48 protein-coding genes and 3 pseudogenes (1 of these 51 only partly in view) are annotated in these 56,042 nt (G+C 71.0%); 16 read left to right on the top strand and 35 right to left on the bottom strand.

All coding sequences use genetic code 11. The annotated features are described in order from the left end of the window. Positions 1 to 563: the 5' portion of a CDC27 family protein gene (locus FVA80_RS27930; RefSeq protein ID WP_147907544.1), read on the bottom strand. It extends 259 nt beyond the left edge of the window; only the first 563 of its 822 coding nucleotides appear in the window; it begins with the start codon at positions 561 to 563; its stop codon lies off the left edge, out of view. A 129-nt stretch (positions 564 to 692) separates the two neighbouring features. On the opposite strand from FVA80_RS27930, the gene FVA80_RS27925 reads away from it, so the two are divergent. After that, on the top strand, positions 693 to 2,093 hold the full coding sequence (locus tag FVA80_RS27925; protein WP_147907545.1) for a leucyl aminopeptidase family protein: 1,401 nt from the start codon (positions 693 to 695) through the stop codon (positions 2,091 to 2,093). A 9-nt stretch (positions 2,094 to 2,102) separates the two neighbouring features. Here FVA80_RS27925 and chrA read toward each other — a convergent pair whose 3' ends face one another. The 4 genes from chrA to FVA80_RS27900 all read right to left on the bottom strand — a co-directional run bounded on the left by chrA (position 2,103) and on the right by FVA80_RS27900 (position 8,135). Then, positions 2,103 to 3,398, bottom strand: a complete 1,296-nt coding sequence (gene chrA, locus FVA80_RS27920) for a chromate efflux transporter (RefSeq protein WP_246692475.1) — start codon at positions 3,396 to 3,398, stop codon at positions 2,103 to 2,105. Positions 3,399 to 3,481: 83 nt separating this feature from the next. Next, positions 3,482 to 4,654 (bottom strand): M20 aminoacylase family protein, encoded by a 1,173-nt coding sequence (locus tag FVA80_RS27915; RefSeq protein ID WP_147907547.1) that lies wholly within the window; start codon positions 4,652 to 4,654, stop codon positions 3,482 to 3,484. Between the two features lie 506 nt (positions 4,655 to 5,160). Further along, positions 5,161 to 5,631: a Cu(I)-responsive transcriptional regulator gene (cueR, locus tag FVA80_RS27905; RefSeq protein WP_147907549.1), complete on the bottom strand. Its 471-nt coding sequence runs from the start codon at positions 5,629 to 5,631 to the stop codon at positions 5,161 to 5,163. Then, positions 5,628 to 8,135, bottom strand: coding sequence for a heavy metal translocating P-type ATPase (locus FVA80_RS27900; protein ID WP_246692171.1), 2,508 nt, complete (start codon positions 8,133 to 8,135; stop codon positions 5,628 to 5,630). The genes cueR and FVA80_RS27900 overlap by 4 nt, the downstream gene beginning before the upstream one ends. A 194-nt stretch (positions 8,136 to 8,329) precedes the next feature. On the opposite strand from FVA80_RS27900, the gene FVA80_RS27895 reads away from it, so the two are divergent. Next, on the top strand, positions 8,330 to 8,941 hold the full coding sequence (locus FVA80_RS27895) for a glutathione S-transferase family protein (RefSeq protein WP_147907550.1): 612 nt from the start codon (positions 8,330 to 8,332) through the stop codon (positions 8,939 to 8,941). Here FVA80_RS27895 and FVA80_RS27890 read toward each other — a convergent pair. The 11 genes and pseudogenes from FVA80_RS27890 to FVA80_RS27840 form a co-directional block, all read right to left on the bottom strand. Continuing rightward, a pseudogene (locus tag FVA80_RS27890) lies at positions 8,923 to 10,196 on the bottom strand (ATP-binding protein). The gene FVA80_RS27895 and the pseudogene FVA80_RS27890 overlap by 19 nt on opposite strands. Before the next feature lie 22 nt (positions 10,197 to 10,218). Then, entirely contained in the window at positions 10,219 to 11,307 is a 1,089-nt protein-coding gene (locus tag FVA80_RS27885) for a lysylphosphatidylglycerol synthase domain-containing protein (RefSeq protein ID WP_147906425.1), read from the bottom strand. Positions 11,308 to 11,458: 151 nt separating this feature from the next. Further along, positions 11,459 to 12,087 (bottom strand): annotated as a pseudogene (locus FVA80_RS27880) (uracil-DNA glycosylase). Further along, positions 12,077 to 12,835, bottom strand: a complete 759-nt coding sequence (locus FVA80_RS27875) for a PIG-L family deacetylase (protein WP_147906412.1) — start codon at positions 12,833 to 12,835, stop codon at positions 12,077 to 12,079. Before FVA80_RS27875 ends, FVA80_RS27880 begins: the two are co-directional and overlap by 11 nt. 18 nt (positions 12,836 to 12,853) lie before the next feature. Beyond that, complete coding sequence (locus tag FVA80_RS27870; protein WP_147906411.1) at positions 12,854 to 14,092, bottom strand: glycosyltransferase family 4 protein; 1,239 nt, start codon at positions 14,090 to 14,092, stop codon at positions 12,854 to 12,856. Positions 14,093 to 14,240: 148 nt separating this feature from the next. Further along, entirely contained in the window at positions 14,241 to 15,113 is an 873-nt protein-coding gene (locus FVA80_RS27865; protein WP_147906410.1) for a sugar phosphate isomerase/epimerase family protein, read from the bottom strand. Continuing rightward, a complete protein-coding gene (locus FVA80_RS27860) occupies positions 15,110 to 16,711 on the bottom strand; it encodes a YcaO-like family protein (RefSeq protein WP_147906409.1) in 1,602 nt (533 codons plus the stop codon). The genes FVA80_RS27865 and FVA80_RS27860 overlap by 4 nt, the downstream gene beginning before the upstream one ends. A gap of 150 nt (positions 16,712 to 16,861) precedes the next feature. After that, positions 16,862 to 17,857, bottom strand: coding sequence for a Gfo/Idh/MocA family oxidoreductase (locus tag FVA80_RS27855; RefSeq protein ID WP_147906424.1), 996 nt, complete (start codon positions 17,855 to 17,857; stop codon positions 16,862 to 16,864). Further along, a complete protein-coding gene (locus tag FVA80_RS27850; protein WP_147906408.1) occupies positions 17,857 to 19,038 on the bottom strand; it encodes a methyltransferase domain-containing protein in 1,182 nt (393 codons plus the stop codon). Before FVA80_RS27850 ends, FVA80_RS27855 begins: the two co-directional genes overlap by 1 nt. 62 nt (positions 19,039 to 19,100) lie before the next feature. After that, positions 19,101 to 20,006 (bottom strand): HD domain-containing protein, encoded by a 906-nt coding sequence (locus FVA80_RS27845; protein WP_147906407.1) that lies wholly within the window; start codon positions 20,004 to 20,006, stop codon positions 19,101 to 19,103. Further along, positions 20,006 to 21,196, bottom strand: coding sequence for an inositol-3-phosphate synthase (locus FVA80_RS27840; protein ID WP_147906406.1), 1,191 nt, complete (start codon positions 21,194 to 21,196; stop codon positions 20,006 to 20,008). Before FVA80_RS27840 ends, FVA80_RS27845 begins: the two co-directional genes overlap by 1 nt. 324 nt (positions 21,197 to 21,520) lie before the next feature. On the opposite strand from FVA80_RS27840, the gene FVA80_RS27835 reads away from it, so the two are divergent. Beyond that, a complete protein-coding gene (locus FVA80_RS27835) occupies positions 21,521 to 22,795 on the top strand; it encodes a transglycosylase SLT domain-containing protein (protein ID WP_147906405.1) in 1,275 nt (424 codons plus the stop codon). A gap of 12 nt (positions 22,796 to 22,807) precedes the next feature. Here FVA80_RS27835 and FVA80_RS27830 read toward each other — a convergent pair whose 3' ends face one another. Further along, positions 22,808 to 24,322 carry a DHA2 family efflux MFS transporter permease subunit gene (locus FVA80_RS27830; RefSeq protein WP_246692474.1) on the bottom strand — a complete coding sequence of 505 codons (1,515 nt, stop codon included), beginning with the start codon at positions 24,320 to 24,322 and terminating at the stop codon, positions 22,808 to 22,810. Between FVA80_RS27830 and FVA80_RS31740 the strand changes: the two genes are divergently transcribed. Beyond that, a complete protein-coding gene (locus FVA80_RS31740) occupies positions 24,321 to 24,491 on the top strand; it encodes a hypothetical protein (protein ID WP_246692170.1) in 171 nt (56 codons plus the stop codon). The two genes, FVA80_RS27830 and FVA80_RS31740, sit on opposite strands and share 2 nt — an antisense overlap. Here FVA80_RS31740 and FVA80_RS27825 read toward each other — a convergent pair. Next, positions 24,478 to 25,743: an HlyD family secretion protein gene (locus FVA80_RS27825; RefSeq protein WP_147906403.1), complete on the bottom strand. Its 1,266-nt coding sequence runs from the start codon at positions 25,741 to 25,743 to the stop codon at positions 24,478 to 24,480. The two genes, FVA80_RS31740 and FVA80_RS27825, sit on opposite strands and share 14 nt — an antisense overlap. Positions 25,744 to 25,940: 197 nt before the next feature. Between FVA80_RS27825 and FVA80_RS27820 the strand changes: the two genes are divergently transcribed. Beyond that, complete coding sequence (locus FVA80_RS27820; protein WP_147906402.1) at positions 25,941 to 26,600, top strand: HdeD family acid-resistance protein; 660 nt, start codon at positions 25,941 to 25,943, stop codon at positions 26,598 to 26,600. 143 nt (positions 26,601 to 26,743) lie between these two features. Further along, on the top strand, positions 26,744 to 29,218 hold the full coding sequence (locus FVA80_RS27815; protein WP_147906401.1) for a PBP1A family penicillin-binding protein: 2,475 nt from the start codon (positions 26,744 to 26,746) through the stop codon (positions 29,216 to 29,218). A gap of 4 nt (positions 29,219 to 29,222) precedes the next feature. Here the strand turns inward: FVA80_RS27815 and FVA80_RS27810 are convergent, their stop codons facing one another. Beyond that, the gene (locus tag FVA80_RS27810; protein ID WP_147906423.1) at positions 29,223 to 29,651 is read right to left on the bottom strand and encodes a DUF1810 domain-containing protein; all 429 of its coding nucleotides are present in this window, start codon (positions 29,649 to 29,651) and stop codon (positions 29,223 to 29,225) included. A gap of 276 nt (positions 29,652 to 29,927) precedes the next feature. Here FVA80_RS27810 and pcaD point away from each other — a divergent pair, with 276 nt between their 5' ends. After that, positions 29,928 to 30,728: a 3-oxoadipate enol-lactonase gene (gene pcaD, locus FVA80_RS27805; RefSeq protein WP_147906400.1), complete on the top strand. Its 801-nt coding sequence runs from the start codon at positions 29,928 to 29,930 to the stop codon at positions 30,726 to 30,728. A 42-nt stretch (positions 30,729 to 30,770) separates the two neighbouring features. Here pcaD and FVA80_RS27800 read toward each other — a convergent pair whose 3' ends face one another. The 9 genes from FVA80_RS27800 to FVA80_RS27765 all read right to left on the bottom strand — a co-directional run bounded on the left by FVA80_RS27800 (position 30,771) and on the right by FVA80_RS27765 (position 37,652). After that, positions 30,771 to 31,055 (bottom strand): hypothetical protein, encoded by a 285-nt coding sequence (locus FVA80_RS27800; RefSeq protein ID WP_147906399.1) that lies wholly within the window; start codon positions 31,053 to 31,055, stop codon positions 30,771 to 30,773. A gap of 109 nt (positions 31,056 to 31,164) precedes the next feature. After that, on the bottom strand, positions 31,165 to 31,317 hold the full coding sequence (locus FVA80_RS30800; RefSeq protein ID WP_187193530.1) for a hypothetical protein: 153 nt from the start codon (positions 31,315 to 31,317) through the stop codon (positions 31,165 to 31,167). Positions 31,318 to 31,415: 98 nt separating this feature from the next. Further along, positions 31,416 to 31,829: an EF-hand domain-containing protein gene (locus tag FVA80_RS27795; RefSeq protein ID WP_147906398.1), complete on the bottom strand. Its 414-nt coding sequence runs from the start codon at positions 31,827 to 31,829 to the stop codon at positions 31,416 to 31,418. A gap of 183 nt (positions 31,830 to 32,012) precedes the next feature. After that, entirely contained in the window at positions 32,013 to 32,264 is a 252-nt protein-coding gene (locus tag FVA80_RS27790; RefSeq protein WP_147906397.1) for a hypothetical protein, read from the bottom strand. A gap of 100 nt (positions 32,265 to 32,364) precedes the next feature. Next, positions 32,365 to 33,984 (bottom strand): ABC transporter substrate-binding protein, encoded by a 1,620-nt coding sequence (locus FVA80_RS27785; protein ID WP_147906396.1) that lies wholly within the window; start codon positions 33,982 to 33,984, stop codon positions 32,365 to 32,367. A 132-nt stretch (positions 33,985 to 34,116) separates the two neighbouring features. Beyond that, positions 34,117 to 35,178, bottom strand: coding sequence for an MBL fold metallo-hydrolase (locus FVA80_RS27780; RefSeq protein ID WP_147906395.1), 1,062 nt, complete (start codon positions 35,176 to 35,178; stop codon positions 34,117 to 34,119). Between the two features lie 76 nt (positions 35,179 to 35,254). Further along, positions 35,255 to 35,491, bottom strand: coding sequence for a hypothetical protein (locus FVA80_RS27775; protein ID WP_147856934.1), 237 nt, complete (start codon positions 35,489 to 35,491; stop codon positions 35,255 to 35,257). 105 nt (positions 35,492 to 35,596) lie between these two features. Further along, positions 35,597 to 36,622 (bottom strand): aromatic ring-hydroxylating dioxygenase subunit alpha, encoded by a 1,026-nt coding sequence (locus FVA80_RS27770; RefSeq protein ID WP_147906422.1) that lies wholly within the window; start codon positions 36,620 to 36,622, stop codon positions 35,597 to 35,599. A 400-nt stretch (positions 36,623 to 37,022) separates the two neighbouring features. After that, positions 37,023 to 37,652: an ATPase gene (locus FVA80_RS27765; protein WP_147906394.1), complete on the bottom strand. Its 630-nt coding sequence runs from the start codon at positions 37,650 to 37,652 to the stop codon at positions 37,023 to 37,025. Between the two features lie 298 nt (positions 37,653 to 37,950). Between FVA80_RS27765 and FVA80_RS27760 the strand changes: the two genes are divergently transcribed. The 5 genes from FVA80_RS27760 to rimM are packed head-to-tail and all read left to right on the top strand — an operon-like array spanning position 37,951 to position 41,189. Beyond that, on the top strand, positions 37,951 to 38,178 hold the full coding sequence (locus FVA80_RS27760) for a glutathione S-transferase (protein ID WP_147906393.1): 228 nt from the start codon (positions 37,951 to 37,953) through the stop codon (positions 38,176 to 38,178). Between the two features lie 18 nt (positions 38,179 to 38,196). After that, positions 38,197 to 39,783, top strand: a complete 1,587-nt coding sequence (gene ffh / locus FVA80_RS27755) for a signal recognition particle protein (RefSeq protein ID WP_147906392.1) — start codon at positions 38,197 to 38,199, stop codon at positions 39,781 to 39,783. Next, positions 39,780 to 40,115 (top strand): chorismate mutase, encoded by a 336-nt coding sequence (locus FVA80_RS27750; protein ID WP_147906391.1) that lies wholly within the window; start codon positions 39,780 to 39,782, stop codon positions 40,113 to 40,115. Before ffh ends, FVA80_RS27750 begins: the two co-directional genes overlap by 4 nt. Positions 40,116 to 40,119: 4 nt before the next feature. Further along, entirely contained in the window at positions 40,120 to 40,482 is a 363-nt protein-coding gene (rpsP, locus tag FVA80_RS27745; RefSeq protein ID WP_007559476.1) for a 30S ribosomal protein S16, read from the top strand. A gap of 11 nt (positions 40,483 to 40,493) precedes the next feature. Further along, positions 40,494 to 41,189 carry a ribosome maturation factor RimM gene (rimM, locus tag FVA80_RS27740; protein ID WP_147906390.1) on the top strand — a complete coding sequence of 232 codons (696 nt, stop codon included), beginning with the start codon at positions 40,494 to 40,496 and terminating at the stop codon, positions 41,187 to 41,189. A 49-nt stretch (positions 41,190 to 41,238) separates the two neighbouring features. On the opposite strand, the gene FVA80_RS27735 is transcribed toward rimM, so the two are convergent. Continuing rightward, positions 41,239 to 42,159: a LysR family transcriptional regulator gene (locus tag FVA80_RS27735; protein WP_147906389.1), complete on the bottom strand. Its 921-nt coding sequence runs from the start codon at positions 42,157 to 42,159 to the stop codon at positions 41,239 to 41,241. A 92-nt stretch (positions 42,160 to 42,251) separates the two neighbouring features. On the opposite strand from FVA80_RS27735, the gene FVA80_RS27730 reads away from it, so the two are divergent. After that, positions 42,252 to 43,058 (top strand): NAD(P)H-dependent oxidoreductase, encoded by an 807-nt coding sequence (locus tag FVA80_RS27730; RefSeq protein ID WP_147906388.1) that lies wholly within the window; start codon positions 42,252 to 42,254, stop codon positions 43,056 to 43,058. A gap of 18 nt (positions 43,059 to 43,076) precedes the next feature. On the opposite strand, the gene FVA80_RS27725 is transcribed toward FVA80_RS27730, so the two are convergent. Then, positions 43,077 to 43,814 carry a methyltransferase domain-containing protein gene (locus FVA80_RS27725; protein WP_147906387.1) on the bottom strand — a complete coding sequence of 246 codons (738 nt, stop codon included), beginning with the start codon at positions 43,812 to 43,814 and terminating at the stop codon, positions 43,077 to 43,079. Between the two features lie 74 nt (positions 43,815 to 43,888). Between FVA80_RS27725 and trmD the strand changes: the two are divergent. Further along, a pseudogene (trmD, locus tag FVA80_RS27720) lies at positions 43,889 to 44,615 on the top strand (tRNA (guanosine(37)-N1)-methyltransferase TrmD). Between the two features lie 353 nt (positions 44,616 to 44,968). Next, positions 44,969 to 46,135, top strand: a complete 1,167-nt coding sequence (locus FVA80_RS27710; protein WP_147906384.1) for a phosphoserine transaminase — start codon at positions 44,969 to 44,971, stop codon at positions 46,133 to 46,135. Between the two features lie 497 nt (positions 46,136 to 46,632). On the opposite strand, the gene FVA80_RS27705 is transcribed toward FVA80_RS27710, so the two are convergent. The 3 genes from FVA80_RS27705 to tesB form a co-directional block, all read right to left on the bottom strand. Next, on the bottom strand, positions 46,633 to 48,144 hold the full coding sequence (locus tag FVA80_RS27705) for an ammonium transporter (protein WP_147906383.1): 1,512 nt from the start codon (positions 48,142 to 48,144) through the stop codon (positions 46,633 to 46,635). 66 nt (positions 48,145 to 48,210) lie between these two features. After that, entirely contained in the window at positions 48,211 to 48,549 is a 339-nt protein-coding gene (locus FVA80_RS27700) for a P-II family nitrogen regulator (RefSeq protein ID WP_147855545.1), read from the bottom strand. A gap of 551 nt (positions 48,550 to 49,100) precedes the next feature. Further along, positions 49,101 to 50,000 carry an acyl-CoA thioesterase II gene (tesB, locus tag FVA80_RS27695; RefSeq protein ID WP_147906382.1) on the bottom strand — a complete coding sequence of 300 codons (900 nt, stop codon included), beginning with the start codon at positions 49,998 to 50,000 and terminating at the stop codon, positions 49,101 to 49,103. Positions 50,001 to 50,095: 95 nt separating this feature from the next. On the opposite strand from tesB, the gene FVA80_RS27690 reads away from it, so the two are divergent. Next, positions 50,096 to 51,367, top strand: coding sequence for an FAD-dependent monooxygenase (locus tag FVA80_RS27690; RefSeq protein WP_147906381.1), 1,272 nt, complete (start codon positions 50,096 to 50,098; stop codon positions 51,365 to 51,367). 2 nt (positions 51,368 to 51,369) lie between these two features. On the opposite strand, the gene FVA80_RS27685 is transcribed toward FVA80_RS27690, so the two are convergent. Both FVA80_RS27685 and FVA80_RS27680 read right to left on the bottom strand, forming a co-directional pair. After that, the gene (locus FVA80_RS27685) at positions 51,370 to 52,896 is read right to left on the bottom strand and encodes a glycosyltransferase (RefSeq protein ID WP_147906380.1); all 1,527 of its coding nucleotides are present in this window, start codon (positions 52,894 to 52,896) and stop codon (positions 51,370 to 51,372) included. A 19-nt stretch (positions 52,897 to 52,915) separates the two neighbouring features. Next, complete coding sequence (locus FVA80_RS27680; RefSeq protein WP_147906379.1) at positions 52,916 to 56,023, bottom strand: rhamnan synthesis F family protein; 3,108 nt, start codon at positions 56,021 to 56,023, stop codon at positions 52,916 to 52,918. Between the last annotated feature and the right edge of the window lie 19 nt (positions 56,024 to 56,042).

Below are 56,042 nucleotides of genomic sequence, written 5' to 3'. Positions count from 1 at the left end.
TAGGACAGGCCGAGATTCGACAGCAGCGACGGCTCGTTCGGCCGGATCTTGAGCGCGGCCTCGTAGAAGCTCTGGGCCCGGGCCTGCTCACCGAGTTGCGCGGAGGCCGAGCCCTGCGCCGACAGGATGCGCCAGTCGGGCGACGCCGGGGAATGGGCGTTGGCGAGGACGTCGATCGCCTCGCGGTAGCGACCGGCCTCCACCAGCGACTTGCCGTAGGCGCCGAGGATGAAGGTGTCGCGCGGGTTGCGCAGGGCCGCCTGCTGCAGCACCGCGGAGGCCTGGGCCGCCTGGTCGTTCGACCGGAGGGCGCGGGCATATGCAAGGGCCGCGCGTCCGTCGCCCGGATTGGCGTTGAAGCGTTCGGCCAGCCCGTCGAGATCCTGGCGTGAGGCGACCTCCTGGCGCGGCGCGACCGACCGACCGGTGACATCGCCAATCGAGCCGGTGGTCTCGGGGGAACGGGTGTTGCAGCCGGCGAGGCCCAGCGCCACGATGGCCGCGGCGGCGAGGCCGCGGGTGGAAGCCAGGGTCGTGGTGACCCGGATCGGGGCCGTCATCATGGTGCGCTCCGCCGGCACTGGCCGGGCGGGCTCCGACCCACGCTTCACCCTCCCGGCCGGCCGGTGATAGAGCGTTAACCCTAACCACCGGTTAAGCCGCTGCCGGCCCGACCGCCGCACGAGAGGCACATGACCCAGGCCGACATCCCCGCGACGCACGCCGCCCTGCTGCCCGCAGACACGCCGTCCGTTCCGGTCATCCTGGTGACGACGGCATCCTGGAGCGAGGCCGAAGCGGCCCTGGAACCGGCGCACAGGCGTTTCGCGCAAACAATCGGCTTCAAGCCGAAGGCCGGGAGCCTGGCGCTGCTGCCGGGCCCGGACGGCGGTCTCGCGCGGGTGCTGTTCGGCCTCGGCGATCCGGAGGCGGCCACCTATGACCGGCTGATCGCCGGCAAGCTGCCCGCCCTGCTTCCGGACGGGACGTTTCGCCTGGAGAACGCCCCCGACCCGGCCGAGGCCGCGTTGGCCTGGCTGATGGGCAGCTACCGCTTCGGCCGGTACCGGACTGCCGGGGGGACGAAGGCGCGGCTGGCGGCGCCGGCCGGGATCGACGGGGCCGAGGTCGCGCGGGTCGCCGCCGCGGTGGCGATGGGCCGCGACCTGATCAACACCCCCGCCAACGATCTCGGACCCGCCGAGATCGAGGCCGCCGCCCGGTCGCTGGCCGAGCGCCACGGGGCGTCGATCGACGTGACGCAAGGCGAGGCGCTCGCGCGGGAATTCCCCCTGATCCACGCCGTCGGGGTCGCCTCGCCCCGGGCGCCGCGCCTGATCGACCTGACCTGGGGACCGGCGGACGCGCCGCGGGTGACCCTGGTCGGCAAGGGCGTCGCCTTCGACACCGGCGGGCTCGACATAAAACCCTCCGCCGCGATGCTGCTGATGAAGAAGGACATGGGCGGTGCCGCGGTGGCGCTGGCGGCCGCCGACATGATCATGGGCGGGGGCCTGCGGGTCCGCCTGCGCGTGCTGATCCCGGCGGTGGAGAACGCGGTCTCGGGCAACGCCTTCCGCCCCAGCGACGTGCTGCCCAGCCGGGCGGGCTTGAGCGTCGAGATCGGCAACACCGACGCGGAGGGGCGGCTGATCCTGGCCGACGCGCTGGCCCTTGCCGACGCCGAGGAGCCCGCGCTGATCCTCGACTTCTCGACCCTGACGGGCGCCGCCCGGGTGGCGCTCGGGCCGGATCTGCCGGCGTTCTTCACCGAGGACGAGGCCCTGGCGGCCTCCGTCTCGGAGGCGGGGCGGCGCGCGATCGACCCGATCTGGCGGATGCCGCTCCACGCCCCCTACGCGAGCCTGCTCGACTCCAAGGTCGCCGACCTCAACAACGTCTCGGGCGGCCCGTTCGCCGGGGCGATCACCGCGGCCTTGTTCCTGCGCCGCTTCGCCCCGAAGACCAGGGCGCACGGCCATTTCGACCTCTACGGCTGGAACCCCTCCACCAAGCCGGGACGGCCGGAGGGCGGCGAGGTCCAGACCGCCCGGCTGACCTACGCGCTGCTCAAGGCCCGCTACGGGGCCTGACCGCGCCGGTCAGGCCAAGCCCGACAGCCGCAGCAGCATCCCGGCCCCGGCACACAGCGCCAGGGTCGGCAGCGCCCCGAGGCCGAACCGGAAGACCGCCAGGATCGCCGACAACGTCAGCACCAGGGCGGCGGGATCGAGGCTGGCGGGCACGGGCAGGTCGAGGCGCAGCGGCCCGAGCGGCACAGACCGGACCTCGGAAAACAGCGTCCGCAGCCCGAACCAGACGGCGAGGTTGAGGATCACGCCCGCCACCGCGGCGGTGATCGCCGACAGGGCGCCGGCCAGCAGGCGGCTGCCGCGCAGGCGCCCGATCAGCGGCGCCCCGGCGAAGATCCAGAGGAAGCATGGCGCGAAGGTGACCCAGGTCGTCAGCAGCCCGGCCAGCGTTCCCGCCAGCAGCGGCGGCAGGGTGCCGGGCGCCCGATAGCCGGCCAGGAAGCCGACGAACTGGAGCACCATGATCAGCGGCCCCGGGGTGGTCTCGGCGAGCCCCAGCCCGTCGAGCATCTCACCGGGCCGCAGCCAGCCGTAATGCTCCACCGCCTGCTGGGCGACGTAGGCGAGCGCCGCGTAGGCCCCCCCGAAGGTCACGACCGCCATCTTGGCGAAGAACACGGCCACCTGCCCGAAGACCGGGGGCGGCCCGGGCAGGAGCAGCAGGGCGGCCACCGGCAGGAGCCAGATCGCCAGCCACAGGGCGGCGACGCGCAGGGATTCCTCCGGCCCCGCACGCTCGCGCGACAACATCGCCTGGCCGATCAGGAACCCGCCCTCATCGCCCGCCTCGGTTTCGGCGGAGGCCGGCGCGGGCCTGCGTCCCAGCACGAGGCCGAGGGCGCCCGCCGCGACCACGACCAGAGGGAACGGCACCGCCAGGACGAAGATCGCCACGAAGGCGGCCGCCGCGATGAGCCGGTCCGCCCGTCCGCGCAAAGCCCGGCCGCCGAGGCGCCAGAGCGCGTGCAGCACGATGGCGAGCACCGCCGCCTTGAGCCCGAAGAACAGTCCGGCGACGAGGTCGACCGCGCCGTACAGGACGTAGAGCCAGCTCAGGCCCATCAGGGCGAGCAGCCCCGGCAGCACGAACAGCCCGCCCGCGACGAGGCCGCCGGCGGGGCCGTGCATCAGCCAGCCGATATAGGTCGCGAGTTGCTGCGCCTCCGGGCCGGGCAGGAGCGTGCAGAAGCCGAGCCCGTGCAGGAAGCGCCGCTCGGAGATCCAGCGCCGCTCGTCCACCAGGATGCGGTGCATCACGGCGATCTGCCCGGCGGGGCCGCCGAACGACAGGGCCGCCACCCGCATCCAGACCGGGACGGCCTGCCGCAGGGTCGGGAGCGGGATAGGGTCCGGGCCCGCCGGGCCCGCACCGTCCGTCACGCCGCCGGTCAAGCCGTCCGGGGCAGCGCCGTCTCGATCAGGCGCGCCCACAGCGACGCCCCGTACGGGGTCGCGGAATCGTTGAAATCGTAGTGCGGGTGGTGGAGCGAGGCACTGTCGCCGTTACCGATGAACATGTAGGCGCCGGGGCGGCGGCCGAGCATGTAGGAGAAGTCCTCCGCCGTCATCATCGGCGCGACGGTCCGGTCGACATTCTCCGCGCCGACCAGCGCCTCGGCCACGCCGGCCATGAACTCCGTTTCGGCCGGGTGGTTCTCGGTGACCGGGTAGCTCGACCCGTATTCGACCACGCCGGTGGCGCCGAAGGCCCCGGAGACCTCGGTCACCAGGGTTTCGATCCGTGCCTTGACCTGGCTGCGCACCGCCTGGGACAGCGTGCGCAGGGTGCCCCGCATGGTCACGCTCTGCGGCAGCACGTTGAACGCCTCGCCGGCCTCGAGCGCGCAGACCGAGACCACGGCGGATTCGAGCGGATCGAGGTTGCGCGCGACGATGCTCTGCAGGGCGATGATCACGTGGCTCGCCACCAGCACGCTGTCGACGGCGTTCTGCGGCAGCGCCGCGTGGCCGCCCCGCCCCTCGATGGTGAGGGTGAAGCGGTCGGTGGACGCCATGATCGGCCCCGGCCGGATCGCGAAAGTGCCGACCGCCATGCCGGGGATGTTGTGCATCCCGTAGACCGATTCGATCCCGAACCGCTCCATCAGGCCGTCCTCGACCATCGCCTCGCCGCCGCCGCCGCCCTCCTCGGCCGGCTGGAAGATCAGCACCGCGGCGCCGTCGAAGTCCCGGGTCTCGGAGAGGTACTTGGCCGCCCCGAGCAGCATCGTGGTGTGCCCGTCATGGCCGCAGGCGTGCATCGTGCCCGGCACCGTGGAGCGGTACGGCAGGTCCCGGACCTCCTGGATCGGAAGGGCGTCCATGTCGGCGCGCAGCCCGATGGCGCGGTTCGAGCTTCGGCCGTTGCCGCGGATCACCCCGACCACGCCGGTCCGGCCGATGGCGGTCTCCACCGTGTCGCAGCCGAAGGCCCGGAGCTGGTCCGCCACGAACCCCGCCGTCCGCTCCACGTCGTAGAGCAGCTCCGGGTGGGCGTGGAGATCGTGCCGCCACGCGGTCATCGTGTCGGCGAAGGCGCGGATCCGTTCGAGGGCGGGCATGGGTCCGGGGCTTTCGTGGCCGTGAGGTCTCGGCGAGAGACTGGGCCGTTCCAGCAAAGCCGGGGCCAGACGCGGCGTCAACGGCCGCGCTTGTCGCGCGAAACTCCGAACCGCCTTGGATCGATGATTTTGGACGTTGTTCGACGGCTCAAGGCGCCTTGCCGGTCAGCCACAACATGCCAAATCCAAGGGCAAGCCCCGCAAGCGGAACAGCGAGGAAACTTACGAACTGAAATGTCGTCATGGGTCCAGATTCCCGAGACGGGATCGTGCCACCAGATGTGGGGTACTACTCGACAACGAGCAAACGCCGAGCAGAATGAGAGCGCCGACAAGGAAGCCATGTTGCTCCGTGACGATACCAAGGGCCGTGATGAAGGGCGAGAGGCCGCCGACAGCGAAGACAGCGATGGACAAGCCATTGATATAAGTCGCCGTCGGCTTCGCCTGCTCGTTGGCGACAAGCTTACGCCGAGCGTCCACCTCCGGTATCAAACCCGTCATTCTCACACCCTCCGCACAGGTCTCCGCTGCCCCAGACCGCGACTCGATGTTCGAGTTAAGCGCGGCCCATCCTCCGTGGCGAGGTCATCGAGGATCGGGCAATCGGGCCGCGCGTCGCCGCAGCAGCTCTCGGCGAGGCGCTCCAGAGTCCGGGCCATGCCCTCCAGCTCGCCGATCCGGCGGCGCAGGTCGGCGATCTGCTCCTCGGCGATCGCCTTCACGCCGGCGCTCGGCCGGGCGCGGTCGCGCCAGAGCGCCAGCAGGTCCGCGATGGCCTCGACGCTGAAGCCGAGGTCGCGGGCGCGGCGGACGAACCGCAGGGTGTGCAGGTCCGCGTCGTCGTAGTGGCGGTAGCCCGCCTCGGAGCGGGTCGCGGGCGGCAGCAGGCCGGTCGCCTCGTACCAGCGGATCATCTTGGCCGAGACGCCGGTGCGCCGGGCCGCCTCGCCGATGGTGATGGATCCCGCGCTCATGCCGGCCTCGGCACTGGTGCGGATGCTTCGGCGGCGGGCGCGGCCCGGCCCCCGGCCCGGCGCAGCCGCAGGGCGTTGCCGAGCACGAAGACGCTCGAGAACGCCATCGCACCCGCGGCCAGGACCGGCGACAAGGCCGGGCCGCCGAACGGCACCAGCAGGCCCGCGGCCACGGGGATCAGGGCCGCGTTGTAGGCGAAGGCCCAGAACAGGTTCTGGCGGATATTGGCCATCACCGCCCGGGACAGGGCGAGCGCCTCCACCAGCGCCTGCGGCTCCCCCGACATCAGCACCACGTCGGCGCTCTCGACGGCGATGTCGGTACCGGTGCCGATGGCGAGGCCGACATCGGCCTCGGCCAGCGCCGGGGCGTCGTTGATGCCGTCGCCGACGAAGGCTACGGGCCCATGCGCCGCCCGCAATCTCTCGACCGTTTCGACCTTGCCCCCGGGCAGGATCCCAGCGGCCACCTCGTCGATGCCGAGGCTTTTGGCGACCCCGGCGGCTGTGCGCGGGTCGTCGCCCGTCACCATCGCCACGACGAGCCCCTGCGCCGTCAGCGCCGCCACGGCCTCGCGGGCGCCCGGCTTCACCGGGTCGGCCACGGCCAGCAGCCCGGCATGGCGGCCGTCGAGGGCGAGGTGTATCGGGCTCTTGCCGTCCTCGGCCAGCTGTCCGGCGCGGGCGGCGAGGTCCGGGTCCAGGGCGATGCCGAGCCGGTCGAGGTAGCGCGGCGCGCCGAGAGCCACGCTTCGGCCCGCGACCTGTCCGGACACGCCGAACCCCTCCACCGCCTCGAAGCGCTCGGGCTCGCGCCTGTCGTCCAGGCCCCGGGCGCGGGCGGCCGCCACCACGGCGCCGGCCAGAGGATGCTCGGACCGGCTCTCCAGGCCGGCCGCGAGGGCCAGTGCCTCGTCCTCCGCGAAACCCGAGGTCACGAGAAGATCGGTGACCCGCGGGCGGCCCTCGGTGAGGGTGCCGGTCTTGTCCAGGGCGACGACGCGCACGTCGCGCAGCCGTTGCAGCGCCGCGCCGTCGCGGAACAGGATGCCCCGGCCCGCCGCCCGCCCGGTCCCGACCATGATGGCGGTGGGCGTGGCCAGCCCCATGGCGCAGGGGCAGGCGATGATCAGCACTGCGACGGCGTTGACCAGGGCCGGCCCGAGGGCGGGGGCCGGGGCCAGGATCAGCCAGCCCAGGAACGTCGCGAGCGCGATCCCGATCACCGCCGGCACGAAGCGCCCGGTGACGCGATCGACCAGCGCCTGGATCGGCAGCTTGCCGCCCTGGGCCCGCTCCACCATGGCGGCGATCTGCGCCAGCACGGTGGCGCCGCCGACCGCGTCGACCCGGAGGTCGAGGCTGCCGCGCCCGTTCAGGGTTCCGCCGACCATCCGGTCCCCCGGCCCCTTCCGCACGGGCACGGGCTCCCCCGTCACCATGCTCTCGTCGACGTGGCTCGTGCCGGAAACAACCGCGCCGTCGGCCGCGACCCGCTCGCCGGGTCTGACGCGGACCACGGCGCCGATGCGGAGTTCCCCGAGCGGCACCTCGACCTCCGACCCGTCGCGGATCACCCGGGCGGTCTTGGGCGCCAGATCCATCAGCCGCGTGATCGCCTGACCGGTCCGGCCCCGGGCGCCGGCCTCCAGATTCCGCCCGAGCAGGATCAGCGTGACGATCAGCACGCTGGCCTCGAAGTAGAGATGCGCCGCGCCCGCGGGCAGCAGGCCTGGGGTCAGGGCCGAGACCAGGGAGTAGAGGTAGGCGGCCCCCGCCCCGAGGGCGACCAGGGCGTTCATGTCGGGATGGCCGCGCAGCAGGCCCGGCACGCCCCGCAGGAAGAAGCGGCGGCCGGGCCAGGCGAGCACCAGGGTCGCCAGGGCGGCCTGGACCAGGGCCGTGGCCGGGCTGGCATGGAAGCCGGGCAGGACGTGGCCGCACATTTCGAGGACGACCACGGGGGCGGAGAGCAGCCCCGCCACGGTGAGGGCGCGGCGGAGCGCGCGGCCCTCGGCCTCCTGCCGGGTCGCCGGATCGGTTCGCGGCCCGTCGTCGAGGGGCCGGGCTTCGTAGCCCGCCGTGGCCACGGCCGCGACGAGGTCGCCGACGGAGACCACGCCCTCCGGATGGCGGATCGCGGCCTGGCCGGTGACCAGGTTGACGCTGGCGCCGCTCACCCCCGGCAGGGCGGCGAGTGCGCGCTCGACCCGTCCGACGCAGGACGCGCAGGACATCCCCGAGACGGCGATCCGGCTCTCGGTCTCCGGGATCGGGTAGCCGGCATCCGCCAGCGCGGCCGCGGCGTCGGCCGGACCCGCGCGGCCGCCGAGGACGAGGCTGGCGCGGTTGGTGGCGAGATTGACCGCCACGTCGCGGGCACCGGGCAACGCCTTCAGGGCGCGCTCGACCCGCCCGACGCAGGACGCGCAGGACATCCCATCGACGGGGAAGCTCAGGGAGACGTGTTCGGGCACGGGGGCGGTTCCGATCGAAGCATCCATGCCGCCTCAGATGGGGCTTCCCATCATGGGAAGGTCAAGGGCCTCCTGGATCGCATTGCCGAATCGGGATCGGGCCGACACTGTGCGGCCATCGGTTTGCGACCGGCGGGAGAGGGAGATGCGCTCGGGTCCAGCCGTTGCCCGCATCCCGCGGCGCTCTGCGAACGATTTGACCCAGCCCTGCGAGGCCTCCGATGACCGAACCGCTGACGCTCTACGGGGATCCGGGTTCCGGCAACTGCCTCAAGGTCAAATGGGTGGCCGATCGTCTCGGCATCCCGTCGATCTGGCGCACCATCGACGTCCCGGGTGGCGGCACACGCGATCCGGCGTTCCTGGCGCTGAACCCCGCCGGCCGTGTCCCGCTCGTCGTGTTTCCCGATGGCGAGACCCTATCGGAATCCAACGCGATCATCGTCTACCTCGCGGAAGGCTCGGCGCTCGTGCCCGAGGCGGCCCGCGACCGCGCCCGCATGCTGCAATGGATGTTCTGGGAGCAGTACAGCCACGAGCCCTACATCGCGGTCCGCCGGTATCAGCTTCATTACCTGAAGCGCGCACCGGACGCGCTCGATCCGAAGCTCGCGGAACGCGGCACTGACGCGCTTCGGCTGATGCAGGCGACGCTCGAACGCGCGGCCTTCATGGCCGGCGATGCGCTGACGCTCGCCGACGTGGCGCTGGTCGCCTACACCCGCATGGCCCACGAGGGCGGCTTCGACTTGGCCGCCTACCCGGCCATCCGCGCCTGGATCCCGCGGGTCGAGGCCGGGCTCGGGATCGGCCCCTATGCCGGCCCGGCCTGATCGGCGACGCGGGCCACCTCCGCGTCGCCGCCGTATTCCGGCAGGCTGACGCGCACGACCGTCCCCCGGCCGACCGTGCTGTCGATGGCGAGGCGACCGCGGTGGCGGTTGAGGCTGTGCTTCACGATGGCGAGGCCGAGCCCCGTCCCGCCCCGGGCGCGGCTGGAGGCGACGTCGACCCGGTAGAAGCGCTCGGTCAGGCGCGGGATGTGCTCGGGCGGGATCCCCGGGCCGTCATCCGTCACGGACAGCACGATCCGCCGGCCGAGCCGGGTATCATCCTCGCGGCTCAGGGCGACGCCGACATGGCCGCCGCCGTACTTCACAGCGTTCTCGATCAGGTTCTCGATCACCCGGGCCAGCTCGTCGGCATCACCGGGCACGGGATAGGGGCCGTCGCCGTCCGCGAACCGCACCGTGGCGCCCCGCGCCTCGGCGGGCGGCCCCTGCGCGTCGACCATCTGCCGGGCCAGCGCCCCGAGATCGACCACGGTGGTAGGGGCCACGTGCTCGCGCAGCTCGATCCTTGACAGCGACAGCAGGTCGTCGATCAGCCGGGTCATGCGCAGCGCCTGGACGCGCATGATCTCGAGGAATCGTTCGCGGGCCTGCGTGTCCTCGCGGGCCGGGCCCTGCAGGGTCTCGATGAACCCGATCAGGGTGGCGAGCGGCGTGCGCAGCTCGTGGCTGGCATTGGCCACGAAATCGACCCGCATCGCCTCGAGGCGCCGGGCCGAGGTGAGATCGCGCAGGAACAGAACCGCGCTGACCCCCGACCCATCGGGCATCGGCAGGGCGCCGATCTGGACCTCGAAGGTCCGCTCCAGGGGCACCCGGGTCGACAGGGGGACACGGCGGGGCATGCCGGAACTCAGCACCGCCTCGACCCCGTCGAGGACCTCCGGGCTGCGCAGCGCGAAGGACAGGGGCCGGGCCTGGAGCAGGGCCGGCAGCAGCGCCCGGGCCGCCGGGTTGGCCTCCACCACCAGGGTGCGGCGGTCCACCAGGATGACCGGATCGGGCACGTGGGCCAGCAGCGCCTCGGCGATCGCGTGGCGCTGGGCCGTCGCCGCCGGCCGCGGCACCGGGGCTTCCGGGCCGCGCCCCCGAGCCAGCCGCCCAGGCAGACCGAGCCGAGGCCGGCCAGGATCAGCGGAAGGTCGAGCCGGCCAGACAGCGCCAGGGCGACGGCGAACAGGCCGGCCGCGATTGCGGCGCCCGTCCAGGCCTGGGAACTGCGCGGGCGGTCGGTCATGATCGACGGCGGTCCGGTGGAATTACCGGGACTCGGTGTCGTCGGGCCAGGGGCGGCCGGACGGGCCGGCCGTGCCTTCCGGCGGCCCCGGATCGCGCGCGCCGCCGGCCCGCTTCACGATCTCGTAGAGGCCGAGCATCGCCAGGGCGACGACGAACGGCACGACGTAGTAGCAGCCCCGGAACAGCAGCAGCGAGGTCAACACCTCGTTGCGCGGCAGGCTCGACAGGGCGAGCAGAATGGTGGCCTCGAACACCCCGATGCCCCCGGGGGCGTTGGAGGCGATGCCCAGCATCGCGGCCAGCACGTAGATCGCCAGGAACGTGGTGAAGCCCAGCGTCATCCCCTGCGGCAGCAGCACGTAGAGCACCGCCGCCGCCGCGCAGACGTCGCCGATCCCGACGATCATCTGGCCGATCGAGACCGAGGCGCCCGGCAGTTCCAGCCGCCACTGCTTGACCGTGATGCTGCGCTTCTTGGCCGAGACCCAGGCGAGGTAGCCCAGTACCAGGCCCAGGGCCACGAGGCCGACGCCCTGGTTGATCCGAATCGACGTGAAGGCGAGCCCGGCGAGCTGCCCGGCCTCGATGATTAGGCTCAGCCCCAGCACCACGCCCATGCCGAGCCAGAAGGTGAAGCCCGCGATGACCGTGAGCGCGGCGATCTTGGCTGTGGACAGGCCCTGCCGGGCGTAGATCCAGTAGCGGATCGTGCCGGCGGTCAGCAGCGGGAAGCCGAGGGTGAAGCTCACCGCGTAGCTGGTGAAAGAGGCGAGCGCGGTGATCCGGTACGGCACCTTGATTCGGAGCTGGCGCAGGGCCAGCGCGTCGTAGCCCGTCAGGAACAGGTAGCTGATCCCGACGAACAGGAAGGCGAGGCCGAGCTGCTCGCCGGTCGCCGCCGTCACCGCCGCCCGCACCTCCGCCCAGCTCACGCTCTGGACGAGCTTCCACAGCACGCCCAGCGAGACCGCGAACAGCACGATGCTGGCGGCCGTGCCGATCCAGGCATACCGGCTGCTCCAGCTCTTGCGCGGCTTGTCCGCGACAGCGTCGTGCTTGACCGGCTCGACCGGCTCTGCCGGTCCCCGGTGCTGTCCCTGAAAGTTCATGCCGTTCGGCGTCCGCCCTTCCGGCTGCGCGGCCCGGCCGAAGGCCTGCGCCCGTACCGGATGATCCCGGACCGCGGCCCGTTGCCTCGCCATGTAGGCCGAACCGGCGCCCAAGGCCAGGGAAGGCCGGGATCCGATGGGGATCCGATCCTCACCGCGCGGCGCGGCACAGGATCGCCGCGGCCTCGGAGAGGCCCCGCCGGATCCGCGCGGGCACCTCCGGGGCGGTGCAGACATAGGTCGGGCTCGGGTGGGGACCGCGATCAGCGGCAGGCCCGGACGCAGGGCCGCGATCGCCGGCGCCGTCCCGCCGGCGGTGCGCCCGGCCAGCACCGCCACGGCGAGCCCGGGCAGCAGGTCCAACAGCGGCGCCAGATAGGGCGCGGCCGCCGCGACCTCCGCCCGGCGCGGAGCCCGGTTGAGGGCGCCCGCCTCGTGGATCAGCCAGGGCACCGCGTTCCAGATCAGGGTGTCCGCCCGCGCGATGCCGGCCTCCCGCAGGAAGCGGAACAGGTTGGCGGCGGTGCCGTTCGCGCTGTCGCGGGTGACGAAGCCGGTGCGCAGCACGGCCGGCCCCGGCGTTTCCAGGAGCAGCAGCATCCTGGCCGCGACGCCGCCATCCAGCGGATCGGGCACCGGGACCGGCGCGCCCCGCTCGGCGACGATCCGGTCGGCCAGCGCGCGGATCGGGGCGATGTGGGGCGCGTCGATCAGGGCCCGGCGGGCCGCGAGCGCAGCCGGGTCGGCGAGGGATTTCGGCGCCTGCGGCTCAGGCGGCATCGAGACCGGGGATCGGCGCGGCGAGGCGGCCGGTGAGGCGGAAGCGCTCGATCCCCTCCTCCCGGGCGAGCCGCGCGTCGAGGCCGGCCGGTCCGCCGAATTGGAACCCGATCTGGCTGCCATAGGCCGCGCAGGCGGCGCGCTTGCGCGCCTGGGCCTCTGGATCGAGCGTCATCCGGTGCGCTGGCAACCCGGCGAACAGCGCGGCCAGGGGCTCCCGGGGTGCGGCCTCGCGGACCGTGTAGGGGAAGTCGCGCCACCACAGGATCGGGGGCAGCCCGTCGAGGCCGCGCAGGGCACGGACGGCCTGGACGTGGTCGACATGGCCGCCGATGGCCTGCGGGGCGAGGACGAGATCGGGCCGCTCCGCGGCGATCAGAGCCGCCAGGGCCGGCGCCAGGTCGGCCGTGATGGCGTCATCCCCGCGCGTCTGGGAAAACAGTTCCGGCGCGGAGCCGTAGCCCCGGTGCGGCGCCTCGCGGAACGGCAGGTGCCGGGGCGGCGCGATCCCGAGCGCGACCGCGGCCTGGATGTCCTCGGCCCGGCGCAGGGCCATGTAGTCGACGGCGGCCGACAGGCCCTTGTCGAGCTGGCAGGCCAGCGCGAACCCCGTCGGGTCGGCGACGCTGCCGGTGAACAGCGTCGCCATCACTACGTGCCAGCCCTCTCGGGCGAGGCTCGCGAGCAGTCCGCCGCAGGAGAAGGCCGCGTCGTCGAGATGGGGCGAGAGGGCGAGGGCTATCGGCACGCGGCGGGGCTTCCTGCGTCAGAGGAGGTGCGGCTCGGCGCGGAAGCGGCAGGTGGGATCGTCGGGCAGGTCGATGGAGAAATCCGTGGCCGGGCGCTCATGCTGAACGCGTCCGTACACCTCCATGATCTGCCGGCCGACGGCGCTCCAGGAATAGACCCGGCGGCATTCCTCGAGGCCGGCCGTGGCCAGGCCGCGGCGCAGCTCGGCGTCGGTGACGACCCGGGTCAGTGCGGCGGCGAGCGCCTGAACGTCGCCCGGATCGACCATCAGGCCGTTCTCGCCGTCGCGCAGGCAGTCCGAGACCCCGACCGCGTGGCAGGAGACCACCGCGAGCCCCGCCGCCATCGCCTCCAGGATCGTGTTGGAGAACCCCTCGGCGTAGGTCGGCGAGACGAACACGTCGGCCCGGCGGTAGAGGTCCGGCACGTGGCCGTACTCGGCATAGCCGGTGAAGGCGATGTCCCGCGGCGCGAAGGCGAGGTCCGTGGCCAGCGCCTGGGCGGGATCCACGTCCGGCCCGATACCCGAGATCGTGGCGGCGAACGGCGTGCCCTGCGCACGCAGGATCGCCAGGGCGTTGATGAAGTCGAGCACGCCTTTCCGGCGGTCGACCCGGCCGTGGTAGAACAGCCGGATCGGACCGGCATGCGGCGCCGGCAGGCCGTCGGGCGTCCCTTGCGCGAAGCGGTCGGTGTCGACCGCGCCGGGCACGATCGTGAACCGGGCCGGATCGGAGCCGAGGCGCTCGCAGACCTCGTCCACGAAGGACGCGCCGCCGATCAGCAGGGCGTTGGCGTGGGCCAGGACCTCGCACATCGCCACCCGGTGGGTCTCGCAGCAGGAGCCGACCCAGTGGCCGTCGCCGCCCTGGATCGAGACCACGCTCGGCACCCCGAGCTTTCGGGCGGCGAGCAGGACCGCCCAGCCGGTGGGATAGCCGTACTGCGCGTGCAGCACATCGAAGGGCGTACGCGCATGCTCCCGCTCGATCGCCTCGACCATGGTGGCGATGTCGCGCTCGAAATCGCCCGCCTGCTGCTCGCCGAGCTGCTCCAGGCCGATCACCCGCACCCCCGGCACGGGTGGCGGTGGGCCACCGCCATAGACGCGGGTCCCGAAGGCATCGCCCCGGTATTGCGAGATCATCGTCACGTCGTGGCCGGCGCCGACCAGCTCGCGCAGCAGGTTCTGCGCGTAGACGCTCATGCCCGAAATCGCCGGGAAGTAGCGGCGGCTGAGGAAGAGGATTTTCATCGGGCGACACCGAAGGGCGAGGGTCCCCTTCCCCGTGCGGGGAGGGGTAGGGGTGGGAGTGACGCAGTCGGCACCGTGGCGCTCCATCCTGCGCGACCCCCACCTCCAGCCCCTCCCCGCATAGGGGAGGAGAGGTGCGCTCGTCCGGTCACGGCCATTGCCGGCGGGTCTCTTGTTCGCTGGCGAGGACCGGGCCAGGCCGCCGGCAGGCGCGGAGGTAGTCCAGCGCCTGCGGGATCATCACGTCGGCCCGGTGGCTCTCCCGAGAGAGCTCGACGCAGATCAGCTTGCCGAAGCCGACCGCCTCCAGCGCCTCCAGCACGCTGGGCACGTCCATATCGCCCTCGCCGAAGGGCAGGTGGATATGGCTGCCGCGCTTCATGTCCTCGATCGCCACGGTGCCGGTGCGGTCGGCGAACTCGCGGACGGCCGCGGCCGGCTCGCGCTCGCCGGTGACGAGGCAGTGGCCGGTGTCCAGGGCGAGCTTAAGCCCGGGGACGTCGAGGGCCTCGTAATCGTCCAGCGTCTCGATCAACATGCCGGGCTCGGGCTCCAGGCACGGCACGATCCCGGCCTCGGTGGCGAAGGCCGCGACCTCGTGCAGCCCCTCCGCCAGCCAGCGCCGGGCTTCGCCGTGCTCCACGCCGGGCTTGGGCACGCCCGCCCAGAACGAGACCGCCTCGGCGGACAGGATCGCACCGATCTCCACCGCGCGCTTGAGGAAGCCGACCCGCCGGGCGCGCCCGGCGGCGTCGGCGGTCACCAGGGTCGGCTCGTGCTTGGCGTTGGGGTCGAGCAGAAAGCGGGCGCCGGTCTCGATGACGCAGGCCAGCTCCAGCCGTTCCAGCAGGCTCGCGACCCGGCCGGTTTCCGCGGCCCAGGTCTCGGCGAACGGATCGAGGTGGTGGATGTCCAGCGTCAGGGCCACGCCGTCGTAGCCCGCGGCCTTAATCAGGTGCAGCGCGTCGTCGAGGCGATGGTTGGCGGCGCCGTTGGTGTTGTAGGCGAAGCGCAGGGTCACGCCGCTCTCCCGGTCTTCTGGGCGAGCCGGAACGGCGCGTGGTGCGATTCCGGTTCGCGGTAAAGCGGATAGTGCCGGCCGACGATCTGCTCGGCGAGGGCGGTATCGAACAGCGGCTGGCCGCCGAACCGCTCCAACGCCTCCGGGGTCAGGCGCACCGGGCGCAGGGTCTCGCTCTCGGTGCCGAACCGGATCAGCGGGAGGTCGCGCTCGATCAGCTTGCGCGTGTTGCGCTCGCCGATGCGGTAGTAGCTCATGGTCTCGACTTCGAGCCCCGGCACGATCGCCTTGACCACGCCGACGCTGCCGCCGAGCGGCGAGCAATCGACGTAGAGCACGTCGAACCCCGCCTCCAGCAGCCGGTCGCAGGCGATCTTGCCCCGGGCATGGCCGTCCGGGGCCGGGGTGGAAGGCAGATCCGCGAACCGCTTGGTGCCCCGCTGGCTGTAGACGGTGTCGGCCAGCACGTCCCGGAGGCCGGCGGCCGGCATCTCGATCCATTCGAGCATCGCCTGAAGGGCGCGGCTCTCCTCGAGATCGAGGCTCGGCAGCGCCTTCTGGATGAACGCATCGACGTAGCCGGGCGGGGTCACGGTGGCGGCCATGTCGAGGGGGCCATGCCCGAAGGTCTTGCGCACCCGCGCCGCTTGGAACTCCAGCAAGGCCTTGCGCAGCGCCCGCTCCCGGTCCGGATCGCAGGCCTCGCCGCAGGCCGAGAGCGCGATCGGCGCCGGGGTGCGGGCCGGATCCTCGTCGTAGCCGACGACGTAGAGGTTGGTGAGGCCGAACTGGTCCGTGGCGAATTTCGGCAGCGCCCGGATGCCCAGCTCCTTGAGGCGGGCCAGCATCGCGGCGTTCTCCGGCCCGATCCCGTCGAGGTCGAGCATCACGCCCTGGTCGAGCGCCCGGAACAACAGGCCGTTGCCGTCGCGCTGGAGCAGCTCCAGGACGCCGTGACCCAGCGCGAAGGTCACGTCGGGTCCGGCGCCGAGGCCGTTGGTGATCAGATTGGTGAAAGGCTTGTAGCCCTCGGACAGCTCGAAATAATCGGTGGCGGCCACATCGAGCGGCATCAGCACGATCTCGCCGGTGGCGTGCCGGACCGTCGGCGTCCATTCGAGCACCGTGTCGCGGCCGACCGGGGAGCCCGCGGGCAGGCAGAGGGTCAGCGGGTCGGCCACCGAGGCGGCGCCGTAGACGCGGGCGAGGTCGGTGTAGCTCGCCCGCTCCTTGGCCCGCGGCAGCACCGCCAGCGACGGCATCAGGTTCTCGGCAATCTCGGCGACGGCCCCGATCAGCGCTTCCTCGTCGGTGGCGCCGTAGCCGATGCCGGACGGCATCGCGCCGACGAAGAACGGGTCGTCGAGGAACAGGGCGACGAACCAGACCGGGACGCCGGTGCGATCCAGCGGCGCCAGGGGGAAGCCGACCACGCGGCCCTCAGGCAGGACGTCCAGATAGGCCTTGACCGGGTCGGGCAGGGCCGCGGGCAGCCCCTCGATCGGCCTCTTGGCCCCGAAACGGTAGGGCCGCGGCGCCTTGATCCGGTCGTGGCGGGCGCGGTCGTCCTGGTCGTGGATGGCGTCTGGGTTGGTCAAGTCGTGTTCCCGTCTGGTCGTCTCGGATCGCCTCGTACCGCGTGCCCCCTCCCCTCATCCCGACGTGGCGCGAGGCGGCCTCGAAGGATAAGGGGCCGGGTGGGACATCCGGGCTTCGGCTCAGCGGTTGCTCATTCTCAAGGTGCGCGCCTACCCCTGCCCATAGGCGCGGGCGACGAGCCGCATCGTGTGGAGATCGCGCGGAGCCGACCATGCAGTCCGCTCCTCGGGCCGGCGCAGCGCCGAGCCGAAGGCGCGGACCTGTTCGGCGAAGGGCGAGGTGTCGGCATCGAAGGCCTGCGGTTCGGAACGCCCGGTCACGCCGTCGATGAACAGCAGCGTGCCGCCTGCCGTCTGGCCCATCGTGTTCTCGGCGACGAGCATGCCCTTGGTGCCGACGATCTCCAGGCGCCGGCGCGGGAGCGCGTCGGGGCAATTGTAGGCCACGTGCAGGCTCGCCAGCGCGCCGCCGGCGGTGCGGCCGATCAGCAGGGCGCCGTCATCGACCGAATAGTCCTGGGCGCGGGTCTGGGTCAGGGCCGCGAGATCCGCGATCGGCTCGCCGAGCAGGAAATCCACGAGGTCAAGCCCGTGGGGCGCGAGGTCCATGAGGGCGCCGCCGCCGGCCTGGGCGGCGTCGATCCGCCAGTTCGGCTGGCCGGCCTCCGACCAGTCGCGCCCGAGCCAGCAGGCGTAGACGATCCGCACCGTCGTGACGGTGCCGAGTCGCCCGGCCTCGACCTGAGCACGAATCGCCCGGTGGGCCGGATGGTGCCGCTGGTCGAACGCCGTCCCGTAAAAGATTTTTCGGTCCCCGACAGCCCGCACGATGGCGTCCGCGTCGTCGAGCGTCGCCGCCATGGGCTTCTCGCACAGAATCGCCTTGCCGGCGGCGGCCAGTGCCTCGACGGCACCGCGATGCAGGTGGTTCGGTGTCGCCACGTAGACCGCCTCGACCTCAGGCTCGGCCAGGAGGCCAGCCAGATCGGAATGGGAGCGGGCACCCGCGCGCTCGGCCGCTGCACGACTCAGCGGATCGAGATCGCACACGGCCACGAGTCGGTGCCCGGCGGCCCGGATGCCCGGGGCCATGTAGTCGCGGGCGACCCAGCCGTAGCCGACGATGCCCCAGCCGACCCCGTCCATCACCAGCGCTCCGGCAGATCGACGAATTCGCGGGCGCGGACGCGCTGCGTCTCGGGCCCGTCGATGCGGCCGTCGAAGGTGATCTGCGCGGGGCCCGGCGATCGCATCGGGTAGGTGGCGCGGGGGGCGTATTCCGCCTCGTAGCGCTCGGAGGGCCAGCGGATCGCGTAGCCGTCCCCGTCCGGCCGATACAGCGGGTTGAGCCGCACGACGGTGCCGGCCTTCGGCAGCGTCAGACCGTCCACCACCGCGCGCGGAGCCGGACGCATACCGGGGCCGGCCACCACCGAGAACGCCTCGCAGCTCCGCAATGCCGCGGGCTCCTGGGGAACCGGCGCCCGGGCCTCGACCAGGGCGCGGGTCAACTCGGCATCGTCGTACACGAGGGCGTCCGGGAACAGCTCGGCGATCTCCTCGGCGGTGACGGCCCGGCCGGCGGAGAAGCCCGGGCAGTCGCTGTTGTGGATGTGACTGAGCGCGAGCCAGCCGTCGTCCCCGGCATTCAGCCGCAGGTTCTCGAGCAGGGCCGCCTTATCGTCGAGGAAGTAGAACGCGTCGTTGCAGGCCACGAGATCGACCGGTGCACCCGGAATCGGCCAGTGCGGCGAGCCGGCATCGAAGCAGACGAGCTGCGCCTCCGGCCCCACGACCCAGTGGCGTGCGACCCAGAGCTTGGCGAAGACCACGTCGGCGCCGGCGGTCTTGCAGCCGCGGCGCTCGAGTTCCCGCAGGTAATGGCCGATGCCGCAGGCGAATTCGAAGACGCAGCGCGGCTCGTTCCAATGGGCTTCGAGCAGCGTCAGGCCGGCCAGGAAGGTCGAGTCGGTCCAGCGATGCAGGAAATAGTCGCCGACCCGGCCCCAGCCGAGCCAGTCGACCGCGTCCCGGAGGGTCGCGTCGCGCCGGCCCTTGATCAGCCGGATGATCCCGGCCGGGTCGGCGGGAGGGCCGTTCCACCAATCGTCCTGATCGACCAGCAGGGCGGCCAGGGCTTCGTCGAGCTCGCCCGCGTCGAGATGGGCCAGGACACGCTCGACCAGCGCCTCGCGGCCGACCCGCAGGTACGGGATTCCATCGATGACGGGCCAGCGCGCGCCGGTGCCGGCGTCGCGCAGGGCGTGCGGCGCAACGGACTTCAGGGGGTTGCCGGTCTGCGGCGATCGGAGTTCGAACGGGATCATGGGCTCTCGAGACCGCCCCGTCAGATGGGCGACCGGGTCTGACGGACAACGCGAGATCGGTCCTATGGGATGCGCATGTCGCGCAGGACACGATCGTGGAACCCCTTCACCGGCCCGGCATGGACGAGCTCCCACTCATCGAGCACCGCCGCCATCGTGGTCGAGGCACCCCGCAGATGCTGGGCGATCTGGAGCACCCGGTCGACGCAGTCGGCCGCATGGAAGGCACGGCCCTCCGCGGTGGCGTCGTCCGGCAGGACCGCGCGCGCCCGCTCGACATGCCCCCGCAAGGGCCCGTCGAGCTCGGACATCGCCCAGCCGGTGGTCAAGGCCATGATCGGGCCGAGATGGTCGCCGAGCAGCATCTCGCCGGTGAAGCCGGCATCCGGCATCGCGGCGTTGTGGAAATGGTGCGCCATCGCGGCCAAGAACACGGTGCCGGGATCGGCCCGGTAGAACGGGCTGAGGCAGACGCCGTAGACGGCCACGATCAAGCAATGCTCGGCGTGGTTCTCCGGCGGTTCCAGCAGGATCCGGGCGCGGCCGGGGCAGGTCACGCCCGCTCGCGGCTGCCTGGCCAAGGCCGCCACGAAGGACGGCAAAGGTCCAGGCCGGCCCGGCGGGCGCGGCGCGAGCCGGCTGCGCAGCCGATCCCGCAGGTCGGGATCGAGGTCGCCGGTCACGGCGTCGAAGCCCGCGACCAACACCGCGGAGGCCGCGGCATCGGAGAGACCCGCCGCCGACAGGAAGGCGGCGTCGAGGTCGCAGAGCCGAGTCGCGGCGAGCGTCGTCGCGGCGATGTCGAGGGCGACATCGTCGGGCGAGGCCCCACCCGTGAGAAGGCCCCACCCCTGTGCGAACAACCGCTCCGCGATCGACCCCTCGCGGCCCGCGGAGCGGACGCGCTTGAGGTCGTTCATCTCGACGAAGAGTTCGCGCAGCGCGGCCGGCGCCGCCGCACCGGACATTAGTGGACGCCGAGCCAGTCGAGAAGCATCGCTTCCTGCTTGCCGAAGGCATGCTCCGGCCCGCGGCCGTTCTTCACCATCGGGGCCTTGAAGAAGGTCGAGAGTTGCTCCTGCACGCCGCCGTCGCCGCGCTTCTTCGCCAAATCCAGCACACGAGCAATCTCGATCACGAGCGGCGCTGCCAGGATCGAGTCCTTACAGAGGAAGTTGACCTTGATCTGCATCCGCTGGCCCATGAAGCCGGTGACGTCGATGTTGTCCCAGGCTTCCTTGTCGTCGCCGCGGGGGCGATAGTAGTGGATGTGCACGAGGTGGTCCTCGACCGGGTAGCCGAGGATCGAGTCGAGCACCGTACCCTTGGTGTTGAGCTTCGACTGCAGCGAGTTCGGGTCGTTCAGGGCGAGGCCGTCGCGGTTGCCCAGGATGTTGGTCGAGAACCAGCCGTCGACATGGAGGGCGCGGGCCTTGAAGGCGGGAGCCAGCACCGTCTTCATCATGGTCTGGCCGGTCTTGCCGTCCTTGCCGGCCACCGGGACGTTCATCTCCGTCGCCAAGCCGAGCAGAGCCGGCACGTCGGCCGCGATGCTCGGGGTGAAGTTGGCGTACGGGATCCCGCTCTTGATCGCCGCGTAGGCGTAGAGCATCGCCGGCGAAATCGCCTCGTCGCTCGAATCCAGGCCCTTCTCGAAGGCGGCGGTGGAGTTCAGGGTCGGGTCGTTGAGGTCCGGCCAGCGCTCCGTGGAGGCGAGGTTCACGACGACCACCTCGTCGAGGTTGCTCTCCTTCTGGAAGCGGCGCAGGTCGTTGGCGATCACCGAGACCGCCTCGCGATGGTCCTTGGCGACGATGCGGTTCTGCCCGTCGATGTTCTTGCAGAACTTCGCACTGCCCACCGCCGGCCAGGGCGTGATGCCCTTCAGGACCTGGGCGCCGTTCTCGATGTCGTCCTTCGACAGCACGCCGTGACCGGTCGCAGCCGAAGCGAGGTCGTCGCCGTTCAGGTCCCAGCCGGCGAACACGAGGTCCTTGTAGTCCACCATGCCCGCGACGGAGAGGCCGGCGAGCGGCAGCCCGTCAAGCCGGTTCGATCCGGATTTGATCATTTCGATGCCGGCGATGGCAGTGGTGGCAACGGCGCCACCCATGCCAACGAACGCGACGCCGACGCGGCGACCGGTCTGCATGCTCATCGGGAAATAGTGTCCTTGTGGGGACGCGCGTCGCGTCTGGGGAATGAGTAGTTGAGCCCCCCGGGGCGATATTTAACTGGCTCGACCGTGGCCCGTTCCAAGTCGAATGCGACAACTTTGCGCCTCGAGACCGCCAAGCACGGCCGGATCACGGCGTTAAGGCGGCCTGAAAAAGCAGGGTTAACCCTTCGTTGACCGTGCCACGCTTGAATCACGGAGCCGTCCCATTCTGGTCACGGCAGGCGCCGATAGGGCCGCCGCTTCGAAGAGCCCGGCCGCCAGACGCCGGGCCGACGCAAGGGACAATCTGGAAGAGGACCAGTGATGGGGGTTTTCCCGGAGCCGGCGCGTTGCGCCGACGACGTGAGCCGACTCGTGCCGAATACGTCCGACTGCACGAGCCGTTTTGAGGATGAGACCGTGGCCTGGCTGCCGCGGCAGCAGGATGGGACCCAGCACCGGGCACTTCGCCGCATGGGCCGCAACGGCCTCCGGCGCTTCACCGGGACCCTGGCCCTGGGCGTCGTTTCCGGGTTCGGCCTGCCGCAGGCGGCCTTCGCGCCGGCCTTCTTCGCGCCCGCCGCGCAGGCCCATGACCGGATCGATATTAGCCCGCGCACCGCCCAGACGCTCGCCGCCGACGGCCGCACCGGCTGGATGCGGGACGGTGCGCCGGACGAGGGCCTGCGGGCCGGATTCCCGGACGCGGCGCCGGCCGAGGGCGTGGCCGCCTGGACCGGGCTCCCCGTCGAGGACCAGGAGCCGGCGACCGCCGCGCTGATCCAGGACGACCTCGCGAGCCTGCCACGGGTCATCCAGGAGCAGGGCGAGGATTCCGTCCGGTTCGGCGAGCGCAGCGTGCCGCGCAAGGTGGTCGACACGATCGTGAAGGCCTCCGACGAGGCCGGGGTCGACCCGGTCTACATGATGGCCCTCGCCGACAAGGAATCGAGCTTCGACACGGAGGCCAAGGCCGGGACCTCCTCGGCGCAGGGCCTGTTCCAGTTCGTCGCCCGCACCTGGCTGGAGATGATCCGCGATTACGGCGCCCGCTACGGTCTCGACGAAGAGGCCGCCGCCGTGAAGGGCCGCGGCTCCGCGATCACCGTCACGAGCCCCATGCGGGCCCGGGTGCTCGGCCTGCGCAACGATCCCCGGATCGCCGCCCTGATGGCGGCCGAGCTGATCAAGCGCGACCGCGAGCGGATCGAGGCGCGGGTCGGCCGGGCACTCACCACCACGGAGCTGTACCTCGCCCACTTCCTGGGCAGCGCCAGCGCCGGGCGCTTCCTGTCGCTCTCCTCGGAAAAGCCCGACGAGGTGGCGGGACGCGAGTTCCGCAGCGCCGCCCGGGCCAACCGCAGCCTGTTCACCGAGAAGTCCGGCGGCAAGCGCCGCAGCCTGACGGTCGCGGAGCTGCACGGCCGGATCGACGACATGATCGACCGCCGCCTGACCCGCTACCAGGGCGTCGCCGCGGTGGCGGGGGCCGTCGACAGGGCGCCGGCCCAGACCGAGACCGCCGCCAACGAGGCCGGCCCGTCGCCGGACAACCGCCGCGTCGAGGTCACGGAGGCGCTGCCGCCGGACGGCGTCTGACGCCATCGACGGTCAGTGCCCGCCCGCCGCCGCGCCACCGCCGAGCTTGACCGATTTCAGGCTCAGCGCGAGGGGCACCGCGCAGGCGGCGACCAGGCCCAGCACCCAGAACACGTCGATATAGGCCCAGTAGGCGACCTCGGTCTGGAGCACGCTGCCGATCCAGGCGGTCGCCTGGCTCTGGGCCTCGACGCCGGCATAGCCGTGCTCGGAGAAGTACTGCGTCGCCTGGCGCATGGTCTCCTGGTAGCCGGGCGCCGTCGGGTTGACGCTCTCGACCAGCCGGCTCTGGTGGAACTGGCTGCGGTAGGCCAGCACGTTCTGGGCGAGCGAGACGCCCATGGAGCCGCCGACGTTCCGTGCGACGTTGATCAGGGCCGAGGCCTGGTCGGTCTGGTCCTTGCGCAGGCCCTCGTAGGAGGCCGAGGTGATCGACAGGAACACCATCGGCAGGCCGATGCCGATATAGACCCGCGACCACGCGAAGAACGAGAAGGTGGTCGTGCCGTTGAGGCGCGTCAGGTCGTACATTCCCAGCGCCACGATGGTCATGCCAGCGGCGATCAGCCATTTCGGCTGCACGTAGGCTGAGGCCCGGCCGGTGAGGAACATCATCACCACCGTGACCATGCCGCCCGGGCCGAGGACGAGGCCCGACAGGGTGGCGGTGTAGCCGTAATATTCCTGCGTGATCTGCGGGATGAACTGCGTGGTCGAGATCAGGATCGCCCCGGTGAACATCATCACCAGGAAGCAGGAGCCGAACTGGCGGTTGCCGATCAGGCGCAGGTCCACCGCCGGGTTCTTGTGGTTCAGGAGCCAGGGGATCATGGCGACGAACGAGACGACCATGAGGACGCCGGAGACGTTCATCAGCGTCGAGGTGCCGAACCAGTCCTTCCGCTGCCCCTCGTCGAGGATGACCTCGAGCGAGCCGAGGAACACGGCCACCAGCAGGAAGCCGACGAGGTCGAACCGGATGCCCTTGCGCACCAGGGCGCGGCGCTCCTTCTTGGCCGACTCGCTGTCCTCGATCAGCCAGTACATCAGCCCAAGCGCGATCATGCCGATCGGCCCGTTGATCAGGAAGCACCAGTGCCAGGAGGCGTTGTCCGACAGCCAGCCGCCCAGCGTCGGGCCGATCACGGGCGCGACCACGATGGCCACGCCGTAGAGGGCGAAGGCCTGCCCGCGCTTCTCGGGCGGGAACGAATCGGCGAGGATCGACTGCGCCAGCGGCGCCATGCCGCCGCCACCCAGCCCCTGCAGCACCCGGAACAGCAGTAGCGATTCGAGGCTCCAGGCGAATCCGCACAGGATCGACGCGATGGTGAACAGGGCCACCGACCACATGAAGAACGCCTTGCGGCCGTAGCGCTTGGCCAGAAAGCTCGACGCCGTCAGCGTGATCGCGTTGGCCACCAGGTAGCTCGTCACCACCCAGGCCGCCTCGTCGGGCCCGACCGCGAGGCCGCCTGAGATGTAGCGCAGGGCGACGTTGGCGATGGTGGTGTCGAGCACCTCCATGAACGTCGCCAGCGCCACCACGCCGGCGATCAGCCAGGGATTGTGGCCGCCGGGCGCCTTTGCAGCGGATGCCTTCCCCGCGGACGCCTTTCCCGCTGAGGGTTTGCCGGCAGGCGATCTGCCTCCGGAGGCCCGGCCGGTTCCGGCCATCGCGGTCACCGGACCGTGACGGTGGGCAAGACCGACATCCCCGGACCGATCGACACGTCCGTCGGCCAGTCTTTCACCACGATCTTCACCGGGATGCGCTGCGTGACCTTCACGTAGTTGCCGGTGGCGTTCTGGGCCGGCAGCAGGCTGAAGGCAGTGCCCGAACCCGGCTGGACGGAGGCCACGGTGCCGTGGATCTTGCGGCTCGGATAGGCGTCGATCGCGAGGTCCACCGGCTGGCCGGGACGCATGTCGGCGATCTGCGTCTCCTTGTAGTTCGCCGTCACCCAGATGTCGTCCGGCACGAACATCGACAGGCTCTGGCCGGCCTGCGCGTAGGCTCCGATGCCGCCCGTCAGACGGACCACGCGCCCGGGCTGAACGGCCTGGATCGTCGTGTAGCCGAGGTTTAGCTCGGCCTGCTCGACCTGCGCCTTGTCGCGGGCGAGCTGCGCCTCCGTCGAAGCCTTCTGGGCCTGGAGCGAGCCGATCTGCTTCTGCGCCGCCACGACGCTCGCGTTGGCGCTCTGCACGGAGGCCTGGCGCTGTTGCAGCGTCGAGGTGGCCGACTGGGATTGCTGGACCGAGCCCGATCCGCGCTCCGCCAGATCCTTGTACCGGGCCGCATCCTCCTGAGCGAACTTCAGCGCCGCCTCGGCGGTGGCGACCTGAGCCTTCGACACGTCGATGTTGGCGTACTGGGCCTGAACCTGGGCATCGATGTTCTTGATCGCCGCCTCGTCGGCCACGACCTGCGCCTTGGCCTGCTCGAGGGCGATCTGGTAGTCGCGCTGGTCGATCTGGAACAGCATCTGCCCGGCAGCGACGTGCTGGTTGTCGGTAACCGGCACCGCGACGAGATAGCCGCCGACCTTCGGCTGGACCGAGATGCTGCGGGCATCGACGAACGCGTCGTCGGTGCTCTCGTAGGGGTGCATGTACAGCAGCCAGTAGAAGAACACGGCGACGCCGAGCGCGACCACCGCGAGGCCTCCGAGGATGAACGCCACCGGATGACGCCGCAGGACGCTCGGGCGCCGTTCGTCTTCGTCCTGCTCACCGTCCTCGGAGCCACCGTCCTCCTGGTCGCCATCCTGGTCGGCGTCTGCCTCGGGCGCACGGCGGTCGTCGCCCTGGGACAGCTTGCGCGCGGTCTCGGGCGTGTCGTTGCGGCCGAGGTCCAGGATGTCGCGAGCGGGCGGCTCGGGCCGGCTGTCGGCCGGCAGCGGATGGGACGCGGACTCGGCAGCCTGCCGCGGATCGTCAAACATGGCGTCTCATCACCACGGGATCGGCCGGCCACCCTGCGGCGGCCGGGCTCTGTTCGTGCCCGCCTCGGTCAGCAAAAGCCGGCGGCCGCGGCAAGGTTCCGGCCCGGCGGCGGCCGCGATCAGGAACGCTTGTCGCAGTGCAGCGTTCAGCGGGCGGGTCGGCCGGGCATGCGCCCGACGCGCTTCGGAGTTCCGCCATGACCAGCACCCCGTCCCCGAGACCACCGGGATCCGGCGTCGGCTCGACCGCGACGTCGCCTTCGGGCATCCCCCTCACCGGCACCGCCCGGCTGGACGCCATGAGCACGGTGCTCGCCCGGAACTGGTGGCTCATCGCCCTGCGCGGCGTCGTCGCGATCCTGTTCGGGATCGTCGCCTTCGCGGCGCCGCAGGCCTTCGTGCTGTCGCTGGTGTTCCTGTTTGCCGCCTACATGCTGGTCGACGGACTCTTCGCCATCGTCGGCGCGGTGCGGGCGGCGCAGCGGCACGAGCGCTGGGGCTTCCTGTTGATCGAGGGCATCGTCGACGTCGTCGTGGGCGTGGTTGCCGTGCTGGTGCCGGCCGCCGCGGTCTGGGCGTTCGTGCTGCTCCTCGCCGCCTGGGCGCTCGTGACCGGCGGCCTGATGATCGCGGCCGCGTTCAGGCTGCACCTGCATTACGGGCGCTGGTGGCTGGGGCTCGGCGGCCTGGTCTCGATCCTGTTCGGAATCGCGCTGATCCTGGAGCCCGGCATGTCCGCCCTGGTCCTGACTTGGTGGATCGGCGCCTACACGTTCGCGTTCGGCGTGCTCCTGCTGATCCTCGCGGTGAAGCTGCGCAGCCGCCACGGGATGGCCGGACCGGTCGCCGGGCGGTAGCGGTTTGCGTTGCGCGGGGCACACGGTCGCGGCGCCTCGGTCGCCGCGACCGGGCCTCGTTCGTTTGTCGGCGGGACACGCACTCGAATGCAGCTTAGAACGCGGCCTCGACCGGACGGTCCGGTCCCGGAACACGCATCGCGATGACGCCAGACGCGCCGGAGCGCGCACCGACCGATCCGGGCCCCGCGCGGGATCCCGGGGCCGACACGTCGGACCCGCGCCGGGCGGCCCGCGAGGCCGGACGCGCCGCGCGCGACCTTTTCCGCCACCTGTGGATCCTGATCGCCGCCGCCGGACGCGGCGTCCTGCAAGCCGGGCGTTCTGGTTTCTCGCGCATCGCCGGCGCCCTGACCCGTCGACGTGACCGCGCGCAGCCCGTCGCGGCCGATCGGCCCGCTGCGGCGGACACGGTACCGCGCGTCGCGGCAGGTCACGGCCGCTTCGCCCGCCTGCGGCGCCGGCCCGTTCTGCTCGCCGCCGGGGCCGCGATCCTGCTGCCGGCCCTGGCGCTGGCGGTCTACCTGCTGGCCGCCCTGGTGACCCTTCCGCCGCTGGGCGGGGCGATCGTCGATACCGGCCAGCGGGCGATCACCGTCGAGGCCGATGACGGCCGGGTCTTCGCCACCCGGGGCAGCTTCCGCGGCCAGAAGCTCAACGCCGCCGATTTGCCCCCGAACCTCGCCAAGGCGATCGTCGCGATCGAGGATCGCCGGTTCTACAGCCATTGGGGCATCGACCTGCGCGGCCTCGCCCGCGCCGCCTGGCGCAATGCCGCGGGCGGCGGGGTGCGCGAGGGCGGCTCGACGATCACCCAGCAATATGTCCGCCTGACCTCGCTCAACCAGGAGAAGACGCTTTGGCGCAAGGTCCAGGAGGCGTTCCTGGCGCTGCGGGTCGAGACGACCATGAGCAAGGACGAGATCCTGCTCGGCTACCTCGACACCGCCTATTTCGGGGCCGGCGCCTACGGGGCGGACGCGGCCGCCCGGCGCTACTTCGGCAAGCCCGCCAAGGCGCTGACCCTGCCCGAGGCGGCCATGCTGGCCGGGCTGGTGCGGGCGCCCTCGCAGCTCGCCCCGACCCGCAACCTCGGCGGCGCGAAGGAGCGCGCCGACGTGGTGCTCCAGGCCATGGTCGAGACCGGGGCGATCACGCAGAAGGAGGCCGACGCCGCGCGCAAGCAGAGCGTCACCCTGAAGTCTCCGCCCGAGGCGCCGCCCGGCACCAACTACTTCCTCGACATGATCGCCGGCGACGTGAAGCGGCTCGCCGGCACCGACGGCGACATGACCGTGCGCTCCACCCTCAACCTCGACCTGCAGAGCCTCGCGGAGGGCGTCGTCGCCCGGCGCCTCGACAAGGACGGCGCCAAGCGCAAGGTCGGCCAGGCCGCCATGGTGGTGCTGTCGAAGGCCGGCGCGATCCTCGCGATGGTGGGTGGCCGGGACTACGAGGACAGCCAGTTCAACCGCGCGGTCCAGGCCAAGCGCCAGCCGGGCTCGCTGTTCAAGCTCCTGGTCTATCTGACCGCCTACGAGCAGGGCCTGACGCCCGAGAGCGTGATGGACGACCGCCCAGTGCGCATCGGCGACTGGGAGCCCGAGAACGACGACGGGCGCTATCGCGGCCCTGTGCCGCTGCGGACCGCCTTCGCGCTATCGATCAACACAGTGGCGGCCCAGCTCGGGCAGGATGTCGGCATCCCGGCGGTGATCGCCACCGCCCGCAAGCTGGGGATCCAGTCCGAGCTGCCGAACGTGCCGAGCCTCGTCCTCGGCTCCGGCACCGTCAGCCTGCTGGAGATGACCCGCGCCTACGGCTCGGTGCTGTCCGGCCGCGCGCCGCTCGCGAGCTTCGGCATCCACGCGATTCGCGGGGCGGGCCCGCAGCCGCTCTACGTCCGGGCCGAGCCGGCGCCGGCCGCCACCCTGGGGCAGGAGCCGCGCCAGATGATGCTCGATTCGCTCCAGGCGGTGGTCGATTCCGGGACCGGCCGGGCGGCGCGGGTGCCGGGCCAGATCATCGGCGGCAAGACCGGCACCAGCCAGGATTTCCGCGACGCCTGGTTCGTCGGCATGACCCCGGACCTCGTGGTCGGGGTCTGGATCGGCAACGACGACGACAGCCCGATGAACCGGATGTTCGGCGGCGAGATGCCGGCCGGGATCTTCCACGATTTCATCCAGCGGGCCTCCGCCCAGCTCGCCAAGAACCGTCCGCGCCCGTCGGCGGAACGGGCCGAGCCGGCCCCGGCCGTCGCGTCGGCGCCGCAGCTGGCCCCTCAGCCGATCCCTGTCGCGTCCAACGAGATCCGGGGCGTGCCCGAGGTAATCGACACCGGGACCCTGTCGCTGCGTGGGCGGACCGTGCGCCTCCTCGGCGTCGTGGGCGAGCGCGGGCATCTCGCCCGGCAGCTCGCCAAGTACCTGCGTCGCCGCGAGGTGGTCTGCAGCGTGTCCGAGGATGCCGCCGGCCGCTGCCGGATCGAGGGCGACGACCTCGCCGCCCTGATCCTCACCGCGGGCGGCGCCCGGGCCTCGGACGATGCGCCCCCCGACCTCCTCGGCGCCGAGGAGCAGGCCCGGGCCGAGCGCGTCGGCCTATGGGGCCGGTGACCGCTCAAGGGTGCCCGAGCTTGGCGAGCGTCAGCGGGTCGGGCTCGCCGTCAAAATACCGCGCCAGGGCCGCGGCGAAATCCGGCTCCTCCGGCGCGGCGCGCGCGAACAGGGTCATGCTGGAGCGGAATTTCATGTCGTCCGGGGAGCCGAAGATCGCGTGGGCCGTGCGGCCGGTGACGCCGTTCACCGCCGTCGTGCAGGCGCGCAGCCGCGCGCCGAGCACCGGATGCGCGCCGTAGGCCCGCGCTTCGTCCAGGGTGCCGATCGCGTAGCGTTGCGCCATCGGGCTGGAGCCCAGGCCGGCGATCTGCGGGAAGATGAACCACATCCAATGGCTGCGCTTCTCCCCGGCCCGCAATTCTGCGAGGGCCCGGTCGTAGACGCCCTCCTGGGCGGCGACGAAACGGTCGAGATCGTACGGTTCGGCCATCATGATCCGGCTCCGGGCTGCACCACACCAACCCGGTAGCGGGCGCCCGGATGCGTGCGGCCGACGCGCGGCCGGGGGATCGCGCCAGTAGCACCGGATGCTCGACACGCTCACCGGCTTCATGATCGAGGACTGGAACGCCGGGCGCGCTCTACCGGGCGGCCGGATTATCCGGACGGGCGCTGATCGCTGCCGGCGGACGACCTATCTCGGCGGGACGTGCCGTCGGCCGGTGGGAGGCACCGGTCCGGATGCAACCGTACACGGAGACGTCTGATGCCGAAGATCACCGTCCGGGGACTCGCGTTCCGCTATCTCCTGGAGGGCCCCGAGGACGCCCCCGTGGTTGCGTTCTCGAACTCGCTCGGTGCCACCCTGGACATGTGGGACGCCCTGCTGCCGGCGCTCGCCGGCCGTTTCCGGACCCTGCGCTACGATACCCGCGGACATGGCGGCTCCGAGACGTGCGACCGGCCGACCGAGATCGCGGACCTGGCCGGCGATCTCGCGGGGCTCCTCGACGCGCTCGGGATCGCCCGCGCCCATCTGGTCGGGCTCTCGCTCGGCGGCATGATCGTGCAGGCGCTGGCCAGCGCCGATCCGGAACGCTGCACGAGCGCGACCCTGATGGCGACGGCCGCGCATCTTCCAAGCACGCAGAGCTGGGACGAGCGTGCCGAGACGGCGCGGATGCAGGGGACCGGTGCGCTCGTCGATGCGACGCTGGCGCGCTGGTTCACCCCCGCCTTCGCCGAACACTCACCCGGCGCCATGCGGGCCGTGCGGGAGCGCTTCGTCGCCTGCGATCCGGTCGGCTACGCGGTATGCTGCGGCGTCATCGGCCGGATGGACCTTCGGCCCGCCCTGTCCGCGATCGCGGCCCCGGCCCTGGTGATGGCCGGGCGCGACGACCCATCGACGCCCCCCGCCATGGCCGAGGCGCTCTGCGCCGGCATCGCCGAAGCCGAACTCGTGGTACTGCCGCGGGCGGCGCACCTCCTGGCGGTCGAGCGCGCCGACGCCGCCGGACGCTACCTGCGGGCGTTCCTCGATCGCATCGAGGCCGGCAGCGCCTGAGGACCGGCGACCCTCAAGCCGGCCATCGCCTTGAACGAGGCGTCAGTGGCAGGGAATGCCGGCCTCGGCGGGCGTCATGCCCCGCGCGAGCCGGCGCCCGACATGAAACAGGACCTTCTCGATCAGCGCGATGGTCAGCGGATCGCCGTCGTGTTTCGCGAACTGATAGGCGTCGAGCAGGCTGTCGCTGATGTCGCCGAGCAGGTCCGCGGGATCGTGCGGCGCGTCTGCCCCGTGTGTCGACACCGGAGCGGCCGCCGATTCGCCCACCGGCCCGACACGGGTGACCTGCGAGCCTTCGATGACCTGGCGCGCGGCGTCGATCATGGCCCGCATCTCTGCAAGCAATTCGAGGCTCGTGACGTCGTCTGGCGTGTCCTTACGCATGGTTCGGTCCCCCAACCGCCTCCAAACTGCACCTACAGGTTGCGATCAGTCAACCGTCCGCCTGCCCATCTTGCAGGCATAACGGTTTCAAAGCGGGATTGTCGCAGGCTACGCCGTCGGAAAGGTCGATCCCGACATCATCAAAGAAGAAGGTGATTACAACCGAGGGATGTAATAGCAGTGACGCCGGCTTGCCGGCCATCCACATGGCATTCCCGGTTCGAACGCAAGAACGCCCCCGCGGAGAGATCCACGGGGGCGCCTGCATCTTCGATACGCGCAATCAGTATTAACGCAACGTTACTTGACGAGGGCGAGCAGCGCCTTGCCGGCCTTGGAATTCAGCTCCTTGGCGTCGAGGGTGCCGTCGTTGTCCGGGTCGGCCATCTTGAAGCGCTCGCCGACGGCCGCGAGGTATTCCTTCTTGTCGACGGTACCGTCGTTGTCCGGATCGGCCTGCTTCAGGCCGGCCTTGCTCAGGCGACCCTTCAGCTCCTTGGCGTCGAGGGTGCCGTCGGCATCCTTCTCCAGGCGGTCGAAGGTCGCGGAGGCGACGGCCTCGACTTCCTTGAGGTCGACGGTCCCGTCGTTGTCGGTGTCGATCATCTTGACGGCGCTGGCGCCCGTCACCGGCTTGGCGAGGGCGGCCGGGACGGCGAGGCCGGAAACGGCGAAGGCAAAAGCCGCGAAACCACTGATGAACCGAAGGGTCATTGCCAAATTCTCCCGAAACTCGATGCGGGATCTTCCTAGTCTCGCCCAGACAATGCTGCAAGTGCGAAATTGGCAGGGCAGGCCAGTCGCACGTCTTCCGGGTGACGAACGACGCGAAAAAGGGGTCGGCCTGGGCCGACCCCTCAAAAAGCATTCAGTCACGCAAGCTGTGGACAGCCCGAATCAGTAACCGTAGCCGCGGCGAACCGCCGGACGGTCGTCCTCGAAGCGCTGGCGGCGATACATCCGGTCGTCGTCATCGGCGCGGTCACGATCCCGGCGGTATTCGTCCCGGCGGAAATCCCGCTCCCGCTGACCGCGCGAGCGCAGGTCGACGCTGGGACCGTCGGGTCCGATATCGATGCGCTGGGCCGAAGCCGGGACGACAGTCGCGAGGGAGGCGGCCAGGATGGCGCCGGCGAGCAGGGTCTTCATGGGACACTCCTTCGTGCGTTGGGGTCCCAACACAGTCTCGCGACGATCGTTCCCGATTCGCCCAGGCATCTCCCGCGGCGTCGCAGAGGTCCCGGCTGTCTCAGGCCAGCGTCGACAAGTCCTGAAACCAATGCTGCGCCTGAACATAGTTCTTCACTCGCGGTGACAAAGCGTGCGGGTTGGTATCGTGCACCACCCAAACCTGCACCGCGTCGTCGACGACGATTTCGTGGATGCGGGCCAGCAGCCTGTTCTGCTCCTCGGGGTCCAGGCTCGCCTTCACCTTGTCGCAGAGGGCGTCGACCTCGGGATTGCGGTAGTGGCTCCAGTTCACGCCGCTCGGGGCGATCTGCTTCGAATCGTAGAAGCGCAGGATCGCGTAGAACGGATCCGAGGTGACGTAGGCGATGTTGCCGGCGGTGACGCCCTTGAGGCTCGGATCCGCCGCGCCCTGGCGCCACGCCGTGTAGGCAACCTCCAGCTCGACGGTCTTGAACTCGACCTGGATGCCGACTTCGGCCCAGCTCTGCTGGACGAACTCGTTGATCGGCAGGGACAGCATCTGCCCCGTCCCGCCGGTGGGGATCATGATCGTCGCCTTCGCCGGGTTCTTCACCGAGAACCCGGCCTCCTCCACGAGCTTGCGCGCCGCCTCGACGTCGGTCCTGATCTGGAAGCTCGGCTTGCCGAACCACGGGCTCGACGTCTGCATCTGGCCCACGGCCGGCTGGGCGAGGCCGCCCAGGAGCTGGACCACGCCGTCGCGGTCGATGGCGAGGTTGGCGGCCTTGCGCAGGCGCACGTCCCGCCAGGGCGAGCCTTCCAGCATCGACAGGTGGTAGTTCCAAACATGGGGCGTGTCGTTGCCGACGACGCGCATGCCGGATGACTTGAGGCGCGGCACCGCGTCGGGGGCCGGCGCCTCGATCAGGTCGACATTGCCGGAGAGCAGCGCGTTCACCCGGGCGAGGTCCTCCGGCACGCAGGTCAGCGTCAGCTTCGCGAGCTTGGGCACCCGCTTCGGGTTCCAGTAGCCGGCGTTCGGCAGGAGCTCGAGGCGGACCCGCGGGACCAGCTGGCCCATCTTGAACGGGCCGGTGCCCGAGGGCTGGAACGCGAACTTCGCCCAGTCGCGCCCCATCGCCTCGTACTGGGCGGGCGAGGAGATCAGGAACCACAGCATCTGGTAGGGGAACAGGCTGTCGGGGTTCTTGGTCGTCACCTGGACGGTCTTCGCGTCGAGCTTGCGGTAGCTCGCGACGCCCGGCAGCCGCGGGCGGACCTGGGCGGCCTGCCGCTGGTCGAAATGCGGTGCCTCCTTGTTGAGCACCTTGTCGAAGTTCCAGATCACCGCGTCGGCGTCGAAGGCCGAGCCGTCATGGAACGCCACGCCCTCGCGCAGGTGGAAGACCCAAACCTTCGGATCCGCCGCGTCGACCGCCCAGGAGGTGGCGAGACCGGGGACCATCCGGCCCGGCCGGTCGGCAATGCCCAGATCCCAGGCGACGAGGGGATCGTACAGGGTCAGGCCGGTGAACTGGTAGCCGCCGGCGCCGCGATCCGGCTGGCCGGTCGTGAGCGGGAGGTCGGTCATCGAGATGCCGTAGGTCAGGCTGCCGGCGGCCGCGCCCTGCGCGCCGGCCCGGCCCGCAGTGCCGAGCGCAGCCAGGGCGGCGCCCCCGGCCATGAGCGAGCGGCGTGTCGGCTTGATCGGGTCCATCGGGTCTCTCGGCAGAAGGGGACGCGCGGCCGGCCGGCGGTCGCCCCCGTCATCGAGACGCGCCGCAGGCAGGCTGCATACGGTATCCTGCATGCATCGTGCCCAGCGCGGCGGCGGTCGGTATTCTGCGCCTCAGGCTCCCCAGACCTGCCCGGGCCGCAGCGCCAGGAAGCGCTCTGGAGCGATGCCGTGCGCCTCCAGGGCCATCGCCAGAGCCTCAGCGGGCCGCTCGATGCCCTCGTCGGTGAGCTGGAACGTGCCCCAATGGTGGCCGAGCGCCTGGTCGGCCCCGAGCAGCGCGAAGGCCTCCACGGCCTCGGCCGGGTTTACGTGCTGCGCCTGCATGAACCAGCGCGGCTCGTAGGCACCGATCGGCAGGGTCGCGAGGCGGGGCGCCCCGAACCGGGCGCGGATGTCGCGGAACAGCCCGCCGTCGCCAAAGCCGGTATCGCCCACATGGTAATGGACGCCCTGGGCCGAGGTGATCACGAAGGCGCACCACAGCGCCATGCGCCGGTCCTGCACGCCGCGGGCCGACCAGTGGTTGGCCGGCACCAGGTGGACGGCGAGACCGTCGCCGAGATCCACCGACTCACCCCAGTCGCGGGTCTCGACGTGCATCGTGTCGTCGAAGTTGCGCAGGATCGTGTCGTTGCCCAGCGGCGCGACGATCAGCGGCTGGTGGGCCTGCCAGATCCGGGCGAGGTTCGGCCCGTCGAGATGATCGTAATGGTTGTGGGTGATCAGCACCGCATCGATCGGGGGCAGGTCGGCGAACGCGATCCCGGGCGGGTTGACCCGCTTCGGTCCGGCGAACCGGACCGGGCTGGCGCGCCGGGCGAAGACCGGATCGATCAGGATGTTGCGGCCGGCGACCTGCACCAGGTAGCTCGCGTGCCCGATCAGCACGACGCGCAAGGATCCGCTGCGCTCGGGCGGACGGTCCGCGGGGAACGGGCTCGGGTAGCTCTTCGGCCAGGGCTCGCGCTGCCGCTTGGCCTGCCAGCGCAGCACGTCCGGCAACGACTTGTCGGTGGCCTGGTCCGGCAAAAAGAAGCGCAGGCCGTCGAAATGGTCCGATTCCGGGCCGCGATAATAGGGGTTCTTGCCCCGGCGGTGGGCGGCATAGCCGACGCCGCCGAGCGTCATCACCGTGGCCGCACTCGCGACCGTGAGCAGGCTGCGCCGTTTCATGGTTGGGAAATGGCCGGCCCGGCGCCGTGGTCAAGCTCCGGCCACCGCGACGGGGAGCCTCAGGCTCGCTTTTGCCTCACTCCACGGCCTCGGCGGCGAGCGACAGGCGGGCGCGGAACACGACCTTGCCGACCGTATCGCGGACGCAGGCGACGTAATCCTGGCGCTCCACGTCGGGTAGCATGTCGCGGGCGATCGCCGACATGATCCGGGTGACCTTGGCGCGGGCGGCCGGCAGGTCCGGTAGGTCGAAGCCGACCTCGTCGCGGACCGGCTGGGAACCGTCATGGAGGTCGATGTAGAAACGGGGCATCGGCGCGCAGCGTCTCGAGAGGAATAGGCCTAGGAAATCATTACGCAAAGTGTGGTTAATAGAGCGTTACTCGCCCTGAATAGAGCCCAATAACTGTCCTATAAATCAGGACCGCCAGCGCAGCTCGCGCCGTTCCAGGGGATTCTCGAACGGGCGCCCGGTGCGAGCCGAGTCCAGGGCTTCGCGCTTGAGCCGGAAATACCATTGCGAGGGCAGGTCGCCCTGCCCGAACAGCACCATGGTCGGCTTACGGTCCAGGCCGTCCTGCGCGTGCTGAAGCACCTCCTGGTCCTGCGTGAGGAACTGCCGCATCAGCGGCCGCGCGATGGGCTTGAGCAGGTTCAGCGCCGGCATGCTCCACACCAGGACGTTGGTCAGCATCGTCCGGTCCGGCGTGAGCGGCGTGGCGAAGGTGTAGTTGGCCACCCGCTTGTCACCCGCGCGGATGTGCTCCAACCGGACCCCGGGCAGCCGGAACTCGATCTCGACCTCGGGCACGCCGCCGAGCAGGCGGTAGACTGGTGAGCTCGTCGTGGTGGCGTGGCTCGTCATGACGAAGCCGTGCGGCACCGGCTGGAACGTCTTGACCTTCTCGCGCAGCTGCTTCGAGGGCCGGAACCACCAGCTGTCGTGCACGAAGGCGACATGGCCGGGATCGACCAGGCTCAGCGTGGTGAGATCGTAGGACGCCTCGACCACGAGTTCCACGACCAGGGAGCCGGCCGGCGCGAAATCCAGCTCCGGCACCGCGGGCACGTCGCCGGAGGCGGGCCCGAGATGCGGGTTCACCCACAGGAACCCAGCGCTCTCCCGTACCGGGAAGCGCTGGACCTGGATGCGGGAGAAATCGGCGGCGTCGTGCTCGGACAGGGTCGGGACGTCCCGGCAGCGCCCGTCCGTGCCGAAGCGCCAGCCGTGGAACGGGCACATCAGGGTGTCGCCGTCGAAGCGGCCCTTCGACAGGGCCATGCCGCGATGCGGGCAGCGGTCGCGCAGCGCGAACGGGGTCCCGTCAGGGGCCCGGCCGAGCACGATCTGCTCGCCGTTCAGCTCCACGGCGCGGAGCCCGGTGCGGCCGAGGCTGCGGGACTGGCCAACGCAGTACCACGCGTTGCCGAGCGGCTGACGCATGGCCTCGGGATCGAGGGCTGCATCCTCGGGCGGACGCGGCAGGGGCGTGACGGGCGCGTTCAACGGCGGTTCGGGCTGACCTCGGTGGGCTCGTCATACGCCCGGCAGCCGAAGCGGGAAAGCGGGCGCACGGGGAGGACAAACGGGCGCAGCCACGGGGCTTCACAAGCCGGGTCCGGCCACCTACCTTCGCATCACCCGCAACGAACGAAAGGAGGTGATCCAGTGTCTCATTGTCATCATCCGTCAGTCTCGGCTTACCGGACCTGGACCGTCGCCTCCGGCGCGTCGCTCTAAGACGCGTCTGAGCCCCGATCTCGGGACAGTTCCGCCGGACATGATGGTTCGGCAATGGAAGGGCCACCCTCACGGGTGGCCCTTCGGCTTTTCAGGGGTGTCTTCAGCGCTTCGGGGCCTGGAACAGCGGCTGGGCCAGGGCCTCGGTCCGGGCGCGCCACAGGTCGCGCTCCTCGCGCAGGGCGTCGCGCTCGGCCGCCATCGCGTGACGCTCGGCCCGCAGCCCGTCGCGCTCCGTGACCGCGCGGTCGCGCTCGGCCCGCATGTGTTCCCGCTCCTGACGGAACCGCTCGCGCTCGCTCCGGAACTCCTCGCGCTCGGCGCGGACCTCCTCCTGCTCGGCGCGCAGGTCCTCGATCGAGCCGATCTCCTCGCGGATATGGTCCCGCAGCGCCCGGATCTCCTCGGCCAGGATCGCCTGCAGCTCGGTCTGGCGGTCGGCCTCGAGCTTCAGCCTGGCCTTGAGCATCATGTTCTCGGCCATCAGCTCGGACACGTCCGCATCCTCCGCGACCGCGCCGGGCGCCTCGGGCTGCGCCACGAGTCGCGGCGACCAGGCCGCCTCGGCGGCCCGGGGGGCCTTGGTATCCGGTTCAGCCTCATACGGGCGGTCGTCGCCATGCTGCTCGGCGGGGCTGTGGGTCTTCATCGTCGCCAGCCAGTCCCGCAGGGGGCCGGGGGCGATGCGGCTGCCGGTCTCGTGCGGCGGCAGGGTGCGGGCGGGTTCCGACATCGGCGGTCGTCCTGAACGGGTGCTGCCCGATCAGAGTCGCAACATGCTTAACGATCCGTAAAAGTTAATGGCACTCGGTCCTCTCAACCGTGAGATGGTTCGCGGGCGGGATACCGAAAATTGACTTTTGCGGTGGCTGCCGCTACCCCGCGCTTCCGATCCGTAGCAGATCGTCACGACACGAAGCCGACCGGCCCCTGAGGCCGGAGGTCAACGCCCGACAGCGCGTCCGCGCCCTCGGGCGCGATCTGTGTTGGGCCGATCCGCTTCGCCGGGCTCCGCCGGTCGAGGCTATCGCATGACCCAAGTCGCCGTGACCCCAGCCGCATTGAATATCGCGGATGCGATCAACGAGACCTGCCCGTGGTCGGGCAAGCCGATCTCGGCCGACTCGCTGACGCTCTACAACGGCGCGGTGGTCGGGTTCTGCAATCCGGAGTGCCGGGACAAGTTCGCGAGCGCCGTGCGCAGCTTCGAGGCCGCCCTCCAGGCGCGCCGCGTCGAGCGCGCCGGTCTCGAACAGTAAGCGCGGGTCGGAAAAACCATGTTCGAAGGCCTGTCCGACCGCCTGTCCGGCATCCTCTCGGGGCTCACCCGCCGGGGCGCCCTGACCGAAGCCGACGTCACCGCGGCGATGCGCGAGGTCCGCCGCGCCCTGCTGGAAGCCGACGTGGCTCTGGAGGTCGTGCGCGGCTTCACCGACCGGGTGAAGGAGAAGGCGGTCGGCGCCGTCGTGCTCAAGTCGGTCACCCCCGGCCAGATGGTCGTCAAGATCGTCAACGACGAGCTGGTGGCGATGCTCGGCACGGATGCGGAGGTGATCGACCTCAACGCCCCGGCGCCAGTGCCGATCCTGATGGTCGGCCTCCAGGGCTCGGGCAAGACCACCACCACCGCCAAGATCGCCCGGCGCCTGTCCGAGCGCGAGAAGCGCCGCGTCCTGCTGGCCTCCCTCGATACCCGCCGCCCGGCCGCCATGGAGCAGCTCGCGGTGCTGGCCAAGCAGGTCGGCGTCGAGAGCCTGCCGATCGTGGCCGGCCAGTCGGCGGTGCAGATCGCCAAGCGCGCCATGGAGGCGGCCCGCCTCGGCGGCTTCGACGTGGTGATGCTGGACACCGCCGGCCGCACCACGGTCGACGAGGCCCTGATGGTCGAGGCGGCCGAGGTGAAGGCCGCGACGCGGCCCCACGAGGTGCTGCTGGTCGCCGACGCGCTGACCGGCCAGGACGCGGTCAACACCGCCCGCGCCTTCGACGAACGGCTCGGCGTCACCGGCATCGTGCTCACCCGCATGGACGGCGATTCCCGCGGCGGCGCGGCGCTCTCGATGCGCGCCGTCACCGGCAAGCCGATCAAGCTCGTCGGCACCGGCGAGAAGGTCGACGCGTTGGAGGAGTTCCACCCGGCCCGCGTTGCCAACCGCATCCTCGGCATGGGCGACATCGTCTCCCTGGTCGAGAAGGCCGCCGAGACCATCGACCACGAGCAGGCGCTCCGCACCGCGGAGAAGATGCGCAAGGGCAAGTTCGACCTGGAGGACCTCTCCATGCAACTCGCCCAGATGGAGAAGATGGGCGGCATCGGCGGCCTGATGGGCATGCTGCCCGGCATGGGCGCCATGAAGAAGCAGGTCGAGGGCGCCAACCTCGACGAGAAGATGTTCAAGCGCCAGCGGGCGATCATCTCGTCGATGACCCCGCACGAGCGGAAGAACCCCGATCTGCTGAAGAACTCCCGCAAGAAGCGCATCGCGGCGGGCTCCGGCGTCGATGTCTCGGAGATCAACAAGCTCCTGAAGATGCACCGGACCATGGCCGACATGATGAAGGCGATGGGCTCGGGCAAGCGCGGCATCGGGCAGGCCCTCGGCTCGATGTTCGGTCTCGGCGGCGGTGGCATGGGCGGCGGCATGCCGGGAGGCCTTCCGCCGGGCATGCCCGAGCCGACGCCCGAGCAGATCGCGCAGATCGAGAAGCAATTCGGCGGCAAGCTGCCGCCGATGCCGCCGGGCCTGGGCGGGGGCGGACTGGGCGGCGGCCTGGGTGGAATGCCGAAGATGCCGGGGCTTCCCGGCCTCGGCGGCCCGAAGCTGCCCGGTCTCGGCGGCTTCATGCCGGGGAAGAAGAAATGAGCGTCCTCGCTGCCCAAGCGGTCGATCCCGAACTCGCCCGCCTGCGCGACAGCATCGACAATTTCGATGCGGCGCTGATCCATCTGCTCGCCGAGCGCTTCCGCTGCACGCAGCGGGTCGGCGAGCTCAAGGCCCGAAAGGGGATCCCCCCTTCCGATCCGGACCGGGAGGCGCGTCAGGTCGCCCGGCTCCGCACACTCGCGGTCGAGGCCAAGCTCGACCCCGACTTCGCCGAGAAGTTCCTGGCCTTCGTGGTCAAGGAGGTCATCCGGCACCACCAGACGATCGCGGCCAACCATGCGCCGTCGGTCGACGAACAGAGAAAGTCCTAAGACAATGGCCCTGAAGATCCGTCTCACGCGCGGTGGCGCCAAGAAGCGTCCGTACTACCGCATCGTCGTCGCCGACGCCCGCGCCCCCCGCGATGGCCGCTTCATCGACAAGGTCGGCGCCTACGACCCGATGAAGGCCAAGGACGATCCGGCCCGGATCCAGCTCGACGCCGAGAAGATCCAGGGCTGGCTCGCCAAGGGCGCGCAGCCGACCGACCGGGTCCTGCGCTTCCTCGACCAGGCCGGCCTCGCCAAGCGCCCGACGCGCAACAACCCGCAGAAGGCCGAGCCCGGCGAGAAGGCCAAGGAGCGCGCGACCAAGCGCGCCGAGAAGGCCGCCGCGCCCGCCGAGGACGCCGCGGCCTGAGGCTCGAGGCCATGGCACGCCGCCCCGCTGGTCCATCCTCCCGCGACGGCGGTCGCCGTGGCCGCGCTGGCACGGCTATCGGCGCAATCGCGCCCGAGGCCGCGACCTCGCCCAAGGCACCGGCCCCCAAGCCGGTGGCCCCGCCCGTGCCGCCCGACCCGAACCTCGTCCTCCTGGGCGAGTTCGGCCGCGCGCACGGGCTCAACGGCGAGATCCGCCTGAAATCCTACACCGGCGATCCGTTGGCGATCGCCGGCTACGGCCCGCTGATGACCTCCGACAATCGCACGCTGACCCTGTCGGCCGTGCGCACCGCCCCGGGATCCTCCCCCGACATCTTGATCGCCCGGGTCAAGGATATCGGCAGCCGCAGCGCTGCCGAGACGCTCAACCGCGTCGCCCTGTTCATCCCCCGCGACCGCCTCGCGGAGCCCGACGACGACGACGAGGTCTATGCAGCCGACCTCGTGGGGACCACGGCGGTGGACGAGGCCGGCAACGTCGTCGGCACGGTCGTCGCGGTTCCGAATTACGGTGGCGGCGACCTGCTCGAGCTCAAGCCCGCCGCGGGCGGCGCCACGGCGCTGCTGCCCTTCACCAAGGCGTTCGTGCCGGTCCTCGACCTCGCGCAGCGGCGGGTAACCGTGGTGCTGCCAGAGGATTTCTTCGCGCCGGTGGGCGAGAAGCCGGCCGACGATCCGGGCTGAGTGTTCTGACAGGCTCAGGCTGGGTGCCGGTGCGTGATCGGCCACCCGCTTAGGGCCTGTCGATTCCGGGAAGCTCGGCAAGCGCGGCCGCCAGGGCATCGACCACCAGACGGATACGCCGGATGCGGATGCGGCCCGGCACGATCAGGATCGAGAGTTGGACCGGCGCGGGCGCGTAGTCCGGCAGGACGTGCTCGATCGCCCCCACCGCCAGCAGATCGTCCACGAGCCAGATATGGGCGGCCGCGATGCCACGCCCCTGCGCCAGGGCCTCGCGGGCGGCCAAGCCGTGGTCGACCAGCAAGCGGCCGCCCACTGGGACGCGGGATGTCGCGCCGTCCGGCCCGTACAGGCACAGCGTGTCGCTGCCGGCAACGTTGCTCATGCGGATGATTGAATGCCGCACCAGGTCGTCCGGTTTCTCGGGCCGGCCGTGATCTGCGAGATAGCGCCGGGACGCCACCAGGATCCGGCGCGAGCGACCGACGGCCTTGCGCTGCAGGCTGCTCTCCGCCAGCGGGCCGAGCCGGATCGCGACATCCGTCGCCTCGCGCACGAGGTCGATCCGCTCGTCGGTCAAACCGAGATCGACGCTGAGTCCCGGATAGTGATCCTGGACTGCGAACAGCGCCCGGCAGACGTGTCGAACGCCCAGGGCCGCCGTGCATGACACGCGCACCGTGCCGGTCAGGCCGCCCCCCGCGTTCCGGACGCCGTCCGCGGCCTCCTCGACCATCCGCAGGATGGTGCGCGCCTCGGCGTGGAAACGCGTGCCCTCGTCGGTCAGGGTGACCCGCCGCGTGGTCCGGTTCAGCAAGCTGGCGCCCAGGGCGGCTTCGAGTTCGGCCACGTGCCGGCTGACAGTCGATTGACCGACGCCCTGCTCGCGCGCCACGGCCGACAGGCTGCCGCGCTCGACCACGCGGACGAAGCTCCGCATCCGCTCCAGCGTGACGCTCGATTGATCCATTGCGCGGAACGATCCTATCCCGCCGTTCCGTCTACCGGATGGCCTGGCGGCCTTCTAGCTTCGCGGCTCTTCCTCCCCAGCGAGCCCGCCTCATGAAGATTCTCGTCGTCTCAGCCCATCCGGATCCGGCATCGCTGACGAACGCGTTGCGCCGCGCGGCGGTGGACCAACTGGAGTCGGACGGACACGAAGTCCGCGTCACCGACCTCTACGCAGAGGGCTGGAAGAGTGCCATCGATCGGGCCGACTTCCCGATCCTACCGGACGCGGCGCGCCTGCGGGTCCCGGCCGCATCCAGCGCGGCGTTCCTCACCGGGACCCTGACCGACGACGTAACCACCGAACAGGCCAAGCTGCTCTGGGCGGATGCGCTGATCCTGGCGTTCCCGCTCTGGTGGTTTTCGATGCCGGCGATCCTGAAGGGATGGATCGACCGGGTCTACGCCTATGGGTTCGCCTACGGGGTGGGCGAGCACAGCGAGACCCGCTGGGGCGACCGTTACGGCGAGGGCACCCTCGCCGGCAAGCGCGCGATGCTGGTGGTGACGGCCGGCGGCTGGGAGACGCATTACGGCCCCCGGGGGATCAACGGGCCGATCGATGACCTGCTGTTCCCGATCCAGCATGGCGTGCTGTTCTACCCGGGCTACGCCGTGCTCCCGCCTTTCGTCGTGTATCGGGCCGACAGCATGAGCGAGAGCGGCTTCGCGGCCTCCGCGGAGAGCCTTCGGGCCCGGATGCGCGCGCTGTTCAGCACGGATCCCATCCCGTTCCGGCGGCAGAACGGCGGCGCTTACGCGATCCCCTCCATGGAGTTGCGGCCCGACCTGGTCCCGCATCTCACCGGTTTCGCGGCCCACCTCGATACGGCGCTGCCGGGCACCGCCGACACGCCCTGACCGCACGATCCGGACCGCTCAGCGCGGCGTCGCGGCATCCCGGCACGGGCGGATCGTCTCCGGGCGCGGCCTCTCATCCGGCGCAGGGGCCGCGAACACCGCCAGGTAGGCACCGCCGTTCAGGGGGTGAAACCCCGTCTCGCGGTAACCGGCGGCGGCGAGTTCGCAGCGCAGGAGCGCCGGCGGGGTGCCGTGCCGCGACGGGATGTCGTCGGCGTCCACGATGCCGACCCGGCCGCCCGGGCGCATCGCCGGGGCGAGGTTGTGCAGCAGGCCGAAGGGCTGGGCGATCTCGTGGTACATGTGCACGAGGATGGCGGCATCGACCGAGTTGGGCGGCAGCCGCGGGTCGTGGGGCTCGCCGCGCACGACGGTGACGTTGTCGAGCGCCGTCACGCGCTTTTCGAGGCTCGCCAGATAGGCGGGGGTCACGTCCTCGGCCAAGACCTTGCCGCCGGGCCCGACCCGCGGGCTCAGGCGCACCACGTAATAGCCGCTGCCGGCGCCGATATCGGCCACCGTCTCACCCGGGGCGATGCCCATCCCACGGGCGACAGCCTCGAACTCGCCTGCCTTGTCGCGCGCGGCCTCCGCCGACCATTGCGGCGCCACGATCTCGGCCACGGGCCGGTCGGGCTTGGGGAACGCCCCGGCGGGGGCGCCCGGGGGCGCCAGGGGCCCGGCCGCGAGGGCCGGTCCCGCCAGGAGGGCAGGTCCCGCCAAGAGGGCCGTGAGGAGAAGGGTGCGCCGGATCATCGCCGACAACCCGCCGGGGACCGAACGGTGCCCGGGCCGTTGACCGTGCCGCACCCGGCGCGCGATCAAGCGCCATGACGCGCGCGGAAACGCCCTGGCGGGCCACGATCCTCACTCTCTACCCGGAGATGTTCCCGGGCCCGCTCGGCGTGTCGCTGTCCGGCGACGCGCTCGCCCGGGGCGACTGGAGCCTGGAGGCGCGCAACATCCGTGAGCACGGGCTCGGCCGCCACCGCTCGGTGGACGACACGCCGGCCGGCGGCGGCGCCGGGATGGTGCTGCGCTGCGACGTGCTCGCCGCCGCCATCGACGCCGCGACCGGGGCGGACGATCGCGGCCCCGGCTGCTGATGTCGCCCCGCGGCCGGCCGCTCAGCCAGGCCAGGTGCGGGACCTCGCCGCCGGCCCCGGGGCGCTGATCGTCTGCGGCCGGTTCGAGGGCGTCGACGAGCGGGTCATCGCCGGCCGCGGCCTGGAGGAGGTCTCCATCGGCGATTACGTGCTGTCCGGGGGCGAGATCGCCGCCCTTGTGGTGCTCGACGCCTGCGTCCGGCTCCTGCCCGGTGTGATGGGCAAGGCGCAATCGGGCGTCGAGGAAAGCTTCGAGGGCGGGCTCCTGGAATACCCGCACTACACGAGGCCCCGCGATTGGGAAGGCCGGCCGATCCCGGAGGTGCTGTCGGGCGGCAATCACGGAGCCATCGCCCGGTGGCGGCGGGCGGAGGCCGAACGCATCACCTCCGAGCGGCGCCCGGACCTTCAGGCGGGTTCCAGATCGATCACGGGCCCGTCGCACTCGTAGTCCAGCGGATCGAGCTGCAAGGGCTGTACGGCGGAGGACCGGAGCCGGCCCGCGAGGGCGAGGCGGGTCGCTAACGCGCCGATAACCATAAGTAAAACCGACCAAGCCGAGACTATTGCAGTACTGTGGAAAGACATCAGCGTACCTCGAACGCAACACGGCACGCCATTAAGGCTAACGACCCAAGATTAATCGACGGTTCCGTAGGCCCGAACAGCCTGTCCCGGGCAGGGGCACGCACCGAAGACTGCAACCCGGACAAGCGCTTGCCAGAGGCCCGGATTGGGCGCATGCGCGGTTCCGGGACACTCCTCCCCGCCGAGGAGCGCCCATCTGCAAGGATGGATCCGACGATGAGCCGACCCGACAGGCGCCCGCGCGTTCCCCACTTCTCGTCCGGCCCCTGCGCCAAGCGTCCGGGCTGGAGCCCAGCCGCCCTAGACGGTGCCGCGCTCGGCCGCTCGCACCGCTCCAGCATCGGCAAGGCCAAGCTCGGCCGGGCGATCGACCTGACCCGCTCGGTGCTGCAGGTGCCCGCCGATTACCGCATCGGCATCGTGCCGGCCTCCGATACCGGCGCCGTCGAGATGGCGATGTGGACGCTGCTCGGGCCCAAGCCCGTGGAGGTCGCCGCCTGGGAGGCCTTCGGCAAGGAGTGGGTCACCGACGCGCTCAAGCAGCTCAAGATCGCGCCCAGGATCCACCAGACGCCCTACGGCGTGCTTCCGGACCTGTCGGCGATCGACACCAGGAATAACGACGTGGTCTTCACCTGGAACGGCACCTCCGCCGGCGTGAAGGTCCCGAACGGCGACTGGATCGCCGCCGACCGCGCGGGCCTGACCATCTGCGACGCCACCTCGGCGGCCTTCGCGCAGCCGCTGTCCTGGGACAAGCTCGATGTCGTGACCTTCTCCTGGCAGAAGGTGATGGGCGGCGAAGCCGCGCACGGCATGCTGGTGCTCTCGCCCCGGGCGGTCGAGAGGCTGGAGAGCCACGTCCCGGCCTGGCCGCTGCCGAAGGTGTTCCGACTGACGAAGGACGGCAAGCTGATCGAGGGCATCTTCAAGGGCGACACGATCAACACGCCCTCGATGCTGGCGGTGGAGGACTACCTCGACACCCTCGACTGGGCCGTGCGGATCGGGGGCCTGCCGGCGCTCCACGCCCGGGCCAACGCCAACGCCAAGGCGATCTACGACTGGGTCGCCCGGACCCCGTGGATCGCGCCGCTGGCGGTCGACCCCGCGACCTACTCGAACACCGGCGTCTGCCTGGTAATCGCAGACCCGGACGTGCTCGCCCGCGGCGACGCGGCGGTGGCGGCGCTTGCATCGGGTATCGTCGAGCGCCTGGACCGCGAGGGCGTCGCCCTCGACATCGGCGCCTACCGCGACGCCCCGGCCGGCCTGCGGATCTGGTGCGGCGCGACGGTGGAGACGGCCGACCTCGAAGCGCTGACGCCGTGGCTGGACTGGGCGTTCGCGGAGGAGAAGGCGGCACTGGCCCAGGCAGCGTAGCGCACTCGCCGCCGACTCGTCGCGCCGACCGCTTCGCGCGACGCGTATCGTCGTGCGACGAGGCCCACCAGGACGCGCCGCGCCGCCGTCCGCTACGCGTAGACGCTGCGTGACCGATTTCACGCCGCCCCTCGCGAAGCCTCTGCACGACAATGGCGACCGCTTCTTTCGAAGCGGATGCGGTGATCATGAGACCGGGCGGCATGCGCAGGCTGGCCGGAAGGTCGCCGTCGATGCCGCCATCGGATTCCGCCCTCCCCCGCGTCAGTCCGCCGTCCTCGCGAGCTGCGCGCAGCAATTCGGCGCGGCGTGCAATCTCCGGATGCGGCGTATCACCGGGTTGCGTCGCTGCGCACTGACGGTGTGGACCGGATCTACGTCGGGCGTGCTTCGGCGCGTCGGTCGACGGCACAACATGAAGACAAAAAACCCCGGCCCTCGCGGAGCCGGGGTTTTCATGTCAGCGGCGCGACCCCGGAGGGCCGCGCCGTTCATTCTCAGTAGTTGTAGGCGCGCTCGCCGTGGTCGGCGATGTCGAGGCCCTCGCGCTCCTCTTCCTGGGTCACACGCAGGCCGATCGTCAGGTCGACGAGCTTGTAGAGGATCGCCGAGCCGATGCCGGACCACAGCAGGGTCAGGCCGACCGCCTCCGCCTGGATGATGAGCTGGCTCACCATGTCGTAGGCGCCGACTGCCAGTTCGCCCGGCTTGGAGGTGTAGTCGGGGATGCCGACGCCACCGAGGTTCGGATCGACCAGGATGCCGGTCGCCAGGGCGCCCAGGATGCCGCCGATGCAATGCACGCCGAACACGTCGAGGGAGTCGTCGTAGCCCAACGCGTTCTTCACGGTGGAGCACATCACGAAGCAGACCACGCCGGCCACGAGGCCGAGCACGATCGAGCCCATCGGGCCGGCAAAGCCCGAGGCCGGTGTGACGGCCACGAGGCCGGCTACCGCGCCCGAGAGCATGCCGAGCAGCGACGGCTTGCCCTTGAGCGCCCACTCGGCGAACAGCCACGCCACCGCGGCGCCGCAGGTCGCCACGAAGGTGTTGAGCATCGCCAGCGCGGCGGTGCCGTTGGCCTCGAGGTTCGAGCCGGCGTTGAAGCCGAACCAGCCGACCCACAGCAGCGAGGCGCCGATCATGGTCATGGTCAGCGAGTGCGGGGCGAGCAGGTCGCGGCCGTAACCGATGCGCTTGCCCATGATCAGGCAGCCGACGAAGCCGGCGATGCCCGCGTTGATGTGCACCACGGTGCCGCCGGCGAAGTCGAGGGCACCCTTCTGGAAGAGGAAGCCCGCATCCTTGTTGACCGCGTCGAGCGCCGCCTGGGCGGTCGCCTTCGAGGCGTCGTCGGTGGCGGCGGCCAGCGCCTTGGCGGCGTTGCCGACGGCATCCGGGCCGGCCCAGTACCAGACCATGTGGGCCATCGGGAAGTAGATGAGCGTGACCCAGAGGATCGTGAACACCACCAGGGCGGAGAACTTCATCCGCTCCGCGAAGGCGCCGACGATCAGCGCCGGGGTGATCATCGCGAACGTCATCTGGAAGCACAGATAGGCGTATTCGGGGATCACGACGCCGTTGGAGAAGGTCGCCACCGTCGAGTTGGCGTCGATGCCCTTCAGGAACGCCTTCGACAGGCCGCCGACGAAGTCGTTGATGCCGCCGCCGTTGGTGAAGGCGAGGCTGTAGCCGTAGAACACCCACAGCAGGCCGACGATCGACACGATCGCGAACACCTGGGTCAGCACCGACAGCATGTTCTTGGTGCGCACGAGGCCGCCGTAGAACAGCGCCAGGCCCGGCACGCTCATCAGCAGCACGAGGGCCGCGGAGATCATCATCCAGGCGGTGTCGCCCTTGTTGGGCAGCGGCACGGCCGCGGCGGCCGGCGCCGCGGAGGCGGCTTCCGGAACCGGGGTCTGCGCGAGGGATGGCTCGATCAGGAGGGCGGCGAGCGCCGCGCCTCCCAAGCCGAGCATCAAGGCGTTACGGACTTTCATGGACAGGTGGCTCCGGTCACGATGCGTTGCGCGTTGCGTAAAGGTTGAGGCTGTCGGCGGGCCGGCTCAGAGCGCGTCGGCGTCGGTCTCGCCGGTCCGGATGCGCACCGCCTTCTCGAGGGGCAGCACGAAGATCTTGCCGTCGCCGATCTGGCCGGTGCGGGCCGCCGCCGCGATGGCGTCGATGACGCTGGCGGTCAGGTCGGAGGCGACCGCGACCTCGATCTTGAGCTTGGGCAGGAAGCTCACCGCGTATTCCGCGCCGCGGTAGATCTCGGTGTGGCCCTTCTGGCGGCCGTAGCCCTTCACTTCCGTCACCGTCAGGCCGTGGACGCCGATTCCGGTGAGCGCGTCGCGCACCTCCTCCAGCTTGAACGGCTTGATGATGGCCATCACGATCTTCATGGGCGGCGCCCCCTAACCGAGTCCCTGGGAACCGATGCCGTCGCCCGATCCACGCAGCGGCTCGAACCGAGCCGCCCGCCGAGCCGGGCTGGCCCGCGGTTGAGCGGGGCTATTCAAGGACTATGCCACCCGAGCTTGGCAGGGAACTTTTCAGGCGGGCGCGGTTATGCCCAGCAAATAGACCTATCAGGCGAAGCTGTGGGCAGGCCGCGCCGGATGGCTGCCTAGAACACGTGCAAACGATTGATAAATGGGCACATAGCAGCGGTGCAATTCTGCAACGCACGTTGGCGAAGGCGTCTTAATCCTCGGGCGAGGGACGATTCGATCACTTATGGGGCCCTGTTAGAACCCTATCGCCTCGCGCGCCCGTCGCTCAGTCCGGCGCCGCAGAGCGAAGCCCGAAGCCCAGACACGCAGGTGGCGTAAGTCGGGGAATCGGCCGCGGATCCGAATCCCAGGCTCGGCTTCGGCGCGCCGAGATGACGGCGCAGTTCAGCCGGCCGGCGCCGCCGCGCGGATCGGACGCGAAGATGTGCCGCGCCATGACCTCATCCCCCGTGGGGTCGAATGAGACCTTCCTGCGCAACGGACGCGACGAGTTTGCCGGCGCGGTCGAAGATCTGGCCGCGGGCGAAGCCGCGCGCGCCGCCGGCGGCGGGGCTGTCCTGAGCATAGAGCAGCCAGTCGTCGATCCGGACTGGGCGGTGGAACCACAAGGCGTGGTCGAGGCTGGCTGCCTGGATGTCGGGGTCGAACACCGAGCTGGCATGCGGGATAAGAGACACGTCGAGCAAGGTCATGTCAGAGGCGTAGGCCAGCACCGCACGGTGCAGGGCCGGGTCGTCCGGCAGCGCCGAGGCCGCCCGCAACCAGACATTGAAGACCGGCTCGGGGCGCGACCCATCCTTGCGTCGGGCAATGTAGCGGTCAAGATCGACCGGGCGCAGTTCGATCGGGCGCTCGCGGCCGAAATAGGCGGCGACAGCCTCCGGCATGCCGGCGGCACCGGCGGCCGCCAGCGCCTTGCCGTCGAGGAGGCCGTCCGGCCCGGCCACGTCCGGCATGGTCGGCTGGTGCTCGAACCCGCCCTCGGAGACCTGGTAGGAGATCGTGGTGGCGAAGATCGCCCGCCCGTGCTGGATCGCCTTGACCCGCCGGGTGGTGAAGCTGCGCCCGTCGCGGATGCGCTCGACCTCGTAGACGATCGGCGCGCGGGGATCGCCCGGCAGCATAAAATAGGCGTGGAGCGAATGGGCCGGCCGGTCGTCCGGCACCGTGCGGGTGGCGGCCACGAGAGCCTGCGCCACCACCTGGCCCCCAAACACCCGGCGCCAGCCGGTCTTCGGGTTCTGGCCGCGGAACAGGTCGACCTCGAGACGTTCGAGGTCGAGGATGGCGATGAGCTCGGCGACCGCGTCGGTCATCGCGTCGGTGGTGGCGTCGGTCATGAGTCGCGGGGTTTCCGTTCATCGTCCAAACGCGACATAGGCCTTTCGGGCGGAGCGATCCACGCGCTCGGCCCCCAGATCGGAGATCCGTGACGATGACGGCCCAGACGCCCCGCCCCGGCAGCCGCAGCCTCCTGATCGCCGGAGGCGGCCTCGCCAGCCTCGCCCTGGCCTTCGCACTCAAGCAGGCCCACGGGCCGGCTCTGGCCGTGACCGTGATCGACCCGCACGGCGCCGACCCCGCACGGCACCGCGGCCGCGCCTACGCGCTGGCAGCGGGTGGGCGGCGGATGCTGACGCAGCTCGGGCTGTGGGAGCGAATCGCGGCCTCCGCCGAGCCGATCGCCGAGATGGTGATCTCCGACAGCCGATTGGCCGACCCGGTGCGGCCGGTGTTCCTGACCTTCGGGCGGGAGGAGGAGGACCAGGCCGACCGGGCGGTGGGCGAGCCTTTCGCCCACATGGTCGAGGCCGAGCCCCTGGCGCGCGCGCTGTCCGAGGCCTGCCTGGACGGGGGCGTCGCGATCGTCACAGGGGGCGTGGTGCGGGCGCTGCCTGAGGGCGTGGCGATCCGGACGGAGCTGACCACGGGCGAGAGCCTCCGGGCCGACCTGCTGGTGGCCGCCGACGGCGCGCGTTCCCGCCTGCGGGAGGCTGCGCGGATCGGCTGGGTCGGCTGGTCCTATCCGCAGGTCGGGATCGTGGCCACGATCGGGCATACCCGGCCGCACCAGGGCCGAGCCTTCGAGCACTTTTTGCCCGCCGGCCCCTTCGCGATCCTGCCCCTGCGGGACGGCGGCACGCTGGGCCACCGCTCCTCGATCGTCTGGACCGAGCGGGCCGACGAGGCCGACGCGCTGCTCTCGGGCGAGCCCGACGAGGTGCTGGCCGAGATCGAGCGCCGGTTCACCCTGGATCTGGGAATGCTGGCCCTGGAGCACGGCCCGAGCCGGCACCCGCTGGCCTTCGGCATCGCCCGGGCGTTCTGGGCCGACCGGCTGGCGCTGCTCGGCGATTCCGCCCACGTCATCCACCCGATCGCCGGCCAGGGCCTCAATCTCGGCTTGGCGGACGCCGCGGCTTTGGCCGAGGCGGTGACCGGCGCCCTGCGGCTCGGGCTCGATCCCGGCAGCCCGGACGTGCTGCAGGCCTATGAGCGCGCCCGCCGGTTCGACAGCTTCGCCATGGCGGCAGCCACCGACGGGCTGAACCGGCTGTTCTCCAACGACGCCCTGCCGCTGCGGCTCGCGCGCGACCTCGGCCTCGGGATCGTCGACCGCCTGCCCGGTCTCAAGCGGTTCTTCATCGGCGAGGCCGCGGCCTCACGGGGCACGCGGCCCCGGCTGATGCGCGGCGAGGCGCTGTAGAGTCAGGAGGGCCGGCGCTCGCTCACCCAGCGGGCCGCGTCGGCCCGGGGGGCGACCACATCGGTGTCGGTGCGCAGCTGCGGGCTGTAGGCCGGGTCGTCGGTCAGCACGTCGTCCCAGCGGCGCAGGAAGCGCGAGATCTGCGAGCCCGGGGCGAAGCTGGTCTGCCGGGAGGCGCTCTCGCGGTGCGCCATCTCGGCGAACGGCGTGTAGACGATGCGGTAGCCGAGCATCCGCAGCTTGAAGCACAGATCGACGTCGTTGAAGTCGAGCGCAAAACTCTCGTCGAAGCCGTCGACCGCTTCCAGCACCGCCTTGCGGGTGGCGAACAGCGCGCCGGTCACCGACGAGCAGTCGCGCTGCGCCAGCGCCCAGTCGCCGTAGGTCGGCTCGGCCGCGTCGCGGTTGTACCAGGGGTGGGCGCAGACGTCGAAGATGCCGCCGAACATGCCGGCGTGCTGGATCTTGCCGCTCGGGAACAGCAGCCGCCCGCCGACGCCGCCGACGCCGCGGTCGAGCGCGAAGGTCAGCAGCGCCTCGATCCAGCCGGGGCGGCGCACAACGAGGTCGTCGTTCATCAGGATGACGAGGTCGGTCTCGGCGGCGCGCCAGAGGGTGTTCATCTTGGCCGCGTAGTTGAAGGGTGCGCCCTCGGGCCGGGTGGTGAGCAGGCGGGTCACCGCGAACCGGTCGGACCGGCCGCGATAGATCGCGTCGTCGGCCTTGTCGTCGCCGATCAGCACCCGGATCCGGTCGGCCGGGTAGCTGCTGCGGGCGAGGCTGTCGAGGAGGGTGATGACGTGCGGCTTGGCGCCCGCGATCGGGCTCCCGTCCTCGTTCCGGGGCCTGGTCTGGGCGGTGGGCACCACCAGGGTCACGGGCGGGCGCGCATCGAGGCTGCGGCGGATCTCCAGCGTGTCCGGGGTCAGGCCCGGGGCGGTGCGCAGGGGCGCGCCCGAGCCCTGGAACCAGCGGTCGAGCACGTCGGCGCGGGCGGCGCGCTTCGCCTTCGGACGGACGAGCGGCGAGGCGATCAGCGTCTGCGGGATCCGGTCGATGCCGATGCCCGCCGAGAGCGCGTCGAGCAGCAGCCGGAACCAGGCGGCGTTGCCGGTACGCCGGCCGAAATCCGGGGTCAGGCCTGCCAGGGCCGAGACGCGGATCACCAGCGGGAAGCCGATATAGTCGTCGGCCATGAGGAGCGCCGGGTTGAAGGCCGGCTTGCAATGGACGCTGCGGACCTGGCCCGCGCCGTCCATCACGGCGTCGTCGCCGTAGAAGATGCCGATATCCGGCCGCTCGGCCATTGCGGCGAGGATCGGTGCGAACAGCTCCGGATGCAGATCGGACGCCGCCGGGGCCACGAACACGGCCCGGCAGGCGGGCAGCTGGCCGGCGGCGACCTGGCCGAGCTTGCGGTCGTCGACCGGGTGGAAGCGCTCGTCGAGGGGCAGCGGCAGGATCGCGTCCGGCCAGGCGCGCGCGCTCCATGAGGCCGACGGGGCCGGGACCGGCTTCTTGTTCAACACGGATCGCGTCTCCCGGGCGTCAGGTACGTTCGGCCTTGAGAAGGCGCGACAGGCTCGCCTCCATGGCGGCGGCCACCGCGCCGATCGACAGGCGCTCGCGGATCCGCGCGCGGGCGGCGGCGCCGATCCGGGCGGCATCGCCGCTCGCCACCGCCCGGGCGGCGTCGGTGAGCGCGCGGGCGAGGTCGTCCTCGTCCACCTGCCCCCATTCGGCGCCGCGCAGATATGGCCCGTAGGTCTGGTCCAGGGCGGCGATCTCGGCCTTCACCGGGAAGCCGCAGGTGGCGTCGAGGAAGTCGCGGCTGCCGCCGTAATCGGTGGCGACCACGACCTTGCCCATCTCCATCGCCTCGGCGATCGTCAGGCCGAAGCCTTCCGAGGAATGCGACGAGGCGTAGACCGCGCAGAGCTCGAACAGGGCGCCGAGTTCGTTCTGGGACAGCGGCTGATCGATCACCACCACGTCCCCGGCCTTGCCGACGAGGTCGAGCAGCTTCTTGCCCTCGTCGGGCAGGTCGAACACGTGCTTGGTCTTGAGCACGAGCTGCCAGGCGGATTGCGCCAGCCCCGCCGCCCGGAACGCGCGGATCAGCGCGTGCGGATTCTTGCGGGCGAGGTAGCTCGACCCGTCGAAGGCGTAGAGGATGACCTTTTTGGCCGGGTCGATGGAGAACGCCTTGCGCAGGTTGGCCTTGGCGGCGGCGCTCGCCGGCTCGCCGGGCTCGTTCTCGACCACGTAGGGCACGACATCGACCGGGATGTCGGTGATCTGGCGGAAGATCGCGGCGCAGAACTCCGTGGGCGCCCAGATCGCGTCGAGGCCGTCCACGGTGGGCAGCCAGCCCCCGGGCACGTGCGAGGTCTCCCAGACGAACAGCCCGATCTTGAGCCGGGCGCTCGCGGCGATGTCGAGCTGCCGCTCGCTCATCAGCGAGTGCCAGCTGTCGCCGTTGAAATGGACCAGGGCGACGTCCGGCGCCCCCGAGAAGGTCCGGGCCTGCCAGCCCGGCCCGACCCGGGCATGGACGTGGAACGACCGCTCCATCGGATGCACGTTCAGGGCGAACGGCGCCCGGTGCAGCGCCCGCACGTAGCTGCGCGCCGCGACGCCGAGCCCGTTGGCGTAGTTCATCGGCGAGACGTAGGAGACGCGCAAGGGCCGCTCCGGCGCCTTCGGCCTGCGCAGGTCGGCCCAGATCTTGGGGCCGGGATACGTGAAGGTCTGGTCGAGCCGGTCGAGGTCGAAGCCGCGCTCGCCGATGGCCTCGCGCACCGCCGCGCCGCCGATCGCGGCGTGCTCGCCCAGGAGCGAGCGCTTCACGAACGGGAAGCCCTGGGTCAGCATGTTCTCCCAGTCGAACAGGGTGCGGTTGTTGCGCGGGTCGTTGACGAGCGTCATGTGCTTGTTCTGGGCCGAGAACAGGCTGCGCATGCCGAGCCCCGCGGCCCGCATCCGTCCTGAGAAGGTCAACTCGTACTCGGTGATGACTGTGTTCTTGTCCGGCCAGTTTGCCACCGACTGGATGAAGTGGTTGAACGCGTAGGAGGACACGCAGCGCTTCTTCAGGGCCAGGAAGAAGCTTTGCAGGTGGTGACTGTAGTAGAAGTTGTCGGCGAGTCCGATCACCGCCTCGGGGTAGGCATCGATCTTCGCCAGCATCCCCGCGAAGTCGCCGCTGTCGAGGGGGCCGACCAGGCTGTCGTTGGCGAGATACAGGGTCTCGGAATCGAGTAGGTCGTCGTCCTCAAGGAGGACATGGGCCCAGGCGGCGAAATCGAAGCCGGTGTTTTCGCGCAGGTAGGCCGAGGCGCAGAGCTTCAGGATCGCCTCCGGCACCGCGGTCTTGTGCTGGTCGGCCGCGATGATGAGCACGATGTCGATGCCGTTCTCGGCAAACGCCCGCAGGTAGGGCTCGACATGGCCGCGGATGCGCCCCTCCGGCGCGTGGGTGATGAACAAGGCCGTGCGGCCGTGCCGGCGCGGCTCCCGCTTCAGGCAGGACAGCCGGGCGTCGGCGGCCTCCGGAACGGCGGTGCCGGCGACCCGGCGGGTCAGCCGCCCCGCCTCGAGCCCGGTGATGACGTAGTCGACCAGGGGGTTGAGCCCGAGCGCCGCGACCCGGGGGTAGCGGGCGAGGTACCAGGGCGCGTCGAAGCGCGGGGACGGGCTCGTGCGCCGGCCGTTGTCGGCCAGGAAGTGCGCAAGCGGATTGGCATCCGTCGCGTCGTCGGCGAGATAGGTTTCGGTGTACCAGCGCGTATCGAACCAGGGGCCGGGATCGAGCCCCTCCCGGGCGCCGTGCTCCAGGAAGTGCACCAGCGGGTTGAGGCTGTCGGCGCGCACCGCCGCCGATTGGGCGGCGTACCAGTCGGGGTCGAACAGGGGATGCGGGGCGTAGCGGCGGTAGCCGCCCGCCATCACGTAATGCTCCAGCGGCTCGAGCCCGCTGGTCTCGGCCTCGGGGCAGCGCCCGCGGTAGAACTCCGCGTCGAAGATCCCGGAGCGGCGGATCAGGTCGACGTGCCGCGACAGCCCGGCGAATTCCTCGGGGGTGCGCAGATAGCCCTGCTTCCGCCCGGTCTCGAAATAGTGACTGAGCGCGATGCCGCCCGCCTCCCGGGCATCGGGGTAGCGCGACCGGTACCAAGCGGAATCGAACAGTGGCGACGGGTCGGTGTCGGGGCTTTTCAGGAAGTGGAAGAACGCCCAGGCGCGGGCGTCGGCGCCGCCGAGATAGCGCTGCGCGTACCAGTCCGGGTCGAACAGCGGGTTGGGGGCGATGCCGGCATCGGCGCCGCGCTCGACGTAGTGGATCAGCGGGTTCACGCCCTCGGCGCGCAGGCCCGGGACGGCGTCGAGGTAGCGGTCGCCGTGGAACAACGGCGACGGCCAGCGCCCCTCCCGCCCGCCATGGACCGCGTAGTGCACGAGCGGGTCGATCCCCTCGCCGACCACGTCGGGATAGCGCCGCCCGTACCAGGCCGGATCGAACAGGCCCGAGGCCTTCACGGCCGCCACGAGATCCGCTTGCCGGGGCTCGCTCGTCCGCCGCCGCTTCAGGCGCCGGGCCAGAGGGCGCGTGAGGGACCGCGCGGGCCCGGCGACGAACACATCTCGAAGGCGCATGGTGAGTACCGGATACGCG

The organism is Methylobacterium sp. WL1, from assembly GCF_008000895.1.
Taxonomy (GTDB): domain Bacteria; phylum Pseudomonadota; class Alphaproteobacteria; order Rhizobiales; family Beijerinckiaceae; genus Methylobacterium.
Note: the sequence above shows the minus strand (reverse complement) of the source record. Positions and strands in the feature narration are given on the sequence as shown.

Excerpts from the sequence above, each read along its gene's own strand:
- pcaD (WP_147906400.1), top strand. The coding sequence starts at position 29,928 with ATGCCGAAGATCACCGTCCGGGGACTCGCGTTCCGCTATCTCCTGGAG.
- FVA80_RS27820 (WP_147906402.1), top strand. The coding sequence starts at position 25,941 with ATGACCAGCACCCCGTCCCCGAGACCACCGGGATCCGGCGTCGGCTCG.
- rpsP (WP_007559476.1), top strand. The coding sequence starts at position 40,120 with ATGGCCCTGAAGATCCGTCTCACGCGCGGTGGCGCCAAGAAGCGTCCG.
- FVA80_RS27725 (WP_147906387.1), bottom strand. The coding sequence starts at position 43,814 with ATGATCCGGCGCACCCTTCTCCTCACGGCCCTCTTGGCGGGACCTGCC.
- FVA80_RS27795 (WP_147906398.1), bottom strand. The coding sequence starts at position 31,829 with ATGACCCTTCGGTTCATCAGTGGTTTCGCGGCTTTTGCCTTCGCCGTT.
- FVA80_RS31740 (WP_246692170.1), top strand. The coding sequence starts at position 24,321 with ATGAACGTCGCCAGCGCCACCACGCCGGCGATCAGCCAGGGATTGTGG.
- FVA80_RS27730 (WP_147906388.1), top strand. The coding sequence starts at position 42,252 with ATGAAGATTCTCGTCGTCTCAGCCCATCCGGATCCGGCATCGCTGACG.
- FVA80_RS27855 (WP_147906424.1), bottom strand. The coding sequence starts at position 17,857 with ATGGACGGGGTCGGCTGGGGCATCGTCGGCTACGGCTGGGTCGCCCGC.
- FVA80_RS27925 (WP_147907545.1), top strand. The coding sequence starts at position 693 with ATGACCCAGGCCGACATCCCCGCGACGCACGCCGCCCTGCTGCCCGCA.
- FVA80_RS27785 (WP_147906396.1), bottom strand. The coding sequence starts at position 33,984 with ATGGACCCGATCAAGCCGACACGCCGCTCGCTCATGGCCGGGGGCGCC.
- tesB (WP_147906382.1), bottom strand. The coding sequence starts at position 50,000 with ATGACCGACGCCACCACCGACGCGATGACCGACGCGGTCGCCGAGCTC.
- FVA80_RS27870 (WP_147906411.1), bottom strand. The coding sequence starts at position 14,092 with ATGAAAATCCTCTTCCTCAGCCGCCGCTACTTCCCGGCGATTTCGGGC.
- FVA80_RS27800 (WP_147906399.1), bottom strand. The coding sequence starts at position 31,055 with ATGATCGACGCCGCGCGCCAGGTCATCGAAGGCTCGCAGGTCACCCGT.
- FVA80_RS27780 (WP_147906395.1), bottom strand. The coding sequence starts at position 35,178 with ATGAAACGGCGCAGCCTGCTCACGGTCGCGAGTGCGGCCACGGTGATG.
- FVA80_RS27835 (WP_147906405.1), top strand. The coding sequence starts at position 21,521 with ATGGGGGTTTTCCCGGAGCCGGCGCGTTGCGCCGACGACGTGAGCCGA.
- FVA80_RS27885 (WP_147906425.1), bottom strand. The coding sequence starts at position 11,307 with ATGAACTTTCAGGGACAGCACCGGGGACCGGCAGAGCCGGTCGAGCCG.
- FVA80_RS27765 (WP_147906394.1), bottom strand. The coding sequence starts at position 37,652 with ATGTCGGAACCCGCCCGCACCCTGCCGCCGCACGAGACCGGCAGCCGC.
- FVA80_RS27735 (WP_147906389.1), bottom strand. The coding sequence starts at position 42,159 with ATGGATCAATCGAGCGTCACGCTGGAGCGGATGCGGAGCTTCGTCCGC.
- FVA80_RS27750 (WP_147906391.1), top strand. The coding sequence starts at position 39,780 with ATGAGCGTCCTCGCTGCCCAAGCGGTCGATCCCGAACTCGCCCGCCTG.
- cueR (WP_147907549.1), bottom strand. The coding sequence starts at position 5,631 with ATGAGCGCGGGATCCATCACCATCGGCGAGGCGGCCCGGCGCACCGGC.
- rimM (WP_147906390.1), top strand. The coding sequence starts at position 40,494 with ATGGCACGCCGCCCCGCTGGTCCATCCTCCCGCGACGGCGGTCGCCGT.
- FVA80_RS27845 (WP_147906407.1), bottom strand. The coding sequence starts at position 20,006 with ATGTCCGGTGCGGCGGCGCCGGCCGCGCTGCGCGAACTCTTCGTCGAG.
- ffh (WP_147906392.1), top strand. The coding sequence starts at position 38,197 with ATGTTCGAAGGCCTGTCCGACCGCCTGTCCGGCATCCTCTCGGGGCTC.
- FVA80_RS27690 (WP_147906381.1), top strand. The coding sequence starts at position 50,096 with ATGACGGCCCAGACGCCCCGCCCCGGCAGCCGCAGCCTCCTGATCGCC.
- FVA80_RS27775 (WP_147856934.1), bottom strand. The coding sequence starts at position 35,491 with ATGCCCCGTTTCTACATCGACCTCCATGACGGTTCCCAGCCGGTCCGC.
- FVA80_RS30800 (WP_187193530.1), bottom strand. The coding sequence starts at position 31,317 with ATGGCCGGCAAGCCGGCGTCACTGCTATTACATCCCTCGGTTGTAATC.
- FVA80_RS27680 (WP_147906379.1), bottom strand. The coding sequence starts at position 56,023 with ATGCGCCTTCGAGATGTGTTCGTCGCCGGGCCCGCGCGGTCCCTCACG.
- FVA80_RS27915 (WP_147907547.1), bottom strand. The coding sequence starts at position 4,654 with ATGCCCGCCCTCGAACGGATCCGCGCCTTCGCCGACACGATGACCGCG.
- FVA80_RS27705 (WP_147906383.1), bottom strand. The coding sequence starts at position 48,144 with ATGAAAGTCCGTAACGCCTTGATGCTCGGCTTGGGAGGCGCGGCGCTC.
- FVA80_RS27900 (WP_246692171.1), bottom strand. The coding sequence starts at position 8,135 with ATGGATGCTTCGATCGGAACCGCCCCCGTGCCCGAACACGTCTCCCTG.
- FVA80_RS27850 (WP_147906408.1), bottom strand. The coding sequence starts at position 19,038 with ATGATCCCGTTCGAACTCCGATCGCCGCAGACCGGCAACCCCCTGAAG.
- FVA80_RS27700 (WP_147855545.1), bottom strand. The coding sequence starts at position 48,549 with ATGAAGATCGTGATGGCCATCATCAAGCCGTTCAAGCTGGAGGAGGTG.
- FVA80_RS27825 (WP_147906403.1), bottom strand. The coding sequence starts at position 25,743 with ATGTTTGACGATCCGCGGCAGGCTGCCGAGTCCGCGTCCCATCCGCTG.
- FVA80_RS27840 (WP_147906406.1), bottom strand. The coding sequence starts at position 21,196 with ATGAGCATGCAGACCGGTCGCCGCGTCGGCGTCGCGTTCGTTGGCATG.
- FVA80_RS27895 (WP_147907550.1), top strand. The coding sequence starts at position 8,330 with ATGACCGAACCGCTGACGCTCTACGGGGATCCGGGTTCCGGCAACTGC.
- FVA80_RS27710 (WP_147906384.1), top strand. The coding sequence starts at position 44,969 with ATGAGCCGACCCGACAGGCGCCCGCGCGTTCCCCACTTCTCGTCCGGC.
- FVA80_RS27810 (WP_147906423.1), bottom strand. The coding sequence starts at position 29,651 with ATGGCCGAACCGTACGATCTCGACCGTTTCGTCGCCGCCCAGGAGGGC.
- chrA (WP_246692475.1), bottom strand. The coding sequence starts at position 3,398 with ATGCGGGTGGCGGCCCTGTCGTTCGGCGGCCCCGCCGGGCAGATCGCC.
- FVA80_RS27790 (WP_147906397.1), bottom strand. The coding sequence starts at position 32,264 with ATGAAGACCCTGCTCGCCGGCGCCATCCTGGCCGCCTCCCTCGCGACT.
- FVA80_RS27760 (WP_147906393.1), top strand. The coding sequence starts at position 37,951 with ATGACCCAAGTCGCCGTGACCCCAGCCGCATTGAATATCGCGGATGCG.
- FVA80_RS27770 (WP_147906422.1), bottom strand. The coding sequence starts at position 36,622 with ATGCGTCAGCCGCTCGGCAACGCGTGGTACTGCGTTGGCCAGTCCCGC.
- FVA80_RS27830 (WP_246692474.1), bottom strand. The coding sequence starts at position 24,322 with ATGGAGGTGCTCGACACCACCATCGCCAACGTCGCCCTGCGCTACATC.
- FVA80_RS27815 (WP_147906401.1), top strand. The coding sequence starts at position 26,744 with ATGACGCCAGACGCGCCGGAGCGCGCACCGACCGATCCGGGCCCCGCG.